Origin of the sequence: Bradyrhizobium sp. 1 (genome assembly GCF_023073315.1) — a bacterium.
Lineage (GTDB): Bacteria > Pseudomonadota > Alphaproteobacteria > Rhizobiales > Xanthobacteraceae > Bradyrhizobium.
Genome location: NZ_JADPJH010000018.1, coordinates 606362 through 658465 on the forward strand (window position 1 = coordinate 606362; position 52104 = coordinate 658465).

A 52104-nucleotide genomic window follows, 5' to 3' on the forward strand; every position below is an offset into this window, starting at 1 on the left:
AAGCCCGCGCGATGCATTACGGCGACAAGGAGCATCGCCCGATCTACGGCGAGGCCTCGCCCGACGAGGCGAAGTCGCTGATCGACGAGGGCATCGAGGTGTCGCCGCTGCCGACGCTGCCGGAAGACCGGAACTAGGCCCCCACCAGCACCGCAACGCCGATGATGATGAGCGCGATGCCTGCAAGTTCGCGCGACGCGATCGGCTGCTTGAACGAGTAATACGCCACTCCCTGCGCGAACAGCACCTCGATCAGAGCGAGCGTGCGGACGTTCGCGGCGGCCGTCAGCGCGAACGCCAGGAACCAGAATTGCGAAGCAAAGGCGCCCATGAAGCCTGCGAGAAGCGACGGCTTCCATAACCCCATGATCGCCTGGAGCACTTTTGGCGCGCGCCAGAGCAGATAGATCGTCAGGATCAGCGTCTGCACGAACAGGCCGAGCACCAGCGTGAACGACGCCGACGTCACGAAGGATACGTCCGGCACGTTGATGATGGCGCCCCGAAAACCGACCGCCGACAGCGCGAACGCCGCGGCCGCGACGAGGCCGGTGATGGTCGGCTTCAGCTCGGCAAAGCTCTTCTCGCCGCCGGGCCGCAGCGCGGTGATGACGACGCCGATTGTCGCGATCACGATCGCCAGCACCTTCAGCCATGTCAGGTGATCGCCGAGGAAGACGAAGCCGAAGATCGCGGTCTGGATCGCCTCGGTCTTGAGGTACGCCGTCGTCACCACGAAGGAGCGGTCGTTCATGGCGAGCAGCATCAAGCCGGTCGCGACGATCTGGCTAAGCGCCCCGAGCAGCAGCCACGGCCAGAACACGGTCGGCGGCATGCCGAGATGGTCGCCGGTTGCGACCAGCACCACGGCAAGGAACAGCAGCGAGAACGGGAAGCCGAACAGGAAGCGGATATTGGTCGCGCCCCAGGTCCCCAGTGGCTTCGTCAACGACCGCTGCATCGCATTGCGCGCGACCTGGCCTAGCGCGGCAATAACTGTGAAGGGAATCCAGAGGCTGGTGATGGTGAACATGGGGGTGGGGTGGTTATTGCAGGAGCGATCGGGTCAACCTGCAAGCTGAGGCCCGCATGGTCAACCGCACGGATGTCATGGGAGCGATGCTCGCGCACCAAATTCCCTGTCGTCCCTGCGAACGCAGGGACCCATAACCCCAGGGATCAGTTTTGCGAAGGCTGACAACCCGCGTATCCAACACCATTCCGGGGGAGTGACAGCTCGCGCACCACTCACGACCTCACACCATGCCTTCGGCCACCACCATGTAGTTCACGTCCATGTCCGACGAGAGCGCCCATTTGTCGGCGAAGGGCGAGTAGACGACGCCGGTCTGCTCGGTGATGACGAGGCGGTTGTCGAGGAGATACTTTGTCAGCTCGTCGGGCGTGACGAACTTGTTCCACTCGTGGGTGCCGCGCGGCAGCCAGCGCAGGACGTATTCGGCGCCGACGATGGCGAGCGCAAAGCTCTTCCAGTTCCGGTTCAGCGTCGAGACCACCATCAGGCCGTTCGGCTTCAGCAGCGAGGCGCAACGCTTGAGGAAAACGCCGACATCGACGACGTGCTCGACCACTTCCATCGCCAGCACGATGTCGAAGCGCTCGCGCGGATCGATCTCCTCGACCGTGGTGCAGCGGTAGTCGATCGACAGATGCGCCTTGTCGGCGTGCAGCTTGGCGGCTGCGATGTTGCTGACCGACGGATCGACGCCGATCACCTGCGCGCCGAGACGCGACAGCGGTTCGCACAACAGGCCGGCACCGCAGCCGATGTCGAGCACGCGGAGGCCGCCGAGACAGTTCAGGCTGCGGACATTGCGCTCGAACTTGCGGCAGGCGGCGTCGCGGATATAGCCGAGCCGCAGCGGGTTGATCCGGTGCAGCGGCGCCATCTTGCCGTTGGGGTCCCACCACTCGGCCGAGAGTTTTGAGAACTTCGCGATCTCGGCGGCGTCGACGGTCGAGCCCGGCTGGGCGCTTGCGGAAGTATTTTGCTGCATGCTCATGGTTACGCGCGGTCCTACCGCGTGGTGATCGAACTACGGAAGGCGAGCGGCGAGGCGATGGTGCGGATGGTCTCGCGACCTTCGCCGACGCCGTTGATGGTCACGTCGCCATAGTTGAGAATACGTCCAAGGATGGTCTGGTTGACGTCGACGCTCTCGACCTTATCCAGCGCCATTTCGAAGGTGCGGCGCTTGATGAAGCCGATCTTGTGCACGACACGCAAATTGGTGACGTCGGTCTCGGTGGTGAGGCGGTGGAACCAGCCCTTCACCGTCCAGAACAGGGCAGCCAGCGCTACCAGGCCGGAGCCGAACAGGCACAGCATCTCCACGCTGTAGATCTCGATTTGGCGGGAGGCCACGAACAGGGCCAGGGCCACGACCCACGCTACGATGGCCGGAAAATAGAAGATCCAGTGCGCATTGGTCGAATACAGCACCCGCTCTCCGGGCTGCAGGATTTCGTCAATATAACGCGCCATAACCTCGATTAACCCATTGCCCGGATTGGCCCCCAGGAACCCATGAGGACCCCCTTGAGGAACCCGCTTGCCCCCGGCCCCGCCCCTCTGTATACGCGCGATCAGCGTCCCGCGAGGCATCCGTCCGGCGCGGGTCACCATACTGATCCTTATGAAGGAATGCACGCGTCGTCATGAGCCGCCTCGTGATGAAATTCGGCGGCACATCCGTCGCCAACATCGAACGTATCCGCAACGTCGCACGCCATGTGAAGCGTGAGGTCGACGCCGGCCACGAGGTGGCCGTGGTCGTCTCGGCGATGTCCGGGAAAACCAACGAGCTGGTGGCCTGGTGCACCGAGGCCTCGCCGATGCACGACGCGCGCGAATACGACGCCGTCGTCGCCTCCGGCGAACAGGTGACCTCGGGCCTGCTCGCCATCGCGCTTCAGGGCATGGGCATCCAGGCCCGCTCCTGGCAGGGCTGGCAGATCCCGATCAAGACCAGCGACGCCCATGCCTCGGCCCGGATCATGGACATCGACGGCAGCGAGATCATCAACCGCTTCAAGGAGCGGAAGGAAGTCGCGGTCATCGCCGGCTTCCAGGGCATCAACCCCGAAACTGGCCGCATCACCACGCTCGGCCGCGGCGGCTCCGATACCTCGGCCGTGGCGATCGCCGCCGCCGTCAAGGCCGACCGCTGTGACATCTACACCGACGTCGACGGCGTCTACACCACCGACCCGCGAATCGTGCCGAAGGCCAAGAGGCTCGACAAGATCGCGTTCGAGGACATGCTGGAACTGGCTTCCCAGGGCGCAAAAGTGCTCCAGGTCCGCTCGGTGGAACTCGGCATGGTCCATAACATGCCGATCTTCGTCCGCTCGAGCTTCGACAAGCCCGAGGACATCGACCCGCATGCCAACCAGCCGCCCGGCACGCTGATCTGCGGCGAGGAGGAGATCATGGAAAACCACGTCGTCACCGGCATCGCCTTTTCAAAGGACGAGGCCCAGATTTCCGTGCGCCAGATCGAGGACAAGCCCGGCGTCGCGGCGTCGATCTTCGGCCCGCTGGCGGATGCCAACATCAACGTCGACATGATCGTCCAGAACGTCTCCGAGGACGGCAAGACCACCGACCTCACCTTCACGGTGCCGGCCGCGGACTATACCCGCGCCAAGGACACGATCACCGCCGCCAAGGCCACGATCGGCTACCACCGGCTCGACACCGCCACCGACGTTGCCAAGATCTCGGTGATCGGCAGCGGCATGCGCAGCCATGCCGGCGTCGCCGCCCAGGCGTTTTCGGCCCTCGCCGGACGGAATATCAACATCCGGGCCATTACAACCTCCGAGATCAAATTCTCGGTCTTGATCGACACGGCCTATACCGAACTTGCGGTGCGGACGCTGCACACGCTCTACGGCCTCGATCAGGCTTAGACTAATTTTCTCTTAGCGGTCGCAGCAAACGCGAAGGTGTACACACCTTCGCGTTTGGCAGGCGTTTTGCTTGGCAAAACAAGCCTCAATTCGCTATACGGCGAACAGGGTGGGCTGCCGCAGACTGTATCCCAGTTCGGGCCGCTGATTCGGTGCAAGAGTAAAATCTCAAGCAGATTTGGGTTTGCGCCTGCGCTGGACGAACAAATTGGTTGTTTTTCTGGAATTTTGGGCCAGCCGCCGGCTGATACCGCCGGGCCCGGCAGACGGAGGAGATTGACGGTTCATGCGGAGCGCGTCGGGAGGTCCCCGCGTCTTGTTGAGACGGCTCCGCGAAACCATGGCGGAGCAGGTCTCGGCCCAGGAGCGGCTGGACAAGATCGTGGTGCTGATCGCCGCCAACATGGTGGCCGAGGTCTGCTCGGTCTATGTGCTGCGCGTCGACAACACGCTCGAGCTCTATGCCACCGAAGGCCTCAACCGCGAGGCGGTGCACCATACCGTGCTCAGCGCCCATGAGGGCCTGGTCGGCCTGGTCGCGAGCGAGGCGACCCCGCTCAATCTGAACGACGCGCAGAGCCATCCGGCCTTCTCGTTCCGGCCGGAGACCGGTGAAGAGATCTACCACTCCTTCCTCGGCGTGCCGATCCTGCGCGCCGGCAACACGCTCGGCGTGTTGGTGGTGCAGAACCGCGCCAAGCGCACCTATGTCGAGGAGGAGCTCGAGGCGCTGCAGACCACCGCGATGGTGCTGGCGGAGCTGATCGCCTCGGGCGAGCTGTCGGCGCTGGCCCAGCCCGGCCTCGAGCCGGCCGCGCGCCACTCGATGCAGAAGGTCGGAGCGATCCTGTCGGAAGGCATCGCGCTCGGCCATGTCGTGCTGCATGAGCCGCGCGTCGTCATCAAGGACTACATCGCCGAGGATCTGCCGAAGGAAATCAAGCGGCTCGACACCGCGCTCGCAAAACTGCGCGCCGATCTCGACCGCATGCTGGAGCGCGGCGACGTCGCCGAGGGCGGCGAGCATCGCGAGGTGCTGGAAGCCTACCGCATGTTCGCCAACGACCAGGGCTGGTCGCACAAACTGCACGAGGCGGTCGCCACCGGCCTCACGGCGGAAGCCGCCGTCGAGCGCGTGCAGTCCGACACCCGCGCGCGCATGCTGCGCTCAACCGATCCCTATTTGCGCGACCGGCTGCATGACCTCGAAGACCTCGGCTACCGCCTGATGCGGCAGCTGGTCGGCCAGGATCATGCGCCTTCACGCGAACAATTGCCCGACAATGCCATCGTCATCGCGCGCGCGATGGGCCCGGCGGCGCTGCTTGACTACGACCGCAAGCGCCTGCGCGGCATCATATTGGAGGAAGGCACCGCCAATTCCCACGTCTCGATCGTGGCGCGCGCACTCGGCATTCCCGCGGTCGGCGAGGTGCCGAATGCGCCGGGAATCGCCGATCCCGGCGACGCCGTCATCGTCGACGGCACCTCCGGCTCGATCTATGTGCGTCCATCGCAGGAGGTCGAGGCGGCCTTCGCCGAGCGCGTGCGCTTCCGCGCTCGCCGCCAGGCGCAGTATCTGGCGCTGCGCGACCTGCCCTGCGTCACCAAGGACGGCGAGAAGGTCGAGCTGATGATCAATGCGGGTCTCGCCATCGACCTGCCGCATATCGAGGACACCGGCAGCGCCGGCATCGGCCTGTTCCGCACCGAGCTGCAATTCATGGTGGGACAGAGCCTGCCGCGCACCAGCGACCAGCTCGCGCTGTATCGCACCGTGCTGGATGCCGCCGGCACCAAGCCCGTGACCTTCCGCACCCTCGACATCGGCGGCGACAAGGCGCTGCCCTACATGGAAGCGGTGATCGAGGAAAATCCCGCGCTCGGCTGGCGCGCGATCCGGCTCGGGCTCGATCGTCCCGGCCTGCTGCGCGGGCAGATCCGTGCGCTGCTGCGCGCCGGCGGCGGCCGTGCGCTGCGCATCATGTTCCCGATGATTTCCGAGGTCGCCGAATTCGATTCGGCGAAGGCGCTGGTCGAGCGCGAGCTGACCTATCTGCGCCAGCACGGCCACACGCTGCCTGAAAGAATCGACATCGGCACCATGGTCGAGGTGCCCGCGCTGCTGTATCAGCTCGACGAGCTGCTGAAGAAGGTCGACTTCATCTCGGTCGGCTCCAACGACCTGTTCCAGTTCCTGTTCGCGGTCGACCGCGGCAATGCCAAGGTGTCCGAACGCTTCGACACCATGTCGGCGCCGATCCTGCGCGTGCTGCGCGAGATCGCGCAAAAGTCCAACGTTGCGAAGAAGTCGCTGTCGCTCTGCGGCGAGATGGCTTCCAAGCCGATCGGCGCGCTGGCGCTGATCGCGATGGGCTATCGCTCGCTGTCGCTCTCGGCGACCGCGCTCGGTCCGGTCAAGGCGATGGTGATCGATCTCGACGCGAAGAAGGCCGAAGCGATGCTCGGGCCCTTGCTGGATGCGCCCTCCGGCAGCGTCTCGATCCGGCAGAAGCTGACGGAATTTGCCGAGGCCGAAGGCCTGGCGTTGTAGCGGGCCTGTCCGCCCGCCTTCGCCGCCTCGCTTCCCTCCGCCTTTGAGACCAAACCGATGTCGTCACTCCCCGAAACCAAACTGGACATCCTGCTCGCGCATCACGCTTCGCTCGAGGCCGAATCGCTGGGACAGCTCGCCTCCGAGCGCTATGTGCAGATCACGCGCGAGCTCGCCGAGATCAACCCGCTGATCGAGGCGGTGAAGACCTATCGCTCTGCCGTGAAAGAGCTTGCCGACACAGAGGCGCTGATCGCCGATCCCGCGACGGATGCCGAGATGCGCGGCATGGCGGAAGCCGAGCGCGACGAGCTGGCGCCCAAGATCGAGGAACTGGTCCAGAAAATCCGCGTGGCGCTGCTGCCCAAGGACGCCATGGACGACCGCAACGTCGTGCTGGAAATCCGCGCCGGCACCGGCGGCGACGAGGCTTCGCTGTTCGCCGGCGACCTGTTCCGGATGTATGAGCGGTTTGCGAGCCTGCAGGGCTGGAAGGTCGAGGTGATTTCGGCGAGCGAAGGCACCGTCGGCGGCTACAAGGAAATCATCGCGGAGGTGCAGGGTCGCGGCGCGTTCTCGAAGCTGAAATTCGAATCCGGCGTGCACCGCGTGCAGCGCGTGCCCGACACCGAAACGCAGGGCCGCATCCACACCTCTGCGGCGACGGTCGCCGTGATGCCGGAGGTCGAGGAGGTCGACGTCGAGATCAAGAACGACGATCTGCGGATCGAGACCATGCGCGCGGGAGGCGCCGGCGGCCAGCACGTCAACAAGACGGAATCGGCGATCCGCATCACCCACATCCCGACCGGCATCGTGGTGATGATGCAGGACAGCCGCTCGCAGCACAAGAACCGCGCTTCCGCGATGAACATCCTGCGCTCGCGCATCTACGACGCCGAACAGCAGCGGCTCGACGCCGCACGCTCGGCGGAACGCAAGGAGAAGGTCGGCTCCGGCGATCGCAGCGAGCGCATCCGCACGTATAATTTCCCGCAAGGGCGCGTCACCGACCACCGCATCAACCTGACGCTCTACAAGCTGCCGCAGGTGATCGCGGGCGAAGCGCTCGGCGAATTGACCGACGCGCTGACCACCGAGCACCAGGCCGCGCAGCTCGCCGCGCAAGGCGCGGCGACCTGAGGGCGCACTGGACGCAGCGTCAGGCCCCGCTGGAGGCGCGGAACGACTTCAGGAGCCGGCTCAACGCCGGGCTCGCGGCGCGGCGGAGCTCCTCGAGATTCTTCCGGGAAAGCGCCTGGAGCTTCTGCTCCCCCTTCTTCGTCAGCTTGAGATGTACGCGTCTGGCGTCTTCCGGATCGGCGACGCGATCAACCAGCCCGAGCTTCGCGAGGCGGTTGATCAACTCGACGGCAGAGTGATGCCGGACCAGCAGGAATCGCGCGACATCGCCGACTGTCGCCGGGCCTGGACGGACAAAGCCTTTGATCCCGAGCAGCGCCTGATGCTGCGTCGGCGTCAATCCCTGTTCGGCAGCCGCCGCCTCGCTGAATGCCAGAAAGCTCCGGATCTGGTAGCGAAACTGCGCCAGCGCCGCGTAGTCGGCGTCGCGCATCGCGTCGCCGCTGCGCCTGGCCGACGTCGCCACTTTGGACCGCTGCGCCTTCTTCGCCTGAACCATGCCACCTCGACCATGCCGCCCACCGTCGCGGGAGACATAGCCCAAAGTAGCAACCGGCCGCAGCCGGACCAATCGGCCGGTGTCACGGATGCACAGCTATCCGATCGCCTATTCGAAGCTGGACAGCAGGATTTTCACCAGGATGACCTGAAACGCGATCGGGATGCGGACGCTCTTCCGCCGGATCGAGCGCTGCAGCGCGCCGGCGATCTCGGCGGTGGTGAGGCTGCCTGCCGACGCATTGGCGATCAGCTCCGTCCACATCTGCGACAGCGAGCCCCCGGGCGGGATCACCGGCTTGATGGTCACGCCGCAGCCCTGCGCCCAGTCGGCGATCTCCCGCATGGTATGAGGACCGCAATTGCGCGCGGTCGCGAGGCGCTCGGCCGTCAGTGTGCGCAGTAATTCGCGCGAGGGTGACCAGGCGCCCTTCGGCGGCTGCTCGCCCGTCAGCTCGACCGCAAGCTCCTTGAGGACGTTCTGGGCGCGCACGCTCAGTCGCTTCATCGGCACCGGCGCGCGCTTCGCCTGCACGGAGCCGATGGCCGGTCCACGCTCGCCGGTAGGCCGGTTACGTGGCTCGGCCAAGCGGGAAGCATCGCCGGACTGCGGCGTCGCGCGCTGGTCGTTGCCCTCCGCGGGCCACCCAGCCTCCGGCCGCTCCGCCTCCTGCGGCCAGGATCGTCGCTTCCGGGCACCCGCCACTGTCGTCTGCCGCGCCATCTCTCTCGCCGAACCCGCCAGCCTCATACTCACAAAGACTAATATATATCGTGATCCGATATGTTTTCACGCGGTAATTTTCGTCGTTCGACCAAAGACGAAATTGACAGAAGGCCTTCACAAGCCATGCATAGGGCCAAGAGCTACACGCGGATGTGACGTGCCCGGCGCGGCAGGCCTTTGAGGTCGACTGGCGCCGGACAGGTCGTGCTTGCGCCTGCAGACAAGAACGATGTTCGGAGGAAACGACCATGACTGACGATCTCATCCGCCGCGGCCTCTCGCGCCGTGGCCTGCTCCAGACCACCGCCGGCCTGATCGGCGGCACGATGCTGCCGGCGATCCCGGCCTTCGCCGAGGACCAGCCGATCGGTTCCTATCCGGCGGGCGTGTCGGGTTCCACCGCTTTCATCGGCATCTCGGTGCCGCGCACCGGCACCTACGCGGTGCAGGGCGAGGACGAGCTCAAGGGCTACCAGCTCGCGATCGAGCACATCAACAGCGGCCACGAGCTGATCAAGAAGATCTCGCCGAAGACCAGCAAGGGCGTGCTCGGCAAGGAGCTGAAGTTCGGCGTCGCGGACTCCGCGGCCAAGCCGAATGAAGCGGTGCAGGCGCAGCAGCGCTTCATCAGCGAGAACAAGGCGATCATGATCACCGGCGGCACGTCGAGCGCCGTCGCGGTCGCGCTGAACAAGCTCGCCCAGCGCGAGCACGTGCTGTTCGTATGCGGCATCTCCGGCTCGAACGACACCACCGGCAAGGACTGCGTCCGCTACGGAGTCCGCCAGAATTTCTTCGGCCAGACCGCGGCAGCCGCGATCGGGCCGGTGATGGTGCGGGAGTTCGGTAAGAACAAGAAGGCGGCTTACCTGACGCCCGACTACACCTACGGTCACACCGTCACCAAATCGATGCAGGACTTCCTCGCAACCGCGGGCTGGACCACAACGACCAACCAGGTCGCACCGCTCGGCGCGCCCGACTATTCCTCCTACCTGCTGAACGTCGCGAACTCCGGCGCCGACGTGCTCATCAACGTCAATTGGGGCCACGACGCGGTGCTGTCGACCCAGCAGGCCAAGCAATTCGGCGTGCTCGACAAGATGAAGCTGGTCGTCCCCTACCAGGTGCCGTTCATCGCGCGCGAGACCGGCGGCCTGATGCAGGGCGTCTACGCCGCCACCGACTATTGGTGGACGATCGAAGACAAGTTCCCGCTGGCCAAGATGTTCAACGAGGCGTTCGAGAAGAAGTACGGCTACAAGCCGGAATGGGGCGCCGAGAACGCTTATGTCAGCTTCGCCCACTGGGCTCACATGTGCGAGCAAGCCGGCAGCTTCAATCCGCCCGACGTGATCAAGGCTTATGAGAAGGGCGAGACGATTCCCTCCCTCGTCGGCGACGTGCATTACCGCCCCGAGGATCACCAGTGCGTCCGCCCGGTGATCATCGTCAAGGGCAAGCAGCAGAAGGACATGAAGAACAAGGAAGACTGGTACGACGTCGTCGAGATCGTCCCGGGTGAAGGCCTGATGCAGAAGCCGGACGCCTTCGGCTGCCATCTCGGCGACTACACCTGATCCTGAACTAATCCCTGTGACGCCGTAGGCCTTACTCTGGACCTGCGGCGTCACCTTTTTTGACGCAGCTCAACCGCGCGTCACAACAGCGATTGTCGCATGATCAGTTGGCCCAACCTCGTTTCGCAGCTTTTCAACGGGCTCGCGCTCGGCGCCCTGCTCGCGCTGATCAGCTCCGGCCTGACCATCATCTACGGCACGCTCGGCGTGCTCAACCTCGCGCATGGCGCGATGTTCATGATCGGCGGCTATGCCGGCTTCGTCGCCTACCAGTATACCGAGTCGTTCATCCTCGCCGTCATCGCGGGCTCGCTGTTCGTGATGCTGCTCGGCGTCGTGATGGAACGCGTCATCATCCGCCATTTCTATCATCGCCCGCATGAGGACCAGCTGCTGGTGACGTTCGGGCTCGGCATCTGCTTCGTCGAGCTCGTCCGCCTGATCTTCTCGAGCCAGTCGCAGCTGGTGCCGCCGCCGGCGCTGTTCCAGGGCATCACCAATCTCGGCTTCATGTTCTACCCGACCTACCGCCTCGCCGTCGTCGGCATCGTCGCGGTCGCGCTCGGCGCCCTGTTCATCATCCTCTACCGGACCCGGCTCGGCATGATTGTGCGCGCCGGCATCGAGGATTCGGTGATGGTCGATTCGCTCGGCATCAACGTCTACCGCGTCTTCATGGTCGTATTCGGCATCGGCGCCATGGCCGCCGGCTTTGCCGGCATCGTCAACGCGCCGGTGGTGTCGCTGACACCAGGCATCGGCGACGACATCCTGGTCCAGACCTTCGTGGTGGTGGTGATCGGCGGCGTCGGCTCGTTCCCCGGCGCGATCCTCGGCGGCCTGATCGCCGGCGAGATCATCAGCGTCACCTCCATGTTCAATCCCGGCTACGCCTATGTGATGCTGTTTGCGGCAATGACGCTCGTCCTCGTGGTGCGACCGCATGGCCTGCTCGGCACAAAGGGCCGCGAGTAAGCGATTTCCCGATGCTCAAGCAACGCCCGTTCCTGATCGAGACACTGACGGCCATCGGCCTGATCGTGGCTCCCTTCGTGCTGCCCCATCTCGGCTTCGCGCCCAACACCGTGAACCGGATCCTGGTCTGGGGCCTGTTCGGCCTCGGCTTCGACATCCTGTTCGGCTTCACTGGGCTGCTGTCGTTCGGCCAGTCCGCCTTCTACGGCACCGGCGGCTTCGTCGCGGCATACCTGCTGACCCGCACCGGCTTCAGCAACGTGCTGGGCGCGCTGGTCATCGGCATGATCGCGGCGGCGGCGACCGGCTATCTGATCGGCCTGATTGCGCTGCGCCGCACCGGTATCTACTTCGCGATGATCACGGTGGCGATCGCGGAAGTATTCTTCTTCGTCGAGTTCAATCCACTCTCGGATTTCACCGGCGGCGAGAACGGCCTGCCGGGCGTGCCCACGCCGAGCTTCAATCTCGGCTTCACCACCATCCACTTCACCAACGGCTGGTCGCTCTATCAGTTCATCGCACTGTGCTACTTCGTCGGCGTCATCATCGCGCTCAGAATCGTGCGCTCGCCGGTCGGTGCCATTTTCAGTGCGATCCGGGACAATCCGCTGCGCGCGACCGCCGTCGGCCACAACATCCACGGCTACAAGCTGACCGCGTTCGTGATCGCCGCCGCTTACGCGGGCTTCGCCGGCGGCCTGCTCGGCGTGCTCCAGGCCTTCATGCCACCGGACGCCTTCACTTTCGACACGTCCGGCCAGCTCGTGATGCAGACCGCCATTGGCGGAAGGGGCACGCTGTTCGGCCCCCTGGTCGGCGCAACCGTCTGGCTCTTCCTGCAGGATTTCCTGCAGTCCGCGCTGGGCCTCGGAGCGGCCTGGAAGCTGGTGCTGGGCGTCGTATTCGTGCTGCTGGTCTGTTTCCTGCGCGGCGGTATCGTGGGCGGCCTCGTCGATCTCTATAGCCTCATGTCCGGCAAGCGAGCGCGGAAGGCTGCGGAGACGGAGGAGGCTGAGGTAGAGGCGCCACAGCAAGCCCCACCCGCCCCGATGCGGGCCAAGGAGGTCGAACACCCCGCCTATTCCGGGCCGATCCTGAAAGCCACCGGCCTCACCAAGCGCTATGGCGGCCTCGTCGCCAACAGCGACATTGATTTCAGCGTCAATCAGGGTGAGCTGCGCGGCATCATCGGCCCTAACGGCGCCGGCAAATCGACCTTCTTCAAGATGCTGACCTGCGAGATCGCGCCGACTTCCGGCCAGATCGTGTTCGAGGGACGCGACATCACGGGATTGAAGGTCACCGAGGTTTGCCAGCTCGGACTGACCAAGAGCTACCAGGTCAACCAGCTCTTCACCGGACTGACCGTACGACAGAATCTGACGATCGCCGCGCTCGCAGAACTGCGCGGAAAATTCCGGCTCGATCTGTTCCGCAAGCTCTCGGACGTCAAGGGCCTGACCGAGCAGGTGGAGCACACGCTCGCTCTGGTCAATTTGAGCCGCCGCGCCGACACGCCGGTATCCGAGCTCGCCTATGGCGAGAAGCGCCGGCTGGAGATCGGGCTGGCGCTCGCGACGTCGCCGCGCCTGCTGCTGCTCGACGAGCCGCTCGCAGGCATGAGCCCGCGCGAGCGGGTCGAGACCGTCAAGCTGCTCAAATCGATCGCGCGCGGCCGCACCATGATCATCATCGATCACGACATGGATTCGCTGTTCGAGCTGGTCGAGCGCGTGACCGTGCTCCAGGAAGGCCGCGTGCTGGTCTCCGGCACGCCCGAGGAAATCAAGACCAACGCCGCGGTGCAGGAAGCCTATCTCGGCGGCGTCCACGGAGAGATCGCCGCATGAGCCTGATCGAGGTCAACGGCCTGAACAGCTATTACGGCGACTCCCACATCCTGTTCGACGTCGCTATGCACGTCGAACGTCACGAAGTGGTGGCGCTGCTCGGCCGCAACGGCGCCGGCAAGAGCACCACGTTAAAGAGCCTGATGGGCGTCGTGACGCCGCGCAGCGGCAGCGTGAAGTTCGACGGCACCGACATCGCCGGACGCAGGAGCCACAGAATCGCGCAGGCGGGCATGCAGCTCGTGCACGAGGAGCGGCGCATCTTCGGCAGCCTGTCGGTGGAGGAGAACATTCTCCTTGCCGGGATCACTGCACCGAAGCGCTGGCCGCTCGGCCGCATCTACGAGATGTTTCCGCGCCTGAAGGAGCGGCGCAACAACCGCGGCACCGAGCTCTCCGGCGGCGAGCAGCAGATGCTCGCAATTGCGCGGGCGCTGGTGCGCGATCCCAAGATCGTGCTGCTGGACGAGCCGTTCGAGGGGCTTGCGCCCGTCATCGTCCACGATCTCGTCAAGGCCTGCCGCGAGCTTGCGGCCGCCGGCCAGACCATCGTGCTGGTCGAGCAGAATCTGGCAGCGACACTGGCGCTGGCGACGCGGATCTACATCATCAACAACGGCCACATCGTGCACGAAGGTCCGGCGCAGGAGCTCAAGGCCCAGCCGGAGCTGCTGCAGCGCTATCTCGGCGTCTAGCATGCGCCGATCCGTTGCCAAGTTCAGCTGCCAAGCGTGGCGATCATCCGCTCGGCGTGTTCGGCGAGCACGGTCATGTCTTCCTTGCGCGTCTGCGCCGGCAGGAGCTCGACGCCAGCCCTGACCGGCATGACATGCATGTGCAGGTGAAGAACCACCTGCCCGCTGGCGGGCTCGCTGAACTGCTGGAGGACGATGCCCTCGGCGTCGAACGCCTTCATCGCCGCGACCGCGATCCGCTTGGCGGTCCGGGCGACCGCGGCGAGGTCGTCATCCGCGATGTCGAGAATGCCGCGCGCCGGGGCCCTCGGAATCACCAGCGTGTGTCCCGGCGAGCGCGGCATGATGTCGAGGAAGGCGAAGCTGCGGTCGTCCCTGAAAACCTCGAAGCAGGGAATCTCGCCGCGCAGGATCTTTGCAAAGACGTTCTGATCGTCATAGGCCGTCATGGATCCTCCCTCGCCGCCTTGCGCGGATCAAACGCGCTCCTTTCAGTTGACGCAAGCAAGTCCGCCGATCTATCCACGATGCCAGGCAGGGTGGTTCCATTGGCGACGAATTCCGATTCCGGACACAGCATCGAGAGCGCGCGGCGCGCGCTAACAGTACGGCTGCAGGCGGCCGGTATCGAAGAGCCTTCCCTCGATGCGCGCCTGCTCGTCGGTGCGGCGCTGGAGCTCGACCTGACCGCCATGATGACGCAGGTGGCGCGGCAACTCACGCCGGAGGAGACCACGCGGCTCGAAGCCTATGCGCAGCGCAGGCTCGCGCATGAACCGGTCGCCCGCATTCTCGGTGCGCGCGAATTCTGGGGCATGCCGTTCCGCTTGTCCGAAGCAACTCTGGTACCGCGTCCCGACACCGAAACCGTGGTCGAGCTGGCGCTCGATATTTTTCGCGAACGCACGATCTCGGGACGGCGCCCGCGCATCGCGGATATCGGCACCGGATCGGGCGCCATCCTGCTCGCACTGCTGCACGAGATTCCCGACGCATTCGGTGTCGGCACCGACGTCAGCCTGACGGCGCTCAATACGGCGCGCGACAATGCCGAGGCGCTCGGGCTCGCCGACCGCGCCGGCTTCGTCGCCTGCTCCTATGCGGCGGCGCTCCGCGGCCCGTTCGATCTCATCGTGTCGAACCCGCCCTACATTCCCTCGGGGGAAATTCCGAAACTGAGTATCGAGGTGCGCGAGCACGATCCGCGTCTGGCACTTGACGGCGGCAATGACGGATATGACGCCTACCGCGCCCTGATCCCGCAGGCGACTGAGCGGCTCGCGCCCGGTGGGGCCCTGATCGTCGAGGCCGGCCAGGGCCAGGCGCGGGATATAGAAACCCTGATGGTTGCTGCCGCGTTATCGGTGGACCGGCCGGCCAAAGCCGATCTGGGGGGTATTCTCCGGGCGGTTTCGGGCCGAAAAATGCCCCCATAAAAGCCGGATTGGCCAGTAAAAACCTCTTGGAATATCCCCTGGGAACGACTACCTTCCTGTCAACAGATCGGTACCGGCCCCGTACACCTACGGGTGAAAGCCGGGCTCTCGGGCGAGAGCTTTACCGATGAAGGTTCCAAGCCGCAGGTCCTGTTGAGCGCGATGGCGATTAGAGCTGCGCTGCTTACCGACCGCAACGTGAACGAAAGCCAGATATTGCGCTTGAAGACTTACGCAACACAGCTGGGCTTGTTTCGGCAGGCGATATGAATGAGTTCGCTGGCGATGGATGCTGGCGGGTGGGGAACGCGTCTTTGTTGAGCGCGACGGTCGACGAACATCGGCAGGTTCAAGCCGCTCTTGCGCGCGGTGCGCGCGAGAGATGTGAACCGCTGTCATCAGGTCACTCTCAGCAATCAGTAATGCGTGCAACCTTTAGGGCTGGAATTAAAGGCAGGACATGAGAAACGGTCAGAACAAGCAGCGGATGCGCAGCCGCAACAATAACAACAATAACAACAACAATAATAATAACCGGCGCGGCCAGAACCCGATGACCCGGGTCTACGAATCCAACGGGCCCGACATCAAGATCCGCGGCACCGCCTCGCACATCGCCGAGAAATATCTTCAGCTCGCGCGCGATGCGCGCTCCTCCTCCGGCGATCCGGTCGCCGCCGAAAATTACTATCAGCATGCCGAGCATTATTTCCGCTTGATTGCGACCGCCCAGGAGCAGTTCCGGCAGAACCAGCAGCCGCGCGGTGACGAGGCTGCGGGCAGTAACAATAGCAGCAGTGACGACAGCGAGGACGACGGCGAGAATTTCTCGAACTTCGGCCAGGAGCCGGGCTTCGTGACGCAACCGCAGCAGCAGAATTTTGCGCGCGACGGCCAGCGCGATCACCAGCAACGCGACTATCAGCACCGCGACAACCAGCAACGCGACAATCAGCCGCCCTATCAGCGCGACAACCAGCAGCCGCGCGAGCATCGCGAACGCGACCATCGTCCGCAGCCGCAATACCAGCCGCAGCCACAACCGCAGAACCAGCCGCAGCCCGTCGTCGCCGATGCCGGCAGCGTCGATCGCCTGCCCTCCTTCATCACCGGCCCGCAGCCGCAAGTGAATGTTGGCGCGAATGCCGGCCAGGCCGGCCTAGAAGGCGGTGCTGGCGGCGAACGCTTTCCGCGGCGCCGCCGCCGGCCGAACGGTCCGCGCCCCGAGCGCGAGGCTGCTCCGGCCGGTACGAGCGACGAAGTCGCCCCGGGCGAGTAAATTTCTCCTGATTTCGTGAACTGCACCGTCCCGGCCTCGCGTCGGGACGGTTTTTATCAGCTGCGCGTCACCGTCGTCGAAGACGGTACCAGCACGGGCTTCGCCAGTGAGGGAATCAGCCGCGCCCGTTCGCGCTTGGCGGGGATCGCGCGATAGACCTGCTTGGTGGCTTCCACGATGTGCACGCCGGCAAAAGGCAGCGACAAGGCCGCGCCGGCGCGTTCCCACATCTGCGCCGATTTCAGCACCCAGCCGCCGGCATAGGGCGGCATGAACAGCGCCTCGCCCCAGGAGGTCGGCGTGAACCAGGTCTGGCGCAACAGATCCGTGATCTGCGAGCGCGAATAGGGCCGCCCGTGTCCGAACGGCGTGCTGTCAGTGCGGGTCCACACCCCGCGCCGATTCGGGATTACGGCCATGACGCGGCCGGACGGCGACAGCACCCGCCACACCTCGCGCAATAGCGCAGCCGGATCGTCCGACATCTCCAGTGCATGGACCAGCAGGATGCGGTCGACGGCGGCGTCGGGAAGCGGCAGCGAGAATTCGTCGACCAGCGAAGCCAGCGCCGGCCGTCCCGTCGGCCATTTCAGGACGCCCTGGGCCGCCGGCATGAAGGCGATGCAGCGTTCCGCGTCCTCGCGGAACAGTCCGAGATAGGGCGTGGGATAGCCGATGCCGAGCACACGCTGGCCCTCGGCGGTCGGCCAGCGCTCCCTGATGCCGCGATTGATCATTTGCCGCGCCACAATCCCGAGGCGACGAGAATAGAACTCGCGAAGGTCGACGACATCGATGGTCATGACGGCAATGTAACATGCACAAGGGTGCAGCCGCGCGCTGAATATTGCATTGCCTGCGCAACGTTAAGGCCATATTTGTCTGACTGGGCTGAGCGCGATGGAGATGTCATGGCCGCCGAAATTCGTACTTTCAGCTGTTTAAGCGATAATTTCGGTTACCTGATCCACGATGTGGAAACCAAGGCGACCGCGTCGATCGACGCGCCGGAGGCGGGCCCGATCCTCAAGGCGCTGGAGCGCGAGGGTTGGCAGCTCACCGACATCCTGATCACCCATCATCATGGCGATCATGTCGGCGGCGTCGCCGAACTCAAGCAGAAATACAATTGCCGCGTCGTCGCGCCGCATGACAAGTCGGCGAAGATCGCCAATGTCGATCTGCGCGTCGCCAATGCCGACGTGGTCAAGATCGGAAATCTGCTGGCGCGCGTGGTGGAGACGCCCGGCCACACGCTCGACCACATCTCCTACGTGTTCGACACCGAGAAGACGGTGTTCGCCGCCGACACGCTGTTCTCGATCGGCTGCGGCCGCGTGTTCGAAGGCACCTACCCGATGATGTGGGATTCGCTTTTGAAGCTGCGGGCGCTGCCCGACGATTTCAAGCTCTATTGCGGCCATGAATACACGGCGTCCAACGTCAAATTCGCACTCACCGTCGACCCCGACAATGCGGCGCTCCAGGCGCGCGCGGCGGAGGTGGCGAAGCTGCGGGCCGAGAACAAGCCGACCATTCCCTCACTGCTTGGTGATGAGAAGCGAGCAAACGTGTTCCTGCGGGCTGATGAACCCTCGGTCGCAGCCAGGCTACACATGAAGGGCGCGGATGCCGCCGCAGTGTTCGGCGAGTTGCGCGAGCGCAAGAATAAATCTTGAGGAACAAGTCCTGAAGAACAAGTCCTGACGGGGATCGATGCCGACTGCAGCCGAGATCATCGCGCGCCTTGAACTCCGCCCGCACCCCGAGGGCGGGCACTATCGCGAGACCTTTCGTGACCAGACCACGGACGCCAACGGCCGGTCGCGTTCGACGCTGATCTATTTCCTGCTCGCCCGCGGCGAGCGCTCGCACTGGCACCGCATCGACGCGGTCGAGATCTGGCACTACTACGCCGGCAGCCCGCTGACGCTTCGCATCGCCCATGACGGCTGCTCCCAGCACGAGGTACGGCTCGGCACGGACCTGCTGGCTGGCGAACGGCCGCAGGGAATCGTGCCGGCCAATGCCTGGCAGATGGCGGAGACCACGGGCGAGTGGACACTGGTCGGCTGCACCGTGGCACCCGCCTTCGAGTTCGCAAAATTCGAGCTCGCGCCGAAGGGCTGGGAACCCTAACGCTTCGGTTCTGATTGAATCAGAACCGAAGCTCCAGATTTTTGTTTTGTCGCGTTTTCTTCACGCGAACCGGTATCCACTTCGCTTGAAAACGCTCTAAGTCTCCCGATCTGGAATCGGGTGGGTTCGATCCGTTGCACACCGTAGGACAGCGCTCACAGTGAACAGGAGCGCACGATGCACGGAACATTCGATCTCGCGTCAATTCAGATAGACCCTGCCATCTTGTATTTCGGAACGCCCGTTGTCCTGATCGGATCGAGCAATGCTGACGGCTCGCCCAATCTCGCGCCGATGTCGTCAGCGTGGTGGGTGGGATGGCGCTGCATGCTCGGGCTAGCGCGCAATTCGAAAACCACCGAGAACATGATTCGCACCGGCGAATGCGTGCTCAATCTGCCGTCGGCCGACCTCGTCGCCGCGGTAGACCGCCTCGCCCGCACCACGGGCTCTGATCCGGTGCCATCAGGCAAACTCTATCGCGGCTATCGGCACGAGAAGGACAAGTTCGGCCTCAGCGGCCTGACGGCACTGCCGGGTGAGACGGTCGGCGCACCGCGCACCGCCGAATGTCCGGTGCAGATGGAGGCGAAGGTCGCCTATGTGCACGAGATGGCACAGGACGATGCGGTCTGGCGCGGCAATCTCGCAGCCATCGAGGTCCGCATCACCCGCGTGCATGCGCATCCCGACATCATGATGGACGGCGCCCCCAACCGCATCGATCCGGACAAATGGCGCCCGCTGATCCTCAGCTTCCAGGAATTTTATGGCCTGACGCCAGAGCGCTTGCAGCGCTCCGAGCTCGGGCAGATTCCAGAGGCGATGTATCGGCCGCCGGGCTGGCAGCCGGCGCTTTAGTGCGCCCTCATCGCTTCCTCAGCACCATGTCCTTCGCCGCGATCAGGCCGCCGCCGGCGATCAGGATCGCGGCGATGGCGATGTTGGCGCTGGCTTTGGCAAAACCGGCGGCGATGAGGAATCCGGTCGAGAGCAGCGGCGTCGCATAGGACGCAGCGCCGAGCACACGGATGTCGCCGCGCTTCATGCCGATATCCCAGGCGTAGAAGGCAGCACCGACGGGGCCGATGCCGAGCGCGATGACCGACAGCCATTGCAGCGTCGTCTCCGGCCATACAGTGGTTTCAAGCAGGCCGTGCATCAGCGCGGCGAGCCCTGATGTGGCGAGGCAGAAGCCCGCGACCGCGTCGGTCGGCACCGCTTTCAATCGCCGCGACAGCACCGAATAGGTCGCCCAGACGAAAGCGGCGATGAAGGCCGCGATCAATCCCGGCACAGTCCCCGGCGCAAAACCGCTGGTGTTGCCGGCGAACAGCAGCACGGTGCCGACGAGGCCGAGCACGGCGCCGATGACGTGATGCGCGGCCAGCCGCTCACCCGGCAGGAAGGACGAGAACAGCACGATCAGGAGTGGCCAGAGGTAGTTGAGCAAACCGGCCTCAGCCGGCGGCGCGAAACGCAGTGCCAGAAAATACAGCGCATGATAGCCGAACAGTCCGCCGACGCCGACCGCCCAGACGACCAGCGGCTGGCGCAGGCTCTTTGCTGCCTCGCCGCGGCCGATCCAGGTGAGGAGACCGACGAGACCGCCGATCGCGAAGGTCATCGCGGCGAGCTGGAACGCCGGGATTTTTCCGGTCGCAACCGTCATCACTGACAGCAGCGACCACATCAGGATCGCGGTCAATCCGATCAGTGTCGCGGTACGGGGAGTCATCGGTCAATATTTCCGTCATGCCGTCCGAACGACGGCGTCGCTTCCGCTCGTCTATGTCCTGGCCATCCATCGATGCGGACGTTGTAAAGACGTTGATGCCCGGGACAAGCCCGGGCATGACGAAGTTACCGATATGATCGCGCGTGATGCCTGGGCATCACACCATGTATTGGCCGCCGTTGACGGTCAGCGTCGAGCCGGTGATGGCACCGGCCTCATCGGCGGCGAGGAACACGACCGCGCGCGCGATTTCCTCGGGCTCGCCGAGGCGGCCGATCGGGATCAGCGGCAGGATCGCCTTTTCCAGCACGTCCTTCGGCACCGCCTGCACCATCTCGGTGTTGATGTAACCCGGGCAGATCGCGTTCACGGTGATGCCGGCCTTGGCGTTCTCCAGCGCCAGCGCCTTGGTGAAGCCGATCTCGCCGGCCTTGGCCGCGGAATAGTTCACCTGGCCGAACTGGCCCTTCTGTCCGTTGATCGAGGAGATGTTGACGATGCGGCCGAACTTGCGGCCACGCATGCCTTCGATCACCTGGCGCGACATGTTGAACAGCGAGCCGAGATTGGTGTTGATGACGGCGCTCCATTGCTCGAGGCTCATCTTGTGGAAGGCGCCGTCCTTGGTGATGCCGGCATTGTTGACGAGCACATCGATCGGGCCGACGTCGGCCTCGACCTTCTTCACGCCCTCGGCGCACGCGTCGAAATTGCTGACGTCCCATTTATAGACGGCGATGCCGGTCTCGGCCTTGAACTTCTCCGCCGCCGCATCGTTGCCGGCATAGCTCGCCGCGACCTTGTAGCCGGCCGCCTTCAGCGCCTTGCCGATTGCAGCTCCGATGCCACGCGTACCACCCGTCACCAATGCAACTCGTGCCATATCGTATTCCTTCCCTTGGACGCTTCGGACGCTTCTGAGTGACCGTTTTTAGTGGTGGATTATGCGGTTGGTTTGACGGACATCAAGAACAAAACGCCCGGCGTTGAGCCGGGCGTTTGTATTTAGTCGAGGCTTGCGCGGTTGCGAAGAATATTTGATTCGCAACCGCCGCCTTTTTAGTCGCGTGCAACGCACTCACCGACGTGTGCAGCGCACCCGTCAGCTACACGTCAGCTGTCTTCAGTCGCGCGCCAGACACATCGCGATACCCATGCCGCCGCCGATGCACAGCGTGGCAAGGCCCTTCTTCGAATCGCGCTTCTGCATTTCATGCAGCAGCGTCACCAGCACGCGCGCGCCGGAGGCGCCGACCGGATGGCCGATCGCGATCGCGCCGCCATTGACGTTGACCTTCGAGGTGTCCCAGCCGAGATCCTTGTTGACGGCGCAGGCCTGCGCCGCAAAGGCCTCGTTGGCCTCGATCAGGTCGAGATCGCCGACGCTCCAGCCGGCCTTCTTCAGCGCGGCGCGCGAGGCCGGGATCGGGCCCGAGCCCATGATCTTCGGATCGACGCCGGCCTGTGCCCAGGACACGATACGCGCCAGCGGCTTCTTGCCTTCCTTGGCCGCCTGCTTGGCCGTCATCAGCACCACGGCGGCAGCGCCGTCATTGATGCCCGAGGCCGAGCCCGCGGTGACCGTGCCTTCTTTCTCGAAGGCGGGCTTGAGCTTGGCCATCGCCTCAACGGTTGCGCCATGACGCGGATATTCGTCGGCGCTGACGACGATGTCGCCCTTGCGGCTCTTGATGGTGACGGGGACGATCTCGTCGCTGAACTTGCCGGCCTTCTGAGCCGCTTCGGCCTTCTGCTGCGAGGCGACCGCGAACTCATCCTGCTGGGCGCGGGTGATCTGCCACTGCCGTGCGACGTTCTCGGCGGTGTTGCCCATGTGGTAGCCGTTGAAGGCATCCCACAGGCCGTCCTTGATCATGGTGTCGATGAACTCGACCCCACCCATCTTGACGCCGCCACGCAGGTACTGCGCGTGCGGGGCCATGCTCATGGATTCCTGGCCGCCGGCGACCACGATTTCGGAATCGCCGTTGAGCAGCGCCTGGTAGCCGAGCGCGACCGTGCGCAGGCCCGAGCCGCAAAGCTGGTTCACGCTCCAGGCCGGACTCTCCACGGGAATGCCGGCCATGATCGAGGCCTGGCGGGCCGGGTTCTGGCCCTGAGCGGCGGTCAGGATCTGGCCCATGATGACTTCGGAGACCCGGCCGGGCTCGATGCCACCGCGCTCCAGCGCAGCCTTGATGGCGATGGCGCCGAGATCGTGGGCGGGAAGGGTTGCGAAGGCTCCGTTGAAGCTTCCGACCGGGGTGCGGGCGGCGCTGACGATGACGACATCGTCTGACATGGACATCTCCTGAGGTTCAATTGGGGGCAGGCGGGGCTGGGAAAACGGCTCGCCAGTCTCGGACGGCATCCTGTTAACGTCGTTGCGGCATGTCAATCGCGCGCTGACCGAATCCATGCCGCAGCGCATTCAAAATAGCGTTCTTGGCGATTTCGCAAGCACGTTTTTGCTGTGCAATTAACCGTGCCGCACAAAACGGTAGCGTGAGCCCGTTGAAAATGCTTATTTTGTTGCGTTGCGTACTCTTCCCGCCCTGCAGTATAGCCCGGCAGGTTCCCGTTCTCAGCGTTTGCAAGTGAGAGCCCATGGCGAAATCAGACCAACCCACCACCATCAAGAAATACGCGAACCGCCGGCTCTATAACACCGGAACGAGCACCTACGTGACGCTGGAAGACCTCGCCTCCATGGTCAAGGACGGCGAAGATTTCCTGGTCTACGACGCCAAGTCCGGCGACGACATCACCCGCTCCGTGCTCGCCCAGATCATCTTCGAGCAGGAGAACAAGGCCGGCCAGAACCTGTTGCCGACCACCTTCCTGCGCCAGCTGATCCGTTTCTATGGCGACAGCATGCAGATGGTGGTGCCGAAATATCTGGAGCAGGCGATCGCGTCGCTGACTCAGGAGCAGGAGAAGTTCCGCAAGCAGATCTCCAGCTCGCTGTCCGGAACTCCGTTTGCGCCGCTGGAGGAACAGGTCCGCCGCAACATGGAGCTGTTCCAGCAGACCTTCTCGATGTTCAAGCCGTTTGCCCCTGGCGCGGCGGGTCGTCCGGCGACGGCCACGCCGGAGCCTGAGCCCGATGCGAACGCCGCAGCGGCGACGGACAGCAACATCGACGATCTGCGCCAGCAGATGAAGGACATGCAGGAACGCCTCGAGAAGATGTCGAAGAAGGACGAGTAGGTCTCAAGCCTCTCGTCCACATCAGCGCCCGCCAGCCGCGCGCGCGCCCTCGACCGTTTTGCCCAACTGCTTCCACAAACTCGTCATTGCGAGCGCAGCGACGCAATCCAGACTGTCTCCGCGGAAAGACTCTGGATTGCTTCGTCGCAAGGGCTCCTCGCAATGACGGAGTTCGCGGATAGAGCGGCGCCTACGCCGCCAGCTTCACCGCATGCGCAAAGTCCCAATAGAGTTTTCGCGCCTTGGTGTAGAGCGGGCCCGGCTTCAGCTCGCGCTCGTCGATGCGGATCACCGGCGCGACCTTGGCAAAGTTGCCGGTGGAGAAAATCTCGTCGGCGGCGAGGAAATCGGCATAACGCAATGTCTTCTCGACCACGGTGATGCCGTCGCCACGAAGCAGGCTGATGACGCGCTGGCGCGTGATGCCGTTCAGGAACGTGCCGTTGGGCACCGGCGTGAAGACCACGCCGTCTTTGGCCATGAACACGTTGGAATTGCCGAACTCCGCGACATTGCCGAGCATGTCCAGCATCAGCGCGTTCTGGAAGCCGCGCGAGGCGGCCTCAGCCAGCGCGCGCGAATTGTTTGGATATAGGCAGGCAGCCTTGGCCTCGACCGGCGCGCATTCGGCGGTCGGCCGGCGGAACGGCGACAGCGTGATCGCGTTGCCGACGGGTTTTGGCATCGGCGCCTCGTAGATGCACAGGCACCAATTGGTGGTCTCGGGGTCGAACATCACGCCGCCGCCAGAGCCATTCTGCGCCCAGTACATCGGGCGGACATAGAGCTCGGTATTCGGCGCAAAGCGCGCGATGCCTTCGTTGGCGAGCGTGAGCCAGGTGGCGGCATCGACCACCGGCTTCAGGCCGAAATTGATCGCGGATTGATTGGCGCGGGCGACGTGACGGTCGAGATCCGGCGCGACGCCCTCGAACGCGCGCGCGCCGTCGAACACGACCGAGCCGAGCCAGGCCGCATGTGTGCGCGGCCCCATGATCGGCACATTGCCGTCGTGCCATTTGCCCTCGAAGAAGGTCCAGCTCGGCGAATATTCGATCGGCTTCCTGATCTCGGCCATGACCGGCCTCCCGTTGGCGTGACGCCGCAATATAGCGCCACTATTGGTCGCAATTTCTAAATGATTCCCTGCGGGGAGATGGTGAGCTACCCTCTCCCGCAAGGGGGACAAGGAAGTGCCATGCCGCTCGATCCGCTCGCAAAGCGTTTGTTGACCATGATGGCTGCCGCTTCGCCGCAGGGACGGAGCCGGCCGAGCGTCGAGGCGCGGCGGCAGTCGCTGGCGAAGCTGATGCAGTTCGCGCGCACTGATGCACCTGACGTCAGCGCGTCCGACGGGATGCTGCCCGGGCCTGACAGCGAGCTGCCCTATCGTCTCTATGCACCCGCAAGCGCGGGCGAACTCGCGCCGGGCTTCGTGTTCTTTCACGGCGGCGGATTGGTTGCCGGCAGCGTTGCCACGCATGACCGCATCGCGGCGGCGCTGGCGCATGTGACCGGCTGTCGGCTGGTCTCGGTCGACTACCGGCTTGCGCCGGAGCACAAATTTCCCGCCGCCGTGGACGACGCGATCGCGGCCACCGAATGGGTGGCGCGCGAAGCCTCCTCCCTCGGCATCGACGCCGAACGTCTCGTAGTCGGCGGCGATTCCGCCGGTGCCACGCTCGCCGCGATCGTGTGCCAGGAAGCGATGCAGAACGCCGGCCTCTCGATTGTCGCGCAATGCCTGATCTGCCCGGTGCTGGATTTCGAGGAGACCTCGCCGTCACGCGAGGAATTCGCCGAAGGCCATCTGATCGACCGCGTCACGATCGAAGCCGACCTCGCCGACTATCTGCCCGAGGGCCTGGACGCCGCCGATCCCCGCATCTCGCCGCTGCGCGCGACGCGCCTCGCGGGCTTGCCCACCGCGATCATCCACACCGCCGAATTCGATCCGATGCGCGACGAGGGTAACGCCTATGCGCGCAAGCTGCTCACCGCGGGCGTCGCGGTCGAGCATGTCTGCCATGACGGCATGGTCCACAATTTCCACGCCATGGGCGCGATCCTGCCGCAGGCACAACTCGTTCTGTCACAGATTGGCGAACAGGTGCGGCGGGCGGTGGCGAAATAACAGCGCGAATCACGTGCGCGCGTCGAGCACGGCCCTCGCTGCCCCTACATAGTCACGCCAATGCGCATCCGCGTAACGTTCGGCCTGCCGTGCGCAGGTGACGTCGGGCGCATGCGCGGCTGCGATCGTGCGCGCAAAGCGCTCTTCGGCCACCGTCACGTCACCAGGCTCGGGCGACGGCACCGCGGCAGCCACGGCGGTCGGAGCGACAGCGAGGCCCGCCAGACCAGTGAGCAGGATGCGGCGCGACGTGTTCATGGCTGTTGTCCTTGCAATGGCCGGCCCGCACTCTGGCCGGCGCGTGTGTCAGTGCGACCACAGCACGGTAACCGCACGCATCCGTGCAGTCCACCGCTTGCGGATAGCGCTTGACCAGGACGGCGATCACGTTCCATCTAGCAACGCTTCCGTCATCAGATCGCCGCGCGTCGGATTGTCACGTGTCCCATCACAGGCCATCGCATCGCCTGGTTTTGCGCGCCGCCGCGATGGGACTGCTTTGCCTGACGATCTCGGCAGGCACCGCCTTCGCTGCCGACGACGACGGCGCGCCGGCAAAGCCTGATGTCCCCAACATCTATCTCGACCTGCGCACGACCTACGCGACGATCCCCGCTGGCACGCTCGGGCTCGGCTTGGGCAACACGTCGTTGTCAGCAGCGTTCGAAGCCCTGGCGGCACGACGCGGAGCGACGCTGCCGAACGGCTTGCCGGCGGCGAAATCGATCGCCGTCGACCTGCCGCTGACCGTCGATGTCAGCGAGCGCGTCTCGCTCTATGGCGGCGTATCGGGCTCGACGACGGATATCGGTGGCGGCTGGTCGGCTTTGGACATCACCAGCTGGAACATCGGCGTGCAGGCCGACCTCTATCAGCAGAATGGCGGGAGGATCCCGACGATCACGCTGCAATCGACCTTGACGCAGTCGGTGCCGAACGAGCCGGGCATGACGAACTCGTTCAACAACATCCTGGAATTCGACTACGCGCTCGACGAGGACGAGACGCGGGGCTGGCTGGCCGGCTTGCAATACACCACCACCACCATCGCGAGCCCGCTCGCCAGCATCCGACCGAACACGATCCTCTATGTCGGCGGCTATTACCAATGGCCGAGCAACTGGAAATTCACCGGGCGCCTTGGCATGCAGTCCTTCGGCGGCGCGCAGCTCGCCGGCCGGACGCTGGCGGAGCCCTTCACCCAGCCGATCCTGCGCCTCGACCTCGACCGCATGGACGACAATGACAACCGGCTGTTTGGCATCACCGCGCAGATCGCGTGGATGCCAAAGCCGTCCTACCAGGTGACGTTGCGCACGCCGCTCTACGCGGTGCGCAATTGAGCGCCGGCTAATCCGGCACCGGCACGTCGAAAGTGTTGAGCGTGACCGAGACCATGCAGTAGACGCCGACGAGATAGGACAGCTCGGCCGCACCGTGCTCGCCGAATTCCTTTACCGCAGCTCTATAGGTCAACTCCGGCAGCACGCCGCCGCTCACCAGGGCCGAGGCCATGTCGTAAGCGACCGCTTCCTGCTTGGTGAGATCGACCGGCCGCTGGCCGGCGACGATGGTCGCGAGCTTCTCGTCGGAGAGGCCGCGCTGCTCGGCCACCAGCACGTGGGCATAGAGCTCGTAGCCCGAACGGAAATGCGAGCCGGTGACGAGGATCGCGACCTCGCGCACCGGCGCCGGCAGCAGCGGGTTCGACGCGATCGCCTTGACCAGCTCCCACACCGGCTTGCCGAAGCGAGGCTCGCGGATCCAGGGATTCCAGGGCCCGAGCAGCGCGCCGTCGTCGCGCATATTGATGAAGCCCTTGAAGTGGTCCGTGATGCCCGCTTTCATGTCGTCATAGAGCGGCTTCTGTTCGGCACTCAGGTCTTTCGGATCGAGAATGGGAAGGCGCACGGCGGAATCTCCTCGTTGAGAAGCCGAGACGGTCGCGCGCGTACGCGCGCGTGGCAAGTGAAGTTGCCGTGACGACCGTGCCATTTTGCAAATGGCAGGGCACCGCCGCTTGAGGCCTCAGGGCCTTATATGTTCTGCGGATTGACGACGTCGTCGACCGCGAACGCCAATGGCTGCCCGGTATCGAGGAATGACGACAGCGCTGCCTCGACCGGCGCCGGATCGAGACCGCGCGCTTTCAGCCATTCGGGCTCGTAATAGGTCTGACGGTAACGCTCGCCGGAATCGCAGATCAGCGTCACCAGCGATCCGGTCTGGCCTGCCTTGCGCATCTCGGAGGCGAGCCGGCACAGCGCCAAAAAATTGGTGCCGGTGGATCCGCCCACGGCGCGGCGCAGCCGCCGCGACAGCACGTTCATCGCCGCGACCGTCGCCGCATCCGGGATCTTCATCATGCGGTCGACCACACCCGGCACGAAAGACGGCTCGCAACGCGGCCGGCCGACCCCCTCGATCAGCGACGGACGATCGCAGACATGGGAGCGATCCTGCGTACGGAAGCAGTCGAAGAAGGCGGAATGCTCGACATCGGCAACGCAGAGCCGGGTCGGATACTGGCGATAGCGCAGATAGCGTCCGATGGTGGCCGACGTTCCGCCGGTGCCTGCGCCCATCACGATCCAGTCCGGCAGCGGACATGGCTCGCCCTGCAACTGGGTGAAAATAGATTCGGCGATGTTGTTGTTGCCGCGCCAGTCGGTGGCGCGCTCGGCAAAGGTGAACTGGTCCATGTAATGGCCGTTCAGCCGGGCGGCGAGCGCGGCGGCTTCCGCATACAGCGCGCGGCCGTCGTCGATCAGATGGCAATTGCCGCCATAATGCGCGATCGCGGCGATCTTCTCCGCCGAGGTCGTGCGCGGCATCACGGCGTAGAACGGCACGCCGATCATCTGCGCGAAATAGGCCTCCGACACCGCGGTCGATCCCGACGATGCCTCGACGACAGGCGTGCCTTCGCGGATGTGGCCGTTGCAGAGCGCGTAGAGGAACAGTGAACGCGCCAGACGATGCTTCAGGCTGCCGGTCGGATGCGTGGACTCGTCCTTGAGATAGATATCGATGCCTGATAGCGCTGGCACGATCAGCCGGATCAGATGCGTGTCGGCCGTGCGGCACTGGTCGGCCTCGATCGCCGCCACCGCCTCGTCCACCCAGCCGCGCCGATAGGCCGGCCCGGCCGGATTGAGATGGCGAAAGGGGAATGTCTGCATCGAACGAATCTCTCATGATGCGGATCGCGCATCAAGTGCTGTGGCTCAAAACTCCAGCGGCGCGTTGTCGACGACCTCCTTCATCACGAAGAAGGTGCGGGTCTGGCGCACGCCGGGCAGCGCGATGAGCTGCTCGCCATGGATGCGGTTGAAATCCTCCATGTCACCGACGCGGATCTTGAGGAAGTAATCGAAATCGCCGGCGACGAGGTGGCAGTCGAGCACGAATTTCAGTTTGGTGATCGCCTGCTCGAAGATGGCAAAACTCTCCGGCGTCGAGCGATCGAGCACGACGCCGACCATCACCAGCGTGCCCTTCGCGACCTTTTTTGGGGCGACCATGGCGCGCACAGCGGCGATGAAGCCGTCCTCGAACAAGCGCTGGGTGCGGCGATGGCAGGTGGCCGGGCTGATGGCGACGGTTTCGGCCAGCTCCGCATTGCTGAGCCGTCCGTTATTTTGCAGCAATCTCAACATCTTCAGATCAGTTCGGTCGAGACGGACAGACATGGAAGAAGCTTCCGTATGGGGTCGATTCAACGGAAGATATCACAGCTCAGGCCGCTATTGCTGAAAGATAAGGCGCAACATAGGCGCAATATTCGAGAGCACATTTCTGCAGCCAGATGCTAGCCAGATCCCCAGACATCAACGCCAATCGGGATGACCCATGAAGCTCGACCAATTCGCGCGCTATCCGCTGACCTTCGGCCCGACGCCCATCGAGAAGCTCGAGCGGCTGTCAAAACATCTCGGCGGCAATGTCGAGATCTACGCCAAGCGCGAGGACTGCAACTCAGGCCTCGCCTATGGCGGCAACAAGCTGCGCAAGCTCGAATACATCATCCCGGATGCGATCGCCTCCAACGCCGATACGCTGGTCTCGATCGGCGGCGTGCAGTCCAACCACACCCGCATGATCGCCGCGGTCGCCGCCAAGATCGGCATGAAGTGCCGCCTGGTGCAGGAAGCCTGGGTGCCGCACGAGGACGCCGTCTATGACCGCGTCGGCAACATCATGCTCTCGCGCATCATGGGCGCCGACGTGCGTCTGGTCGACGACGGCTTCGACATCGGCATCCGCAAGAGCTGGGAGCAAGCGATCGAGGAAGTGAAGGCGGCAGGCGGCAAGCCCTACGCGATCCCCGCCGGCGCCTCCGTGCACAAGTTCGGCGGCCTCGGCTATGTCGGTTTCGCCGAGGAAGTGCGCAAGCAGGAAGCCGATCTCGGCTTCAAGTTCGACTACATCGTGGTCTGCACCGTCACCGGCTCCACCCATGCCGGCATGCTGGTCGGCTTCGCCGCCGACGGCCGCGCCCGCAAGGTGATCGGCATCGACGCCTCCTTCACGCCTGATCAGACCAAGGCGCAGGTGCTCTCGATCGCGCAGAACACGGCCAAGCTCGTCGAGCTCGGCAAGGAGCTCGTCGCCGACGACGTCGTGCTGATCGAGGACTATGCCTATCCCGCCTATGGCGTGCCGTCGGAAGAAACCAAGGAAGCCATCCGCATCACCGCACGGTTAGAGGCGATGATCACCGACCCTGTCTATGAAGGCAAATCGATGCAAGGCCTGATCGACCTGACCCAGAAGGGCTATTTCGAGAAGGGCGCAAAGATTCTCTACGCCCATCTCGGCGGCGCACCGGCGCTCAACGGCTACGGTTACGCATTCCGGAACGGCTGAGGCCGCCCGGCTCGCGCCTCCCTCCGCTGTCGTCCCGGGTCTGCGCTTCGCTTGTCCGGGACGACAGTGGAGATCATGGCGGCGCGCTACCGCGTCTTGACGATCTGCAACAGCTCTTCGCCGTAATGCTCCAGCTTCTTGTCGCCGATGCCGGGGACGTTGCGGAGCTCGTCCAGCGTGGTCGGCCAGGCCCGGACGATGCCGTCGATGGTGGCGTCGTGCAGCACCACATAGGCCGGCACGCCACGCTCGCGCGCGATATCTGAACGCCAGGACCGCAGCCGCGCGCGCAGCTCGGGATCGACATCGCCTTGCGGCGCGTTCGCCGCCGGCGCGAGATCGCCGCGGCGGGATTTTGTCCGGCTGGCACGAACCCGCGTACCCTCCGCCTCCTCGCGCAGCCACACCTCGGTCTCACCGCGCAGCACCGCCCGCGAAGACTCCATCAGTTTCAACGCGCCATAAGCCTCGCTGTCGCTCTGCAAATGCCCCATCGCCACGAGTTGCCGCAGCACCGTGCGCCACTGCTTCTCGTTGAGCTCGCGCCCGATGCCGAACACGGACAATTTGTCGTGCCCGAACTGCGTCACCTTCTCGGTCAGACGCCCGATCAGCACGTCGATCAGGTGCATCGCGCCAAAGCGCTGCCCGGTGCGATACGCACAGGATAGCAGCTTCTGCGCCAGCACCTTGCCGTCACGCATCTTGGGCGGCGTCAGGCAATTGTCGCAATTGCCGCAGGTCTCGCCGTGCGCGTTTTCGCCGAAATAACCGAGCAGCCGCTTGCGCCGGCACTGCGCGGTCTCGGCGAGCCCAACCAGCGCATCGAGCTTGCCGATCGAGACGCGCTTGAAATCGTCGGAGCCGTTGGATTCGTCGATCATGCGGCGCTGCTGCACGATGTCGGAGAGGCCATAGGCCATCCAGGCCGCCGACGGCTTGCCGTCGCGGCCGGCGCGTCCCGTCTCCTGGTAATAGGACTCGATGCTCTTGGGCAGGTCGAGATGCGCGACGAAACGCACGTCCGGCTTGTCGATGCCCATGCCGAAGGCGACGGTCGCGACGATGACGATGCCGTCCTCGTTGAGGAAGCGGTCCTGATTGCGCGAGCGGACGCTGCTGTCGAGACCGGCGTGATAAGGCAGCGCCGCAATGCCGGCGTCGTCGAGCGCGGCAGCGACTTCCTCGACCCGTTTGCGAGACAGGCAATAGACCACGCCCGCGTCTGAGGCGTGGCGCTCCCGGATGAATTCCTTGAGCTGCGACACCGCGTTGCGCTTGTCGACGATCTCGTAGCGGATGTTGGGCCGGTCGAAACTCGAGACGAATTGCGGGGACCCGGTCAGCTGGAGCCGCTCGACGATCTCCTTGCGCGTCAATTCGTCGGCGGTCGCGGTCAGCGCGATGCGCGGGATGTCCGGAAAGCGCTCGGCGATGATGGAGAGGCCGACATATTCGGGCCGGAAATCATGGCCCCATTGCGAGACGCAATGCGCCTCGTCGATCGCGAACAGCGCCACCTTGGCCTGCGCCAGCATCGACAGGCAGCGCGGCGTCACCAGCCGTTCCGGCGCAACATAAAGCAGGTCGAGATCTCCCGCGATCAGGCGGCGTTCGATGTCGGAGGCCTCCTGGAACGTCAAGGACGAGTTCAGCGCGGCGGCATTAACGCCCGCCTCGAGCAAGCCCGCGACCTGGTCGCGCATCAGCGCGATCAGCGGCGACACCACGATGCCACAGCCTTCGCGCAGCAGTGACGGCAGCTGGTAGCACATCGACTTGCCGCCGCCGGTCGGCATCAGCACCAGGCAATTGCCGCCGTCCGTGACGTGCCGGATGATCTCGCCCTGCGCGCCGCGGAACCCCGGCAGGCCGAACACCGAATGCAGCACCGACAGCGCATCGCGGCCGTTGGCCGGCGCAGGCAGCGGGGCGGTGGAAGGAGCGGACATGAGTGTGTGGGAACCACGGCCGTGAGATTCGACACAAGGCCAGTCGCATGGCGGCGGCGGCGTGGCAAGACTGTTTGCGTGGCTTGAGCGACTCTTCCCCCTCTCCCCTTGCGGCCCCCTTTGCGGGAGAGGGTGGCTCGCCGCGGAGCGGCGCGACGGGTGGGCGGTTTCTATCCGCGAATCAATTCCGACGATGGAGCTTGCCGAGACAAACCCCTCATCCGGCGCTTCGCGCCACCTTCTCCCGCAAGGGAAGAAGGGAAGGAACAGCTACGCCCCGATCCTGCGCAGCGCTTCCGCGACCGTCACGATCGGCATGTCGCGCTTCCCGGCCGCTTCCAGCGCGTGGCGCATCAGGTGCGGCGTGCAGCCATAGGGGCTTGGCGCATCGACGACGTCATGACCGTAGAAGATCAGCCAGCCACCGCTCGCAACCGCCTCGTCGAAATAGCCATCGACGCCCGCTGCGTCGATCTCGTAATTGACCAAGGGCGAGGCGCGCAGGAACTGGAGGTCGATGACGTCGCGATTGACGCCGGGAAGGATGCCGCGCGCCGAGCGGAAGGCTTTTGTGAGCTGCGGTTTACGCCAGAACGAGGCAATCCCATAGGGATAGGCGAAGTTCTCAAGCTTGATCGAGGAATCGATGTCGCGAAAATGGCTGCGATTCCGCTCGATCTCGCGGGCCATGGTCGCCTCGTCGAGATTGACCGAACTCTGGTGTGAGAAGGTGTGGCAGGCAATCTCGTGACCGGCGCGGTGAAGCCGCACGACCGCGTCATTCGACAGGCCATGCCAATGATCCGACGGCTGGCCGATCAGGCTGCCGGCAATGTAGTAGGTGCCGCGGCCGCCGTGTGCTTCGAGCAGCGAAGCGCCCTCGCCAGCAGCGCTATCGGGGGCATCGTCGAAGGTGAAGCTCACCATCGGCGCATGCGCGGGCAAGCGGTGCGGCGCGGCACGGAAATGCCGGGCCAGCCGATTGCTCACGCGTCCCTGGAGTGTCGACCACACGATCGCATTTCCCGTGATTCCGTATTTCTCTACTGAAACATTCGTGCGCTACTTGAGGCAAGCTTAACGCTTGGGTAATCCTAACGCGGAACCAACGCCCTCCGGCTAGCGGGCAAGGACCGAGGCATCGGCCTCCGCGCCGAGAAATTGCAGCCAGTTGCGAAATAGCGCCGCAGCGGCGCTGCCGGCGGCGATATCGGCGCGCAAATTCAGCGCCGGCAGGTCGTTGCTGAGCGCCGGATGGCGCTCGTGCCTCACCCGCTTCTCGAAGCGAGCCAGCCTCTCTTCCGTTGCTGCGTCAAAATAGCCCACCGGAAGGTGCGGGTAATGATCGCACTCACGCGCGAGGTAGCGACCGATGTCGCGCAGATATTCGCGCTGGAGCGACAGCGCGTCATATTCCGGGTGACCCTGGAAGAACACGAAGCGGCTGGCATATTGGCGGACGAAGACGTCGACGCCGGCGAGAGCCGAGCGTGTCAGAACCTGATAACCGGCCTGCGCAAGGTCGTCCTCTGCGATCTCGTTCAGGCGCGAATGCGAGACCTTGAGCGGTGCAGGCACGGCGTGCGTCAGGGAGTCGTCCGTCACAGCTTCACAGTCGAAGATGCCGTGACATTTGGCCGGCAATCGCCGCCGTTCGATCCCGTCGAGGTGCAGCACCGCCGCATGCGCAGCAAGGCATGACCAGATCGTCGAACGTGTGTTGACCTTGGCCCAGTCGATGAGATCGGTAAGATCGCGCCAGTATGGTTCCTGGTCGAGCTCGGGTGCGACCGGCTCCGCGCCTGTTACGATCAGCCCGTCGAACCTCTGGCGCTTGAGATCTGCAAGATCGGAATATTCGCTCTCGACATGCCATTTCGCTTCCGGCGAACGTTTCACCGAAGGCAGCGAGAAGCAGTGGAAGCGGATGCGGCGCGGGCCTGCGGCGGCCTGAAGCAGCTTCATGAACTGCCGTTCGGTTGCCTTCAGCGCCGTATCCGGCATGTTGTTGATCAGCCCGATAGTCAGATCGGCGCCGGCTCGATCGCGCGCCAGATCGCCTTCGGCCGGCACCAGTGCCGGGCTCGTTATACCTTGATCCCTGTCGATCAAGACCGTCATCGGGGTCGCGCCTACTCCGCGGCCTGAAGGCGCGCTGACGGGCAGGCCTTCTCCAGCGCCTGGTCGATGTCCTCGATGATGTCAGCGGAATGCTCGATGCCAATCGAGAGACGGATCGTCTCCGGCAACACGCCGGCGACGCGCTGCTGCTCCGCCGACATCTGGCGGTGCGTGGTCGAGGCCGGATGGCAGGCCAGCGACTTGGCATCGCCGATATTGACGAGGCGCGTGATCAGCTTCAGCGCGTCGTAGAAATTCTTGCCGGCTTCCATGCCGCCCTTGATGCCGAAGGTGAACAGCGAGGAGGCATTGCCGTCAAGATACTTTTGGACCAGCGAGTAATACGGGCTGTCCGGAAAGCCGGTGTAATTGACCCAGGCGACGCGCGAATCCTTGCGCAGGAATTCGGCGACCTTGCGGGCGTTTTCGCAGTGGCGCTCCATGCGCAACGCCACCGTCTCGATGCCCTGGATCAGCAGGAAGGCATTGAACGGCGACAGCACCGAACCCATGGTACGCTGATAGATGCTCCGCGCGCGCTCGATATAGGCGGTTCGGCCGAAGCGCTCGGCATAGACGAGGCCGTGATAGGAGGCGTCCGGCTTGTTGTAACCCGGGAAGCGGTCGGCGTGTTTCGCCCAGGGGAAATTTCCGGAATCGACGATGGCGCCGCCGAGCGTGGTACCGTGGCCGCCCAAAAACTTGGTCAGCGAATGCACGGCGATATCCGCGCCGTAGTCGAATGGCTTGAGCAGGATCGGCGTTGCCACCGTGTTGTCGACGATCAGCGGCACCCCATGCGCATGCGCGATTTTCGCCAGCGCCTCGATGTCGCAGACATTGCCGGCGGGGTTGCCGATGGTCTCGGCAAACACCGCCCGGGTGTTCTCGTCGATCAGCTTCGCGACCGCGTCAGGCTCGTCGCTCTCGGCGAAGCGGCCGGTGATGCCCTGCCGCGGCAAAATGTGCGAGAGCAGCGTGTGCGTGGTGCCATAGAGCTGCGGCACGGAGACGATGTTGCCGCCGTGGTCGGCGACGTTGACGAAAGCGAAGTGCAGCGCCGCCTGGCCGGTCGCAACAGCGAGCGCGCCGACGCCGCCTTCGAGCTCGGCGATGCGCTTCTCCAGCACGGCACTGGTCGGATTGGCGATGCGGCTGTAACGGTAACCTTCGGCCTCGAGATTGAAGAGCGCCGCGCCGTGATCGGCGCTGTCGAAGGCATAGGCCGCGGTCTGGTAGATCGGCACCGCAACCGCGTGCGTGGTGGCTTCGGGCTCATAGCCGGCGTGAATAGCGATCGTCTCGTTGCGCATCGTACCACCTCCGCGTGGAGCGGGCCGCACTTATTGGCCTGTATGAGGCATGTGCGTTGTCCGCCGTCCTCGTGTTAGAGGCGGGTGGTAAAGCGGGCAATAATTCGTCTAGAGATCGAGGAAGTAACCCTAACGGTTATTGGTGAATTGGCTAAAATTCGAGTCAAATTGGATTAATGAATTATTGGGATTTGCTTGCCGCGACAGCCGCGGTGCGTTTCCCTTCTCCCCTTGTGGGAGAAGGTGGCGCGTAGCGCCAGATGAGGGGTATCCATCCATACGAAACGCGTGTGCGAGGAGAAAGACCCGTCGCCCGCCTTCGCTTCGCGAAGCCACCTCTCACCTCCGATGTCGTCGTCACCACTGCGGATGGCGATAGCTGACCGACAACCAGGCGACTTGCTTCAGGCGGGTCTTCTCCGAGGATGTCGACACTCGTCGAAGTGATGCAGAATGATCGAGCGATCGTCCGCCATGTCGTCCTCCGTAGACCTTAAGTTGATGCGCTGTTGCGCAGCGCGGCGTCCGTGCATGTTGAGAGCAAGCCTCAATGTGGGTCAAGCACTACCCCCGGACTACTACGGAGCTCGCCGCGAGCCGCGCGCGAAATCATCTGCTTTTGCCGGGAATTTTCGCGATTTCACGACATGCTCCGCAACAATACGGATACGCATGGTCACATCGCGGTCAACTCTTGCGTAAGTTCCACGGTGCTAGCGTCCGCGCATTGTTTTCATTTAGGGATGCTTTGATTGACCTTTGCCACCGGGAATGCTCATCGCCTGCTCTCGCGCTTTGTCTCCGACCGAAATGGCAACATCGCCGTCATCTTTGCGCTCGCGCTGGTCCCGCTGCTATCCTTTGTCGGCGCTGCCGTCGACTACTCTCTCGCCGCACGGGCGAGAGCGAAACTGATAGCTGCGCTCGACATCGCCGTGCTGGCCGCCACCGCCAAGAGCGAAATCACCAAGACCGCGTCGGCGGCGCAGAGCGACGCCGTCAACACCTTCACCGGACAAATGTCCGCACTCGGCCTGACGACGAGCTCGGTGACCATCAACGTGACCGACAGCGTCACCACACGCACCGCCACCGGAACGGCGACGGCGGCCGTGACGACCTATTTCATGGGAATCCTCGGCTACAAGACCATCGGCTTCACGGCGAGCTCGAGCGCCGCCGCCTCGCTGCCGGCCTACATCGACTTCTACGTGCTGCTCGACAACTCGCCGTCGCAGGGGATCGGCGCAACGACCGCCGACATGACTGCACTGCAGAATGCCACGTCCGACAGTTGCGCCTTCGCCTGCCACGACACCTACACGTCGAGCACGCAGAAGACACTGCAGACGAACAGCTATTATTCGATCGCGAAGAAGCTCGGCATCAAGATGCGGATCGACCTCGTGCGCGATGCGACGCAGTCGCTGACCGACACCGCCACCGCGAGCCGGCTCGTCAGCAACCAATACCGGATGGCGGTCTACACCATGGGGAGCGATTGCGCCTCGATCGGCCTGACCACGATCTCGCCGCTCTCTTCGAGCCTGTCTTCGGTCAAGACGGCGGTCTCCGGCGTCGACCTGATGACGATCCCCTACAACAACTACAACAACGACATGTGCACGGATTTCGACGGCACGTTGACGTCGATCAACGGCGTGATTCCGACGCCCGGCGACGGCTCCTCGTCCTCGCCGCAGAAATGGCTGTTCTTCGTCTCGGACGGCGTGGCCGACTATTACTATCCCTCGACTTGTAGCAAGACCACCGTTTCCGGTGGTCGATGCCAGGAGCCATTGACGACTGCGATCTGCGACACCATCAAGGCGCGTGGCGTCAAGATCGCGGTGCTCTACACCAGCTATCTCGCGATCACCAACAACAGCTGGTACACCACCTATATTGCGCCTTGGCGCAGCTCGATCGGGACCAAGATGCAGGCCTGCGCGACTTCGGGCTATTATTACGAGGTCTCGAGCGATGCCAACATCAGTGATGCGCTGAACTCGCTGTTCCAGAAGGCGATCGCCGCCTCGCACCTGACGAACTAGCCGCGCCCCAAGGGCTTCGCGCGAGACGCGCGAAGCCCTTGGGCACAGGTTCAGGCCATCGTCTCCCAGAGGCGATGGGCGAGCACGCCGGCGCTCTTCTCGATCGCAGCCGCCGCGTCGAGCGCGAGATCCTCGCGATAGCGCCCGGCGATGAGCTGCACGCCGATCGGCTTGCCGTCATGCACGGCTACCGGCACCACCGCGCCCGGCAAACCCAGCACGTTGATCGCGGAGATGAAGCGAATCTCGCCCCAGAAGATCTCCTTCACGCGCTCGGCACTGATTGTGTCCTCGCGCGGCCCCGGCGTCGGCTTCACCGTGGTTGGTGCCAGCACCACCGGATATTCCTCGAAGAACATTTGCCAGGCGCGGATATGGCCGTTGCGCGCGGCGGTCGCCTGCATCCAGGCCTTGAGATCGAGCACATTTGCCTTGGTCTTCATGCCGCCCCAGGCCTTGTGAAAATCCTCGGACGTCACCTTCAGCATGCCGGCTTCCTGCATCACCACAGTCTCGTTGGTGATGATGTCGCACCAGGTCTGCCAGACACCGTTGATGTCGGGGACCTCGACCTCGGTCACGCGATAGCCGGAACGCTCGAGATGATCGGCGGCCTGGCGCAGCGCGGCCGCGACGTGCGGATCGACATCCATATCGTCAGGGATTTTGGCAAGCGCGACCTTGATCGGTCCCTTCGGCTTTGGTCCGGCCAGCGGCGCCGGCACCCACCAGGGATCGCGCGGATCGCGCTGGCTCATCACTTCCAGCGCGAGCCTGATGTCGGCGACGTGACGGGCGAGCGGCCCTTGCGCCGACATCAGATGCGCCAGCATCGGCCGCTCCGCCACAGCACTGCCGTTGAAGGCGGGAATGCGGCCCTGCGTCGGCTTGATGGTCACAACGCCGTTGCAATGCGCCGGCCAGCGCAGCGAACCGCCGATGTCGTTGCCGTGGGCGATGGTGCCGATCCCGGCGGCCACGGCCGAACCCGCGCCGCCCGAGGAGCCGCCGCAGGTGATGTCAGGATCCCACGGATTGAGCGTCAGCCCGTGCAGGGGATTGTCGGTGAAGCCGCGGAACGAAAATTCCGGCGTGTTGGTGAGGCCGATGACGATCGCGCCTGATTTCTTCAGGTTGCGGACGACGGGCGCATCCGACGGCGCGACAAAATCCTTGTTGGCGGGAACGCCGTTGAAATTGGGCCGGCCCTCGTAATCGACGTTCTCCTTGATGGTGATGGGCACGCCGTGGAGGAGGCCGAGCGCGCCGCCCTTGGCGCGCTGCTTGTCGGCCGCATGCGCGGCCTTCAGCGCTTCCTCGCTGAGATCGACAACGACCGCATTCAGTCCGGGATTGACCGTGCGCATCCGGTCCAGATGCGCCTCGACGGTCTCGACCGCGGAGATCGCGCCATTGCGGATCGCGGCGGCGGTGTCGACCGCAGACCATTGCCAGACCGGGCCCTTCGGGCGGCGTGCCGTCGACTTGCGCGGCGCAGCTTTCTTGAGCGTCGTCTTCGCAGTTTTTGCAACGGCGCCCTTGCGGGCGGCGCTCGTCTTGGCCTTCGCTACTTTCTTCGAAACACTTTTCTTCTTGCTCGCCGTCTTCTTCGCCACGTCGCATCTCCAGCAATTGCGCGGGGGAGGTTATGGAGGTCACGCCAGCGTGTACAGGTGCGTTTCTGCATGGCCTGTCGCCGCGACGCTCTGTCACGTCCTATGGTCGTGAACTTTTGGCCTCCCCGTCCTGACCCATAGACTGGTTGAACGTTTCGGTAAACGACCGCCAAGATTGCGCCAGACCAACCAGGTTTTGAAGCAGCTGTTTCAACATTGTCAGATTGGAGCATTTCCATGCTCACAGAATTCGACAGCGGATACGGCGAACAACCCTTTCGCGATCTGTGCGCCAACTATCCGGGCGCTGAGGCCTATGATCCGCATGACTTCCGGATCGAATGGGGACCGATCTTTCATCGCGGCCGGCTCGACGGATCCGCACGCGTGCTCGTCGTCGGTCAGGATCCCGCCCAGCACGAGACGGTCGTGCGCCGCATCCTGGTCGGCACCGCAGGCCGACGGGCGCAGGGTTTCCTCGCCAAGCTCGGCATCACGCAGAGCTACGTGATGGTGAACACCTTTCTGTACAGCGTTTACGGACAGAGCGGCGGCGCCAAGCACAAGAACGAGCCCGGCATCGTCGATTACCGCAACAAATGGTTCAAGGCCGTGCTCGGCTCCGGCAACATCGAGGCGGTCGTCTCGCTTGGCGGCCTCGCGGACGAGGCCTGGAAGGCCTGGCTGAAGACCGCCGACGGCGCGGCCTGCAAGACCCTCGCCTATCAGCACATCACGCACCCCACCTGGCCGGAGAGCTCCGCGCCTGATAACGCGACGCGCGCAGCGAATACCAAGATCATGCTGACCAAGTGGAATGCCGCGCTCGCGGCTCTCGCACCGCAAGTCCAGCATCCGGACGTGCCGACGACGCTCGTGCCGTATGGCGACGCCTTCAAGCCGACAGAGCTCTTCGACATCATCGCAAAGGATCTTCCACCGGGACTGCCGGCCTGGATGCACGGAGATACCCCGTGGGCCGTGCGCCAGGGCGCCGATGCGGCGACCAAGCGGCGCACGATTACGATCACCATTCCCGACGGGGTGATCCCATGAGCCCAGCCGACAGCCCGAAGCGATGGGCACTGACCGGGCGGATCGTGACGATGACGGCCGAGGGCGACATCATCAAGAACGGAACGATCTTCATCGAGGACAATCGCATCGCCGCGGTCGTCCCCAAGGGGCAGCCGGCGCCAGCGGGCTTCGAGGCCGTGGCTGTGGTGGCGACAGGCGGCACCATCTATCCCGGCCTGATCGAGCTGCATAATCACCTCAGCTACAACATCCTGCCGCTCTGGCAGGTGCCGCAGCTCTACGGCAATCGCGACCAGTGGCAGAACGCGAAATCGTACAAGACATCCGTGACCGGCCCGATGAGCGCGATTGCGCTGGCCGACGACGGCTCGCTGCTGCCGGCCCTGGTTCGCTATGTCGAGGCCAAGTGCATGGTCGCGGGCACCACGACGAGCCAGGGGATCACGCTGTCGAACTGGAGCGGCACGATCCACAAATATTACAAGGGCGCGCTGCGCGCCGCCGAGATCGGAAGCCCTCCCGATCTTCCGCGGGCCCACTCGAAGATCCCTGATATCGATGCCCAGGATTGGGCGAAGTTCGACAAGGAGCTGAAATCCTCGTCATGCTTCCTGCTGCATCTGAGCGAAGGGATCGATATCAAGGCGCACAGCCACTTCCTCGCCTTGCGCAATCCCGAGGGAGACTGGGCCATCGAGCCGTCGCTCGCCGGTATTCATTGCACGGCGCTCGACGCGACCGACTTCGGCACGATGGCCGAAAATCAGGCCAAGGTCGTCTGGTCGCCGCTGAGCAATCTGCTGCTCTATGGCAAGACCACGGACGTCGTCGCCGCGCGTACCGCGGGGCTCACGATCGCGCTGGGCTCGGACTGGTCACCGTCCGGCAGCAAGAACCTGCTGGGCGAGCTCAAGGCGGCGAAGGTCGTATCGGCGCATTTCAATCTCGGCTTCAGCGACTACGATATCGTCTCGATGGCGACGCGCAATCCGGCTGCGATCCTGAAATGGGATGCAAAGCTCGGGACGATCGCCAAGGGCAAGTTCGCCGACCTTTTGATCGTGAAGGGCGTCACCGGCGACCCCTACGGCCATCTGATCAAGTCGCGCGAACAGGATATCGTGCTGGTCACGATCGGCGGGCGGCCGCGCTATGGAACGAAGAAGGCCATGCAACAGGCGGGCGGAAGCGGCGAGGCGTACAAGATCGGCAACAGCGCACGGCTGATCGACTTCTCTTCGCCCGACCAGGATACGGGGATCGAGAAGGTCACGCTGGCGGAGGCGACGAGCCGTTTGAGCGCAGCACTCGGCAAGCTCGGAACGCTGCAACCGCATAGCCTCGCCATGAGCGAGGCGATCGCCAGCGGAACTGTGTCACGCAGCGGATGGCGCCTCGCGCTGGACGAACAGTTCGGCAACAATGTCCAATTGCGCCCGCGGCTGGAATATAACGGCGTCAGGACCGGTCCGGATCTGGCGGCGGTCGCAGCGGCCGCCGAGCCGCTGCATCCGATCAAGCTGGATGGCCTGACCGTGGCGGGCGATCCCGCCTTCCTGGACACGCTGAAGCGCGAGACGAACTTGCCGCAAGGAATCGGCGCGGCAATCGCTGCTTTCTACTAGCCACCTGCCTAGACCAGCGGCGGGTTGAGCCGCGCAAATCCGTCCTGGGTGCGATAGGGATAATAGGGATAGGGCGGCATCACGGCGCTGACCTCGTCGAGGCGCTTGATCTGATCCGCGCTCAGCGACCAGCCGACGGCACCGAGGTTGTCGCGCAGCTGCGCCTCGTCGCGCGCACCGATGATCACGGATGATACGGTGGGGCGCGACAACAACCAGGCGATCGCGACCTGCGGCACGGTGCGTCCGGTCTCCGCAGCGATCGTATCAAGCACGTCGACGATGGCGTAGAGCCGCTCTTCGTCCACGGGAGGACCGAACTGCGCCGTGGCATGTAGGCGGCTGCTCTCCGGCAGCGGCTGGCCGCGCCGGATCTTTCCGGTGAGGCGGCCCCAGCCGAGCGGGCTCCAGACCAGCGCGCCGACGCCCTGGTCGCGCGCCAGCGGCATCAGCTCCCACTCATAGTCGCGGCCAAGCAGCGAATAATAGACCTGATGCGCGACGTAGCGCGGCCAGCCATGCCGGTCGGCGACGGCGAGCGACTTCATCAGCTGCCAGCCCGCGAAATTGGAGACGCCGACATAGCGCAGCTTGCCGGCGCGCACGAGCGTGTCGAGTGTCGACAGCACCTCCTCGATCGGCGTGAACGCGTCGAAGGCATGGAGCTGAAGCAGGTCGATATAATCGGTGCCGAGACGGCGCAGCGCCGCGTCAACGGATGTCAGCAGCCGCGGCCGCGACGAGCCGGCGTCGAGCGGGCCATCACCGACCGGCAGGCTCATCTTGGTCGAGATCAGCACCTTGTCACGCCGTCCCCCGATCGCCGCACCGAGGATCTCCTCGGAGGCGCCGTTCGAATAGACGTCCGCGCTGTCGAACAGATTGACGCCGGCATCGAGGCAGATGTCGACCAGCCTGCGGGCCTCCCCAGCACCGCTGCGGCCCCAGGCCGAGAATAGCGGGCCCTGGCCGCCGAAGGTGCCGGTGCCGAAGCTGATGACGGGGACCTTGAGCCCGGAGGCGCCGAGATTGCGGTAGTCCATAGTCGCTCTCCTTCTATTCGGCCGGGCACGCTGCGATCACAGTCTGCCTGCGATCGAGCTGGAGGCTCCACAACGCGAGTCCGAGGCCGATCGCCGTAATGCCGGCCGCGACCAGCGGCAGCGCGGAGAGGCCGAGCCCGCGATCGATGGCGACGCCGCCGGCCCAGGCACCGAGCGCGTTGCCGAGATTGAACGCGGCGATGTTGAGGCTGGAGGCGAGCGTGCGGCCGCTTGGGCCCGCTGCCTCCAGCACGCGAAGCTGCAGCGGCGCGACGGTTGCGAAGGCCGCGATTCCAAGCAGCAGGATCAACACGACGGCGGGGATCTTGACCGACAGCACCGCGGCAAGGCCGAGCAGCACGATGGCGAGTGCGGCGAGCGAGCCAATTAGGGTACGCGCAAGGCCACGGTCGGCGAGCTTGCCGCCGACGACATTGCCGATCGCGAGGCCCGCGCCGAACACCAGCAGGATCGGTGACACCGCGGCTTCCGAAAAGCCGGTGAAGCGGGTCAGGATCGGCTGGATATAGGTGAAGACGACGAACAGACCGGCAAAGCCGAACACGGTCATGGCAAGGCCGAGCAGGACCTGCGGACGGCCGAGCACCGCGACCTCTTCAGTGAGCGAGATCGGCTTGTCGCCGCTGCCGACATGGCCCGGCACGAACGCGGCCACCACGGTAAAGGCGATCACGCCGATCACGGTCACCGCCCAGAACGCCGCGCGCCAGCCGAGCATCAGGCCGAACCATGCGCCGAAGGGCACGCCGAGCAGCGTCGCGACCGTGAGGCCGATGAACATGGTCGAGATCGCCGACGCACGCTTGTCCTCGGCGACGAGGCTCGTCGCCACCACCGAGCCGACCCCGAAGAAGGTGCCGTGGGCGAGCGAGGTCAACACCCGCGCCGCCATCAGCAATTCGTAGTTCGGCGCCAGCGCACAGGCGGCATTGCCGAGCGTGAAGATCGCCATCAGCGCCAGCAGCACGGCTTTTCGCGGCATTCGTCGCGTCGCCAAGGTCAGCACCGGCGCGCCGACGAATACGCCGAGCGCATAACCGGAGATGAGCAGGCCCGCGACAGGCACGGAGACGTGCATGTCGGCCGCGACCTGGAGCAGCAGGCCCATGATGATGAATTCGGTGGTGCCGATGCCGAAGGCACCGGCGGTGAGCGCGAGGACGGCGGGAGGCATGCGTGGCTCCGATGGATGAGACGAGCCACGCAGATAGCCGCAGCGCGGCAAAACCATTAGAATGTCCGCAATCCAATCATTTGTGACGTGAATTCAACATGGCCCGTTTCGATACCAACCGCTCCGCCGAGATGGAGGTCTTCGTCCGTGTCGTCGATCTCGGCGGATTCACCCAGGCCGCGCGAAAACTGCGCCTGACGCCGTCGGGTGTCAGCAAGCTGATCTCCCGGCTGGAGGCGCGGCTCGGCACGCGGCTGATCACCCGCACCACGCGCAAGCTCACGCTGACGGAGGAAGGCCAGGCGTTCTACCAGCGCTCCTCACGCATCCTCGGCGAGATGGAGGAGGCCGAGCGCGAAGCCGCATCCGGCGCGGCGCCGCGTGGCCGGCTGACGGTCAACTGCAACATTCCCTTCGGCATGCTGCATGTGATGCCGCTGATCCCGCGCTTCCTCGAGCAGCATCCCGACGTCACGCTCGATCTCGTGCTGACCGACACGCTGATCGACCTGATGCAGGAGCGCGCCGATGTCGCGATCCGGGTCGGGCCTTTGAAAATTTCGCGTCTGATCGCGCGGAAGCTCGGCACCAGCCGCATGGTCGTCGTCGGCACACCTGATTATCTGAAGCGCTTCGGCACCCCGAAAAACCCGAGGGATCTCGCAGAGCATCGCGGCATCGGCTGGACATTTCCGCGTATCCGCGGCGGCTGGCCGTTTCGCCGCGGAGACCGCACCGAGGAAGCGGTGCCGCCGCCCGTGGCGCGCGCCAGCGACGGCGAAATCGCCCGCCGCCTCGCGCTCGGCGGCGTGGGCCTCGCCCGCCTCGCCCTCTTCCACATCGGCCCCGACATCGAAGCCGGCCGCCTCGTGCCCGTGCTGCAAAGCTACAACCCCGGAGACCGCGAAGACATCCACGCCGTCTATGTCGGCCACACCGCACCGCTCCCGGCGCGCGTGCGCGCGTTCATCGATTTTCTCGCGGAGCATGTGCGGGTGAACGATCCGGCGCTGAGGCGCGCGGGGGATGGGCGGTGGAAATTGGTGGGATGAGGCCAATGGCGGAGAGAGTGGGATTCGAACCCACGGTACGGTTTCCCGCACACACGCTTTCCAAGCGTGCGCCTTAAGCCACTCGGCCATCTCTCCGGAGCGCCCTCTCTTGAAGGGGCGCCGTTGATTTTGCAAGGGATCGCGGGGAAATCGGGTGAATTTTCCGTAAGGTATTGTATTTAAATGACAATATCAGGCGCCGCAGAGACGCTTTGGAACCGTCCATCAGCTGAACCGGAGGCGGGTTTGGCGCGACGATTCACTCGAGACCACCAAACACGACCGGGGACGACATGATGATCCGCAAGACGATCGCTTCACTCAGCCTGATTTCCGCCCTTGGCGTCGCCTTTGCCGTGCCGGCCCTCGCCCAGGTCTGCACCCGGCAAGGGGTCGACGTCAGCTGCGACGACGGACGGCGCGGGATGCTGTCGGGCGATGCCATCCTCTGGCCGGACGGGACACGCTCGAGCTCGACGCCGCATCAGAGCGTGATCATCGGCAACAAGAGCTCGGTGCATGTCGGCCCCGGCGTATTCGTCGGCCAGGGCAAGGGCATGGTGCCGATGGATGATCCGAACGCGCCGAACAAGCGGCAGTGCGCGATTCTGGATGGCGTGTCGTATTGTTATTGAGGCCCGCTCTTCCTTCTCCCCTGTGTGAGAGAAGGTGGCGCGAAGCGCCGAGCCACCCCGTCCCGCAAGGGAAGAGGGTAAGAGCATCGCATCAGATCAACCTTACACCCGAGATCGCCGACTTCAGCCAGCGCAGCGCTTGCGGCGGTTGGGCTGCGAGCGGGGCCACCGCCGCCTTTTCGGTCCGGCACTTCTCCAGCTCTGCAACAAAGTCAGCCGCCCATTGCTGGATGGTGTGGCCGCGCAACTTCTTCATCATCGCTTCCCAGCGCATCTTGCGCTCGATGAGCGGCATCGCAGCCGCGGTCGCGATCGCGCGCGCCATGCCATCGATATCGTGCGGATTGACGACCAGCGCGGTGTCGAGCTCGTTAGCGGCGCCGGCGAATTTCGACAGCACCAGCACGCCGGGATCGGCCGGGTTTTGGGCTGCGACATATTCCTTGGCAACGAGGTTCATGCCGTCATGCAGCGGCGTCACCACGCCGATCTGCGCGGTGCGGTAGAGGCCCGCGAGCACGGTTTGGCTAAAACCCTTGTTGAGATAGCGGATAGGCGTCCAGTCCACTTCGCCATGACGGCCGTTGACGTCGGTGACGAGGCGCGCAACCTCGTTCTGGAGATTTCCATAAGCCTCGATCGCACCGCGCGAGGGGTTCGCGATCTGGAGCAGCGAGATGCTGCGCGCAAACTGCGGCTGCTCGGTCCAGAGCCGATCGAACGCGCTGATGCGGTTGACAAGGCCCTTGGAATAATCGAGCCGGTCGACGCCGATCGCGAGCCGCTCGCCATTGAGGCTGCGACGCAGCCGCGAGACGTCAGGATGCGAGACCGACTTCGCGGCGTAAGCTGCGAACTTTTCTGCATCGATGCCGATCGGAAATATTTCACAGCGCGTGCGACCATGCTGCGAGACAACCACGCCGTCCTCGATAGCGAGGTCGAGTTCGCCACCGGCATAGGCGAGAAAGTTCTGGCAATCTTCGTTCGTCTGGAATCCCAGCAAATCATAGGCCAGCATCGCATTGATCAGCTCGCGGTGATTGGGCACGCCCTGCATCACCGCGGCAACCGGCCACGGCGTGTGCAGGAAGAAGCCGATCGGATCGTCGACGCCGAGATCGCGCAGCTCAGCGCCGAGCGCGAGGAAATGATAATCCTGCACCCAGAACGCGGTCTGCGGCTTGCGGAAACGCATCAAGGCGCGCGCCATGAACGCGTTGACCTCGCGATAGCTGACATAATCGTCGCGCGAGACGCGGATCAGATCGCTGCGCGAATGCAGCGCCGGCCACAGCGCCGAATTGGCAAAACCTTCGTAATAGCCGCCGTAATGCGCGGCCGGCAGATCCAGCGTCGCAATCGCACCCGATCCGAGTGCTTCGATCTCGGCAAACGGCTCCTTCTGATGGCCGTCACGCACACGACCGGAGGACCCCACCCAGATGGCGCCCGAATGCTCGACAACGGGAAGTAATGCCGCAGCCAAGCCGCCCGTCATGGGCTCGTTGGGTTTGCCGCGCGCAACTCGATTTGAAACGACGACTAAGTTCACAGGTCGTCCCCTCCTGTTCATTCCACCCTGTTTAACTGATGTTCATCAATATGGTTCCGGACATCATTTCTGCGAAATGAAACCAAAATCGGGCGCCGGCGTTGGAACTGGTTTCGCTGGTGGAACCGCAAATTTCGCTGCAAAGACAGCTTTTGAGGTCGTGTCACGCAGCATGCATTGCGGCGCGCAATGGCGCCGCGCTGGCAGCCTTTATGTCCGCGGCGTGGCGTTGCCTTGGTTTTACCTCGGATCGAGCAGGCGCGCGAGAAACGCGCGCACGTCGCTCGGCGCATCGAAGTGGCCATTCACACCCATGGCGCGGCGACCGACCGAGAACGAGAGCCCGTTCATGTCGGGCATGATCGCAAACACTGTCTCATCAGTGACGTCGTCGCCGATGAAGATCGGACGGCGTCCTCTAAACGGCTCATGCTTCATCAGTTCGCGCACGCCGGTGGCCTTGGTGAAACCGGAATGCTTGATCTCGCAAACGAACTTGCCGGGCAGAATTTCAATCGGCGCATTGGGCAGATCGGCGCGGATCAAGGAGACGGCTTCGTAGATCGCCTTTTCCGCATGCGGCGCGAGGCGATAATGCAGTGCCAGCGAATATCCCTTGTCCTCGAGCAGAATCCCCGGGCTGAGCTTGGCGATCGCGGCGAGCCGCCGCTTCAGCTCCTTGTCCATCGGCGGCGCGTGCAGGTCGTCGGCTTCGTTGCCAATCGACAGGCGCATCTCCGCGCCATGACCTGCGACGGCGCGAAAGACATCAGGCGCAAAGATCAGGTCGATATCGTTGAGCGAGCGGCCGCTCACCATCGCCAGCGCGCCCGATGTGCGTTCCGTCAGCCGGTTCAGCGTTTCCGACAGGCCCGGCGGCACCCACACCTCCCGCGGCGTCGGCATCAACTCGAGCAGCGTGCCGTCGATATCGAGCAGGATCGCAGTCTCGCCCAGATGCGGGACGAGCGCATGCGGCACCGGCACCGCGTCGGGCGCTTCTTCATCTGGCATGGTGCGCTTCTGATCCAATTCAGCAAGTTCCGATTTCATAGTCTACTCCATCGAGGCAAGTGGCCGCGCAATATCTTCCAGCGATTTTCGTTCGGCGGAGACGGCATAGCGCCACGCCACCATCGCGGCGATGATCATCAGGAAGGCCCCCAGCAAATAGCCGGCGAACACGCTGTTGCGTGACCCCGTATCGATCAGCGCGCCGAACAGCGCGGGACCCGCGACGCCGCCGATTCCGGTGCCGACCGCATAGAACACTGCAATCGCCAATGCGCGGACTTCCAGCGGAAACGTCTCGCTGACGGTGAGATAGGCAGCGCTCGCGGCGGGCGAGGCAAAGAAGAAGATGACCATCCAGGCGATGGTCTGCCCCTGTGCGCTCAAGGCGCCGATCGAGAACAGATAGCCCGAGAGCGCCAGCAGCGCGCCCGAGACACCATAGGTGAGCGTGATCATGGTGCGCCGGCCGAGCGTATCGAACAGGCGGCCGAGCAGCAGCGGGCCCAAAAAATTGCCGGCGGCGAAAGGCAGCAGATACCAGCCGACGTGGTCGGCACTGATGCCGTAGAAATCAGTCAGCACCAGCGCGAAGGTAAAGAAGATGGCGTTGTAGAAAAAGGCCTGCGCGACCATCAATACCAGTCCGACCATCGCGCGCTGGCGATAGGTGAAGAACAGCGTGTGCACGACCTCCCTGATCGGCGTGTGATCGCGCATCTTCAGGCGCATCTTGGCGAAGCGTCCGTCGCTCGTGTTCTGGCCGTGTCCGATCACCGAGCGCTCGATCTCGTCGACGATCGCGTGGGCCTGGTCGGGCCGGCCGTGGATCATCAGCCAGCGCGGACTTTCCGGAATCCACATCCGCATCAGCAGCACGACGAGGCCGATGGTTGCGCCGATGAGATAAGCGAGGCGCCAGCCGAGATCGGGATCGATCACCGCGGGATCGAGCAGCACGATGGCGGCGACCGCGCCCATTGCCGCACCGATCCAGAAGCTGCCGTTGATGACCAGGTCAGTCCAGCCGCGGTAGCGCGCCGGCACCAATTCCTGGATGGTCGAGTTGATCGCGGTGTATTCGCCGCCGATGCCGGCACCGGTGAGGAAGCGAAATAGCGCGTAGCTCGCGATATTCCACGACAGCGCGGTCGCGGCCGTCGCCGAGAGATAAAGCGCGAGCGTAATGAAGAACAGTTTCTTGCGGCCGATGCGGTCGGTGAGCCAACCGAAGCCGAGTGCGCCGAGCACCGCGCCCGCGAGATAGGCGGAATTGGCGATGCCGAGATCGAGATTGGAGAAGCGCAGCGTGGGGCTCTGCTTCAGCGCACCCGAGAGCGCGCCGGCCAGTGTCACTTCGAGCCCGTCGAGGATCCAGGTGATGCCGAGCGCCAGCACGACGCGGGTGTGAAAGCCGCTCCACGGCAATGCGTCGAGTCGCGCGGGAATGCTGGTCTCGATGATGCGGTCGGTCGCGGCCGCCACCGGGATCGCAGCTCCATCATTGAGTGCTGTGCTTTGCTGCAATTCCATCGCGTTGCTGGGTCTGACCAATGGAAGCGGCCCCGGTTCACATGATGTGGCGGGAGGCGTTCCAATCATGGAGGTGCGGCATTCCGCCTGCCACCTGCGACAACGTCTGCGGCAAGGGCATGTTCCCTTGGGAACAGCACCCAAGGCCACCCGTTTCCAATGGAGCCGCAGGGAGTTGACGCATGGCTCATGTCAGAAAGACGACACATTCGCGCAAGTCCGCCGCAGGCAAGACGGTGCGCGGGAAAACCAGCGCGAGGCGCAGCACGACCGTGCGCAAGAGCACGAAGCGGGCCGCGCCGAAACGCTGGTCGCAGCGCGTGACCAGGGAAAGCGACGCACTCGACCTCAAGCAAGGTGTGTTCAAGCTGACCAGCGCGAAGAAGATCGCAGCCTCGCTGAAGCGCTCGGCCGAGCACAGTTCGCGCCGCAAGACCGGCGCCTACCGTTCGGCGCTGTCGATGCTGACCTTCTACATCAACCGCGCCGGCAAGACGCTGCCGAAGACGCAGCGTGCGCGGCTCGAGCGGGCAAAGGTGGAGCTGAAGCGGGCGTTCGGGAGGGAGTGAGTCCCGGTCTGAACCTCACGCCGCCCGGATATTCCCCATGAACCGGTCGAGCTCGGCACGCAGGCGCGTGCTTTCGGACGACAGCGTCTTGGCCGAGTTCAGCACCTCTTCCGACGCGGAGCCGGTCTCGGCGGCGCCGCGATTGACCTGGCCGATATCGGTGGCGGCGGTCTGGGTGCCCTGCGCGACAGTCTGAACGCTGCGCGCGATCTCCTGCGTCGCCGCGCCCTGCTGCTCGACCGCGCTCGCGATCGACGTCGAGATTGACGAGATCTGGCCGATGGTGGCGCCGATCTCCTTGATCGCGGCAACTGACTCGGCCGTTGCGCCCTGCATGCCCGTGATGTGCGAGGAAATCTCGTCGGTGGCCTTGGCGGTCTGGCTGGCCAGCGACTTCACTTCGCTGGCGACAACCGCAAAGCCGCGGCCAGCTTCGCCGGCGCGCGCGGCCTCGATGGTGGCGTTGAGCGCGAGCAGATTGGTCTGCTCGGCGATCGCGGTGATCAGCTTGACGACTTCGCCGATCTGCTGGGCGGCATGCGACAGTTTGCCGATCCGGGTATCGGTTTCCTTGGCCTGCACCACGGCGGCTTCGGCGATACGGCTGGAATCGCGAACCTGACGGCCGATCTCTTCGACCGACGCCGACAGCTCTTCGGTCGCGGTTGCGACCGATTGCATGTTGCTTGAGGCCTGCTCGGAGACACTGGCGACCTGGTTCGACAGGCTCTGCGTCGTCTCGGCGGTACGGGTCAGCGTGGATGCGGCCGATTCGAGCTGCACGGCGGAGGACGAGACATTGGAGACAATGGCGCCTACTGCGCCTTCGAAATCATCGGCAAAGCGAATCAGCTCGGAGCGACGGCTTGCGGCCTGCTCCCGATTCTGGACTTCGCTGGCGGCAGCATCGCGCTCGGCCTTTGCGACGGCCTGAACCTTGAATTCTTCCACCGCGCCGGCCATCTCACCGATCTCGTCCCTGCGGCCGAGACCCGGCAGCACGACGTCGAAATTGCCCGAGGCGAG

49 protein-coding genes and 1 tRNA gene (1 of these 50 running past the window's edge) are annotated in these 52104 nt (G+C 64.3%); 23 read left to right on the forward strand and 27 right to left on the reverse strand.

The annotated features are described in order from the left end of the window. On the forward strand, positions 1-137 hold the 3' portion of the coding sequence (locus IVB29_RS15370) for a DUF1178 family protein (protein ID WP_247504195.1). Its footprint begins 346 nt before the window's first position; the window shows 137 of its 483 coding nt (coding positions 347-483); its start codon lies off the left edge, out of view; its stop codon occupies positions 135-137. On the opposite strand, the gene IVB29_RS15375 is transcribed toward IVB29_RS15370, so the two are convergent. The 3 genes from IVB29_RS15375 to IVB29_RS15385 form a co-directional block, all read right to left on the reverse strand. Next, positions 134-1033 carry an EamA family transporter gene (locus IVB29_RS15375; protein WP_247504196.1) on the reverse strand — a complete coding sequence of 300 codons (900 nt, stop codon included), beginning with the start codon at positions 1031-1033 and terminating at the stop codon, positions 134-136. The genes IVB29_RS15370 and IVB29_RS15375 overlap by 4 nt on opposite strands. Positions 1034-1256: 223 nt before the next feature. Continuing rightward, positions 1257-2024 carry a bifunctional 2-polyprenyl-6-hydroxyphenol methylase/3-demethylubiquinol 3-O-methyltransferase UbiG gene (gene ubiG / locus IVB29_RS15380; RefSeq protein ID WP_247504197.1) on the reverse strand — a complete coding sequence of 256 codons (768 nt, stop codon included), beginning with the start codon at positions 2022-2024 and terminating at the stop codon, positions 1257-1259. A 14-nt stretch (positions 2025-2038) separates the two neighbouring features. Continuing rightward, positions 2039-2506 carry a PH domain-containing protein gene (locus tag IVB29_RS15385; RefSeq protein WP_247504198.1) on the reverse strand — a complete coding sequence of 156 codons (468 nt, stop codon included), beginning with the start codon at positions 2504-2506 and terminating at the stop codon, positions 2039-2041. A 173-nt stretch (positions 2507-2679) separates the two neighbouring features. On the opposite strand from IVB29_RS15385, the gene IVB29_RS15390 reads away from it, so the two are divergent. The 3 genes from IVB29_RS15390 to prfA all read left to right on the forward strand — a co-directional run bounded on the left by IVB29_RS15390 (position 2680) and on the right by prfA (position 7633). Continuing rightward, entirely contained in the window at positions 2680-3936 is a 1257-nt protein-coding gene (locus tag IVB29_RS15390) for an aspartate kinase (protein WP_247504199.1), read from the forward strand. A 286-nt stretch (positions 3937-4222) separates the two neighbouring features. Further along, positions 4223-6490 carry a phosphoenolpyruvate--protein phosphotransferase gene (gene ptsP / locus IVB29_RS15395; protein WP_247504200.1) on the forward strand — a complete coding sequence of 756 codons (2268 nt, stop codon included), beginning with the start codon at positions 4223-4225 and terminating at the stop codon, positions 6488-6490. 57 nt (positions 6491-6547) lie between these two features. After that, a complete protein-coding gene (gene prfA, locus IVB29_RS15400) occupies positions 6548-7633 on the forward strand; it encodes a peptide chain release factor 1 (RefSeq protein ID WP_247504201.1) in 1086 nt (361 codons plus the stop codon). 19 nt (positions 7634-7652) lie between these two features. On the opposite strand, the gene IVB29_RS15405 is transcribed toward prfA, so the two are convergent. Then, complete coding sequence (locus IVB29_RS15405; RefSeq protein WP_247504324.1) at positions 7653-8132, reverse strand: MarR family transcriptional regulator; 480 nt, start codon at positions 8130-8132, stop codon at positions 7653-7655. A 108-nt stretch (positions 8133-8240) separates the two neighbouring features. Next, complete coding sequence (locus IVB29_RS15410; RefSeq protein ID WP_247504202.1) at positions 8241-8855, reverse strand: hypothetical protein; 615 nt, start codon at positions 8853-8855, stop codon at positions 8241-8243. Positions 8856-9106: 251 nt separating this feature from the next. Here IVB29_RS15410 and IVB29_RS15415 point away from each other — a divergent pair, with 251 nt between their 5' ends. From IVB29_RS15415 to IVB29_RS15430, 4 genes are all read left to right on the forward strand, one after another. After that, positions 9107-10438: a substrate-binding protein gene (locus IVB29_RS15415; protein ID WP_247504203.1), complete on the forward strand. Its 1332-nt coding sequence runs from the start codon at positions 9107-9109 to the stop codon at positions 10436-10438. 99 nt (positions 10439-10537) lie between these two features. Further along, entirely contained in the window at positions 10538-11413 is an 876-nt protein-coding gene (locus IVB29_RS15420) for a branched-chain amino acid ABC transporter permease (RefSeq protein WP_247504204.1), read from the forward strand. A gap of 11 nt (positions 11414-11424) precedes the next feature. After that, a complete protein-coding gene (locus tag IVB29_RS15425; RefSeq protein ID WP_247504205.1) occupies positions 11425-13266 on the forward strand; it encodes a branched-chain amino acid ABC transporter ATP-binding protein/permease in 1842 nt (613 codons plus the stop codon). Continuing rightward, positions 13263-13961 (forward strand): ABC transporter ATP-binding protein, encoded by a 699-nt coding sequence (locus IVB29_RS15430; protein WP_247504206.1) that lies wholly within the window; start codon positions 13263-13265, stop codon positions 13959-13961. Before IVB29_RS15425 ends, IVB29_RS15430 begins: the two co-directional genes overlap by 4 nt. Before the next feature lie 23 nt (positions 13962-13984). Here IVB29_RS15430 and IVB29_RS15435 read toward each other — a convergent pair whose 3' ends face one another. Beyond that, on the reverse strand, positions 13985-14410 hold the full coding sequence (locus tag IVB29_RS15435; protein ID WP_247504207.1) for an HIT family protein: 426 nt from the start codon (positions 14408-14410) through the stop codon (positions 13985-13987). 78 nt (positions 14411-14488) lie between these two features. On the opposite strand from IVB29_RS15435, the gene prmC reads away from it, so the two are divergent. Together prmC and IVB29_RS15445 are read left to right on the forward strand one after the other, a co-directional pair. Beyond that, a complete protein-coding gene (prmC, locus tag IVB29_RS15440) occupies positions 14489-15397 on the forward strand; it encodes a peptide chain release factor N(5)-glutamine methyltransferase (RefSeq protein ID WP_247504208.1) in 909 nt (302 codons plus the stop codon). A 460-nt stretch (positions 15398-15857) separates the two neighbouring features. Continuing rightward, entirely contained in the window at positions 15858-16676 is an 819-nt protein-coding gene (locus tag IVB29_RS15445) for a DUF4167 domain-containing protein (RefSeq protein WP_247504209.1), read from the forward strand. 56 nt (positions 16677-16732) lie between these two features. Here IVB29_RS15445 and IVB29_RS15450 read toward each other — a convergent pair whose 3' ends face one another. Continuing rightward, positions 16733-17479: a methyltransferase domain-containing protein gene (locus IVB29_RS15450; RefSeq protein ID WP_247504210.1), complete on the reverse strand. Its 747-nt coding sequence runs from the start codon at positions 17477-17479 to the stop codon at positions 16733-16735. Between the two features lie 108 nt (positions 17480-17587). Here IVB29_RS15450 and gloB point away from each other — a divergent pair, with 108 nt between their 5' ends. From gloB to IVB29_RS15465, 3 genes are all read left to right on the forward strand, one after another. Then, positions 17588-18355: a hydroxyacylglutathione hydrolase gene (gene gloB / locus IVB29_RS15455; protein WP_247504211.1), complete on the forward strand. Its 768-nt coding sequence runs from the start codon at positions 17588-17590 to the stop codon at positions 18353-18355. A 37-nt stretch (positions 18356-18392) separates the two neighbouring features. Then, positions 18393-18815: a cupin domain-containing protein gene (locus tag IVB29_RS15460; protein ID WP_247504212.1), complete on the forward strand. Its 423-nt coding sequence runs from the start codon at positions 18393-18395 to the stop codon at positions 18813-18815. Positions 18816-18992: 177 nt separating this feature from the next. Continuing rightward, positions 18993-19676, forward strand: a complete 684-nt coding sequence (locus IVB29_RS15465) for a flavin reductase family protein (protein WP_247504213.1) — start codon at positions 18993-18995, stop codon at positions 19674-19676. 7 nt (positions 19677-19683) lie between these two features. On the opposite strand, the gene IVB29_RS15470 is transcribed toward IVB29_RS15465, so the two are convergent. The 3 genes from IVB29_RS15470 to IVB29_RS15480 form a co-directional block, all read right to left on the reverse strand. After that, positions 19684-20553, reverse strand: a complete 870-nt coding sequence (locus tag IVB29_RS15470; RefSeq protein ID WP_247504214.1) for an EamA family transporter — start codon at positions 20551-20553, stop codon at positions 19684-19686. A 157-nt stretch (positions 20554-20710) separates the two neighbouring features. After that, on the reverse strand, positions 20711-21436 hold the full coding sequence (phbB, locus tag IVB29_RS15475) for an acetoacetyl-CoA reductase (protein WP_247504215.1): 726 nt from the start codon (positions 21434-21436) through the stop codon (positions 20711-20713). Positions 21437-21676: 240 nt separating this feature from the next. After that, positions 21677-22855 carry an acetyl-CoA C-acetyltransferase gene (locus tag IVB29_RS15480; protein ID WP_247504216.1) on the reverse strand — a complete coding sequence of 393 codons (1179 nt, stop codon included), beginning with the start codon at positions 22853-22855 and terminating at the stop codon, positions 21677-21679. A 305-nt stretch (positions 22856-23160) separates the two neighbouring features. Here IVB29_RS15480 and phaR point away from each other — a divergent pair, with 305 nt between their 5' ends. Beyond that, on the forward strand, positions 23161-23763 hold the full coding sequence (gene phaR / locus IVB29_RS15485; protein WP_247504217.1) for a polyhydroxyalkanoate synthesis repressor PhaR: 603 nt from the start codon (positions 23161-23163) through the stop codon (positions 23761-23763). A gap of 190 nt (positions 23764-23953) precedes the next feature. Here phaR and IVB29_RS15490 read toward each other — a convergent pair whose 3' ends face one another. Beyond that, on the reverse strand, positions 23954-24841 hold the full coding sequence (locus IVB29_RS15490; RefSeq protein WP_247504218.1) for a branched-chain amino acid aminotransferase: 888 nt from the start codon (positions 24839-24841) through the stop codon (positions 23954-23956). 120 nt (positions 24842-24961) lie between these two features. Between IVB29_RS15490 and IVB29_RS15495 the strand changes: the two genes are divergently transcribed. Beyond that, positions 24962-25897: an alpha/beta hydrolase gene (locus tag IVB29_RS15495; protein WP_247504219.1), complete on the forward strand. Its 936-nt coding sequence runs from the start codon at positions 24962-24964 to the stop codon at positions 25895-25897. A gap of 9 nt (positions 25898-25906) precedes the next feature. Here the strand turns inward: IVB29_RS15495 and IVB29_RS15500 are convergent, their stop codons facing one another. Then, positions 25907-26155: a hypothetical protein gene (locus IVB29_RS15500; RefSeq protein WP_247504220.1), complete on the reverse strand. Its 249-nt coding sequence runs from the start codon at positions 26153-26155 to the stop codon at positions 25907-25909. Positions 26156-26370: 215 nt separating this feature from the next. Between IVB29_RS15500 and IVB29_RS15505 the strand changes: the two genes are divergently transcribed. After that, positions 26371-27240 carry a hypothetical protein gene (locus tag IVB29_RS15505; protein ID WP_247504325.1) on the forward strand — a complete coding sequence of 290 codons (870 nt, stop codon included), beginning with the start codon at positions 26371-26373 and terminating at the stop codon, positions 27238-27240. Positions 27241-27247: 7 nt separating this feature from the next. Here the strand turns inward: IVB29_RS15505 and IVB29_RS15510 are convergent, their stop codons facing one another. The 3 genes from IVB29_RS15510 to IVB29_RS15520 form a co-directional block, all read right to left on the reverse strand. Continuing rightward, positions 27248-27808, reverse strand: a complete 561-nt coding sequence (locus IVB29_RS15510) for a carboxymuconolactone decarboxylase family protein (RefSeq protein WP_247504221.1) — start codon at positions 27806-27808, stop codon at positions 27248-27250. Between the two features lie 125 nt (positions 27809-27933). Next, positions 27934-29079, reverse strand: coding sequence for a PLP-dependent cysteine synthase family protein (locus tag IVB29_RS15515; protein WP_247504222.1), 1146 nt, complete (start codon positions 29077-29079; stop codon positions 27934-27936). Between the two features lie 45 nt (positions 29080-29124). Continuing rightward, positions 29125-29589 (reverse strand): Lrp/AsnC family transcriptional regulator, encoded by a 465-nt coding sequence (locus tag IVB29_RS15520; RefSeq protein WP_247504223.1) that lies wholly within the window; start codon positions 29587-29589, stop codon positions 29125-29127. A 160-nt stretch (positions 29590-29749) separates the two neighbouring features. On the opposite strand from IVB29_RS15520, the gene IVB29_RS15525 reads away from it, so the two are divergent. Beyond that, positions 29750-30766, forward strand: a complete 1017-nt coding sequence (locus IVB29_RS15525; protein WP_247504224.1) for a 1-aminocyclopropane-1-carboxylate deaminase — start codon at positions 29750-29752, stop codon at positions 30764-30766. 86 nt (positions 30767-30852) lie between these two features. On the opposite strand, the gene recQ is transcribed toward IVB29_RS15525, so the two are convergent. From recQ to IVB29_RS15545, 4 genes are all read right to left on the reverse strand, one after another. Beyond that, positions 30853-32718 (reverse strand): DNA helicase RecQ, encoded by a 1866-nt coding sequence (gene recQ, locus IVB29_RS15530; RefSeq protein ID WP_247504225.1) that lies wholly within the window; start codon positions 32716-32718, stop codon positions 30853-30855. 270 nt (positions 32719-32988) lie between these two features. Then, positions 32989-33732: a polysaccharide deacetylase family protein gene (locus IVB29_RS15535; protein ID WP_247504226.1), complete on the reverse strand. Its 744-nt coding sequence runs from the start codon at positions 33730-33732 to the stop codon at positions 32989-32991. 105 nt (positions 33733-33837) lie between these two features. Further along, positions 33838-34839 (reverse strand): homoserine O-succinyltransferase, encoded by a 1002-nt coding sequence (locus IVB29_RS15540; protein ID WP_247504227.1) that lies wholly within the window; start codon positions 34837-34839, stop codon positions 33838-33840. An 11-nt stretch (positions 34840-34850) separates the two neighbouring features. Beyond that, positions 34851-36152 carry an O-acetylhomoserine aminocarboxypropyltransferase/cysteine synthase family protein gene (locus IVB29_RS15545; protein ID WP_247504228.1) on the reverse strand — a complete coding sequence of 434 codons (1302 nt, stop codon included), beginning with the start codon at positions 36150-36152 and terminating at the stop codon, positions 34851-34853. A 752-nt stretch (positions 36153-36904) separates the two neighbouring features. Between IVB29_RS15545 and IVB29_RS15550 the strand changes: the two genes are divergently transcribed. After that, complete coding sequence (locus IVB29_RS15550) at positions 36905-38206, forward strand: TadE/TadG family type IV pilus assembly protein (protein WP_247504229.1); 1302 nt, start codon at positions 36905-36907, stop codon at positions 38204-38206. A 50-nt stretch (positions 38207-38256) separates the two neighbouring features. Here the strand turns inward: IVB29_RS15550 and IVB29_RS15555 are convergent, their stop codons facing one another. Further along, complete coding sequence (locus IVB29_RS15555) at positions 38257-39822, reverse strand: amidase family protein (protein ID WP_247504230.1); 1566 nt, start codon at positions 39820-39822, stop codon at positions 38257-38259. Positions 39823-40059: 237 nt separating this feature from the next. Between IVB29_RS15555 and IVB29_RS15560 the strand changes: the two genes are divergently transcribed. Further along, entirely contained in the window at positions 40060-40878 is an 819-nt protein-coding gene (locus tag IVB29_RS15560; RefSeq protein WP_247504231.1) for a uracil-DNA glycosylase, read from the forward strand. Beyond that, positions 40875-42485: an amidohydrolase family protein gene (locus tag IVB29_RS15565; RefSeq protein WP_247504232.1), complete on the forward strand. Its 1611-nt coding sequence runs from the start codon at positions 40875-40877 to the stop codon at positions 42483-42485. The genes IVB29_RS15560 and IVB29_RS15565 overlap by 4 nt, the downstream gene beginning before the upstream one ends. Positions 42486-42493: 8 nt before the next feature. Here IVB29_RS15565 and IVB29_RS15570 read toward each other — a convergent pair whose 3' ends face one another. Next, entirely contained in the window at positions 42494-43528 is a 1035-nt protein-coding gene (locus IVB29_RS15570; RefSeq protein ID WP_247504233.1) for an aldo/keto reductase, read from the reverse strand. 13 nt (positions 43529-43541) lie between these two features. Then, entirely contained in the window at positions 43542-44723 is a 1182-nt protein-coding gene (locus tag IVB29_RS15575) for an MFS transporter (RefSeq protein ID WP_247504234.1), read from the reverse strand. A gap of 98 nt (positions 44724-44821) precedes the next feature. Here IVB29_RS15575 and IVB29_RS15580 point away from each other — a divergent pair, with 98 nt between their 5' ends. Beyond that, on the forward strand, positions 44822-45775 hold the full coding sequence (locus IVB29_RS15580; protein ID WP_247504235.1) for a LysR family transcriptional regulator: 954 nt from the start codon (positions 44822-44824) through the stop codon (positions 45773-45775). 6 nt (positions 45776-45781) lie between these two features. On the opposite strand, the gene IVB29_RS15585 is transcribed toward IVB29_RS15580, so the two are convergent. Then, positions 45782-45871, reverse strand: a tRNA-Ser gene (locus IVB29_RS15585). Positions 45872-46068: 197 nt separating this feature from the next. On the opposite strand from IVB29_RS15585, the gene IVB29_RS15590 reads away from it, so the two are divergent. Continuing rightward, positions 46069-46410 (forward strand): hypothetical protein, encoded by a 342-nt coding sequence (locus IVB29_RS15590; protein ID WP_247504236.1) that lies wholly within the window; start codon positions 46069-46071, stop codon positions 46408-46410. A 91-nt stretch (positions 46411-46501) separates the two neighbouring features. Here IVB29_RS15590 and IVB29_RS15595 read toward each other — a convergent pair whose 3' ends face one another. The 3 genes from IVB29_RS15595 to IVB29_RS15605 form a co-directional block, all read right to left on the reverse strand. Next, a complete protein-coding gene (locus IVB29_RS15595; RefSeq protein ID WP_247504237.1) occupies positions 46502-47965 on the reverse strand; it encodes a trehalose-6-phosphate synthase in 1464 nt (487 codons plus the stop codon). Positions 47966-48205: 240 nt separating this feature from the next. Continuing rightward, complete coding sequence (gene otsB / locus IVB29_RS15600) at positions 48206-49018, reverse strand: trehalose-phosphatase (protein WP_247504238.1); 813 nt, start codon at positions 49016-49018, stop codon at positions 48206-48208. Positions 49019-49021: 3 nt separating this feature from the next. Then, the gene (locus IVB29_RS15605) at positions 49022-50509 is read right to left on the reverse strand and encodes an MFS transporter (protein ID WP_247504326.1); all 1488 of its coding nucleotides are present in this window, start codon (positions 50507-50509) and stop codon (positions 49022-49024) included. Between the two features lie 182 nt (positions 50510-50691). Between IVB29_RS15605 and IVB29_RS15610 the strand changes: the two genes are divergently transcribed. Next, positions 50692-51078, forward strand: coding sequence for a DUF3175 domain-containing protein (locus tag IVB29_RS15610; protein ID WP_247504239.1), 387 nt, complete (start codon positions 50692-50694; stop codon positions 51076-51078). A gap of 15 nt (positions 51079-51093) precedes the next feature. Here the strand turns inward: IVB29_RS15610 and IVB29_RS15615 are convergent. Further along, on the reverse strand, positions 51094-52104 hold a 1011-nt coding region (locus tag IVB29_RS15615; protein ID WP_247504240.1), incomplete at its 5' end, for a methyl-accepting chemotaxis protein.

Excerpts from the sequence above, each read along its gene's own strand:
- IVB29_RS15375 (WP_247504196.1), bottom strand. The coding sequence starts at position 1,033 with ATGTTCACCATCACCAGCCTCTGGATTCCCTTCACAGTTATTGCCGCG.
- ubiG (WP_247504197.1), bottom strand. The coding sequence starts at position 2,024 with ATGAGCATGCAGCAAAATACTTCCGCAAGCGCCCAGCCGGGCTCGACC.
- IVB29_RS15385 (WP_247504198.1), bottom strand. The coding sequence starts at position 2,506 with ATGGCGCGTTATATTGACGAAATCCTGCAGCCCGGAGAGCGGGTGCTG.
- IVB29_RS15390 (WP_247504199.1), top strand. The coding sequence starts at position 2,680 with ATGAGCCGCCTCGTGATGAAATTCGGCGGCACATCCGTCGCCAACATC.
- ptsP (WP_247504200.1), top strand. The coding sequence starts at position 4,223 with ATGCGGAGCGCGTCGGGAGGTCCCCGCGTCTTGTTGAGACGGCTCCGC.
- prfA (WP_247504201.1), top strand. The coding sequence starts at position 6,548 with ATGTCGTCACTCCCCGAAACCAAACTGGACATCCTGCTCGCGCATCAC.
- IVB29_RS15405 (WP_247504324.1), bottom strand. The coding sequence starts at position 8,132 with ATGGTTCAGGCGAAGAAGGCGCAGCGGTCCAAAGTGGCGACGTCGGCC.
- IVB29_RS15410 (WP_247504202.1), bottom strand. The coding sequence starts at position 8,855 with ATGGCGCGGCAGACGACAGTGGCGGGTGCCCGGAAGCGACGATCCTGG.
- IVB29_RS15415 (WP_247504203.1), top strand. The coding sequence starts at position 9,107 with ATGACTGACGATCTCATCCGCCGCGGCCTCTCGCGCCGTGGCCTGCTC.
- IVB29_RS15420 (WP_247504204.1), top strand. The coding sequence starts at position 10,538 with ATGATCAGTTGGCCCAACCTCGTTTCGCAGCTTTTCAACGGGCTCGCG.
- IVB29_RS15425 (WP_247504205.1), top strand. The coding sequence starts at position 11,425 with ATGCTCAAGCAACGCCCGTTCCTGATCGAGACACTGACGGCCATCGGC.
- IVB29_RS15430 (WP_247504206.1), top strand. The coding sequence starts at position 13,263 with ATGAGCCTGATCGAGGTCAACGGCCTGAACAGCTATTACGGCGACTCC.
- IVB29_RS15435 (WP_247504207.1), bottom strand. The coding sequence starts at position 14,410 with ATGACGGCCTATGACGATCAGAACGTCTTTGCAAAGATCCTGCGCGGC.
- prmC (WP_247504208.1), top strand. The coding sequence starts at position 14,489 with ATGCCAGGCAGGGTGGTTCCATTGGCGACGAATTCCGATTCCGGACAC.
- IVB29_RS15445 (WP_247504209.1), top strand. The coding sequence starts at position 15,858 with ATGAGAAACGGTCAGAACAAGCAGCGGATGCGCAGCCGCAACAATAAC.
- IVB29_RS15450 (WP_247504210.1), bottom strand. The coding sequence starts at position 17,479 with ATGACCATCGATGTCGTCGACCTTCGCGAGTTCTATTCTCGTCGCCTC.
- gloB (WP_247504211.1), top strand. The coding sequence starts at position 17,588 with ATGGCCGCCGAAATTCGTACTTTCAGCTGTTTAAGCGATAATTTCGGT.
- IVB29_RS15460 (WP_247504212.1), top strand. The coding sequence starts at position 18,393 with ATGCCGACTGCAGCCGAGATCATCGCGCGCCTTGAACTCCGCCCGCAC.
- IVB29_RS15465 (WP_247504213.1), top strand. The coding sequence starts at position 18,993 with ATGCACGGAACATTCGATCTCGCGTCAATTCAGATAGACCCTGCCATC.
- IVB29_RS15470 (WP_247504214.1), bottom strand. The coding sequence starts at position 20,553 with ATGACTCCCCGTACCGCGACACTGATCGGATTGACCGCGATCCTGATG.
- phbB (WP_247504215.1), bottom strand. The coding sequence starts at position 21,436 with ATGGCACGAGTTGCATTGGTGACGGGTGGTACGCGTGGCATCGGAGCT.
- IVB29_RS15480 (WP_247504216.1), bottom strand. The coding sequence starts at position 22,855 with ATGTCAGACGATGTCGTCATCGTCAGCGCCGCCCGCACCCCGGTCGGA.
- phaR (WP_247504217.1), top strand. The coding sequence starts at position 23,161 with ATGGCGAAATCAGACCAACCCACCACCATCAAGAAATACGCGAACCGC.
- IVB29_RS15490 (WP_247504218.1), bottom strand. The coding sequence starts at position 24,841 with ATGGCCGAGATCAGGAAGCCGATCGAATATTCGCCGAGCTGGACCTTC.
- IVB29_RS15495 (WP_247504219.1), top strand. The coding sequence starts at position 24,962 with ATGCCGCTCGATCCGCTCGCAAAGCGTTTGTTGACCATGATGGCTGCC.
- IVB29_RS15500 (WP_247504220.1), bottom strand. The coding sequence starts at position 26,155 with ATGAACACGTCGCGCCGCATCCTGCTCACTGGTCTGGCGGGCCTCGCT.
- IVB29_RS15515 (WP_247504222.1), bottom strand. The coding sequence starts at position 29,079 with ATGCAGACATTCCCCTTTCGCCATCTCAATCCGGCCGGGCCGGCCTAT.
- IVB29_RS15520 (WP_247504223.1), bottom strand. The coding sequence starts at position 29,589 with ATGTCTGTCCGTCTCGACCGAACTGATCTGAAGATGTTGAGATTGCTG.
- IVB29_RS15525 (WP_247504224.1), top strand. The coding sequence starts at position 29,750 with ATGAAGCTCGACCAATTCGCGCGCTATCCGCTGACCTTCGGCCCGACG.
- recQ (WP_247504225.1), bottom strand. The coding sequence starts at position 32,718 with ATGTCCGCTCCTTCCACCGCCCCGCTGCCTGCGCCGGCCAACGGCCGC.
- IVB29_RS15540 (WP_247504227.1), bottom strand. The coding sequence starts at position 34,839 with ATGACGGTCTTGATCGACAGGGATCAAGGTATAACGAGCCCGGCACTG.
- IVB29_RS15545 (WP_247504228.1), bottom strand. The coding sequence starts at position 36,152 with ATGCGCAACGAGACGATCGCTATTCACGCCGGCTATGAGCCCGAAGCC.
- IVB29_RS15560 (WP_247504231.1), top strand. The coding sequence starts at position 40,060 with ATGCTCACAGAATTCGACAGCGGATACGGCGAACAACCCTTTCGCGAT.
- IVB29_RS15565 (WP_247504232.1), top strand. The coding sequence starts at position 40,875 with ATGAGCCCAGCCGACAGCCCGAAGCGATGGGCACTGACCGGGCGGATC.
- IVB29_RS15570 (WP_247504233.1), bottom strand. The coding sequence starts at position 43,528 with ATGGACTACCGCAATCTCGGCGCCTCCGGGCTCAAGGTCCCCGTCATC.
- IVB29_RS15575 (WP_247504234.1), bottom strand. The coding sequence starts at position 44,723 with ATGCCTCCCGCCGTCCTCGCGCTCACCGCCGGTGCCTTCGGCATCGGC.
- IVB29_RS15580 (WP_247504235.1), top strand. The coding sequence starts at position 44,822 with ATGGCCCGTTTCGATACCAACCGCTCCGCCGAGATGGAGGTCTTCGTC.
- IVB29_RS15590 (WP_247504236.1), top strand. The coding sequence starts at position 46,069 with ATGATGATCCGCAAGACGATCGCTTCACTCAGCCTGATTTCCGCCCTT.
- otsB (WP_247504238.1), bottom strand. The coding sequence starts at position 49,018 with ATGAAATCGGAACTTGCTGAATTGGATCAGAAGCGCACCATGCCAGAT.
- IVB29_RS15605 (WP_247504326.1), bottom strand. The coding sequence starts at position 50,509 with ATGGAATTGCAGCAAAGCACAGCACTCAATGATGGAGCTGCGATCCCG.
- IVB29_RS15610 (WP_247504239.1), top strand. The coding sequence starts at position 50,692 with ATGGCTCATGTCAGAAAGACGACACATTCGCGCAAGTCCGCCGCAGGC.